The sequence below is a fragment of the Bradyrhizobium sp. HKCCYLRH3099 genome (assembly GCF_051167855.1).
Lineage (GTDB): Bacteria > Pseudomonadota > Alphaproteobacteria > Rhizobiales > Xanthobacteraceae > Bradyrhizobium.
This window is the reverse complement of record NZ_JBNPTW010000007.1, coordinates 170,129-223,764: the sequence shown is the minus strand read 5'-3', so window position 1 is coordinate 223,764 and position 53,636 is coordinate 170,129. Positions and strand designations below refer to the sequence as shown.

At 65.7% G+C, this 53,636-nt stretch carries 60 protein-coding genes, 2 tRNA genes and 1 riboswitch (2 of these 63 running past the window's edge); of the genes, 28 read left to right on the top strand and 34 right to left on the bottom strand.

The features are described 5' to 3' along the window. On the bottom strand, positions 1-1,251 hold the 5' portion of the coding sequence (locus tag ACQR1Y_RS16875; RefSeq protein ID WP_434875973.1) for a TonB-dependent receptor. It extends 1,020 nt beyond the left edge of the window; only the first 1,251 of its 2,271 coding nucleotides appear in the window; it begins with the start codon at positions 1,249-1,251; its stop codon lies off the left edge, out of view. Positions 1,252-1,355: 104 nt separating this feature from the next. Continuing rightward, positions 1,356-1,546, bottom strand: a riboswitch (cobalamin riboswitch). Between the two features lie 242 nt (positions 1,547-1,788). On the opposite strand from ACQR1Y_RS16875, the gene ACQR1Y_RS16870 reads away from it, so the two are divergent. Continuing rightward, positions 1,789-2,202, top strand: coding sequence for a response regulator (locus tag ACQR1Y_RS16870; protein ID WP_434860810.1), 414 nt, complete (start codon positions 1,789-1,791; stop codon positions 2,200-2,202). Between the two features lie 155 nt (positions 2,203-2,357). Further along, positions 2,358-2,780: a group II truncated hemoglobin gene (locus tag ACQR1Y_RS16865; RefSeq protein ID WP_434860811.1), complete on the top strand. Its 423-nt coding sequence runs from the start codon at positions 2,358-2,360 to the stop codon at positions 2,778-2,780. 17 nt (positions 2,781-2,797) lie between these two features. Here ACQR1Y_RS16865 and ACQR1Y_RS16860 read toward each other — a convergent pair whose 3' ends face one another. The 5 genes from ACQR1Y_RS16860 to ACQR1Y_RS16840 all read right to left on the bottom strand — a co-directional run bounded on the left by ACQR1Y_RS16860 (position 2,798) and on the right by ACQR1Y_RS16840 (position 5,183). Then, positions 2,798-2,992, bottom strand: coding sequence for a hypothetical protein (locus tag ACQR1Y_RS16860; RefSeq protein ID WP_434875972.1), 195 nt, complete (start codon positions 2,990-2,992; stop codon positions 2,798-2,800). A 48-nt stretch (positions 2,993-3,040) separates the two neighbouring features. Then, on the bottom strand, positions 3,041-3,427 hold the full coding sequence (locus ACQR1Y_RS16855; protein ID WP_434875971.1) for an NUDIX hydrolase: 387 nt from the start codon (positions 3,425-3,427) through the stop codon (positions 3,041-3,043). 107 nt (positions 3,428-3,534) lie between these two features. Then, a complete protein-coding gene (locus ACQR1Y_RS16850; RefSeq protein WP_434875970.1) occupies positions 3,535-4,254 on the bottom strand; it encodes a hypothetical protein in 720 nt (239 codons plus the stop codon). Between the two features lie 496 nt (positions 4,255-4,750). Continuing rightward, positions 4,751-4,927 (bottom strand): hypothetical protein, encoded by a 177-nt coding sequence (locus tag ACQR1Y_RS16845; protein ID WP_434875969.1) that lies wholly within the window; start codon positions 4,925-4,927, stop codon positions 4,751-4,753. Between the two features lie 7 nt (positions 4,928-4,934). Then, positions 4,935-5,183, bottom strand: a complete 249-nt coding sequence (locus ACQR1Y_RS16840; RefSeq protein ID WP_434875968.1) for a hypothetical protein — start codon at positions 5,181-5,183, stop codon at positions 4,935-4,937. Positions 5,184-5,494: 311 nt separating this feature from the next. Between ACQR1Y_RS16840 and ACQR1Y_RS16835 the strand changes: the two genes are divergently transcribed. Further along, positions 5,495-5,848, top strand: coding sequence for a DUF6481 family protein (locus ACQR1Y_RS16835; RefSeq protein WP_434860817.1), 354 nt, complete (start codon positions 5,495-5,497; stop codon positions 5,846-5,848). Positions 5,849-5,969: 121 nt separating this feature from the next. On the opposite strand, the gene ACQR1Y_RS16830 is transcribed toward ACQR1Y_RS16835, so the two are convergent. Next, a complete protein-coding gene (locus tag ACQR1Y_RS16830) occupies positions 5,970-6,209 on the bottom strand; it encodes a pentapeptide MXKDX repeat protein (protein WP_434875967.1) in 240 nt (79 codons plus the stop codon). 377 nt (positions 6,210-6,586) lie between these two features. Between ACQR1Y_RS16830 and ACQR1Y_RS16825 the strand changes: the two genes are divergently transcribed. From ACQR1Y_RS16825 to ACQR1Y_RS16815, 3 genes are read left to right on the top strand one after another with little or no spacing between them, the layout of a single operon-like run. Continuing rightward, positions 6,587-7,609: a TRAP transporter substrate-binding protein gene (locus tag ACQR1Y_RS16825; RefSeq protein ID WP_434860819.1), complete on the top strand. Its 1,023-nt coding sequence runs from the start codon at positions 6,587-6,589 to the stop codon at positions 7,607-7,609. 3 nt (positions 7,610-7,612) lie between these two features. Beyond that, on the top strand, positions 7,613-8,158 hold the full coding sequence (locus tag ACQR1Y_RS16820; RefSeq protein WP_434860820.1) for a TRAP transporter small permease: 546 nt from the start codon (positions 7,613-7,615) through the stop codon (positions 8,156-8,158). After that, the gene (locus ACQR1Y_RS16815; protein ID WP_434860821.1) at positions 8,155-9,513 is read left to right on the top strand and encodes a TRAP transporter large permease; all 1,359 of its coding nucleotides are present in this window, start codon (positions 8,155-8,157) and stop codon (positions 9,511-9,513) included. Before ACQR1Y_RS16820 ends, ACQR1Y_RS16815 begins: the two co-directional genes overlap by 4 nt. 44 nt (positions 9,514-9,557) lie before the next feature. Here the strand turns inward: ACQR1Y_RS16815 and ACQR1Y_RS16810 are convergent, their stop codons facing one another. The 3 genes from ACQR1Y_RS16810 to ACQR1Y_RS16800 are packed head-to-tail and all read right to left on the bottom strand — an operon-like array spanning position 9,558 to position 14,109. Next, positions 9,558-10,469, bottom strand: a complete 912-nt coding sequence (locus tag ACQR1Y_RS16810; protein WP_434860822.1) for a hydroxymethylglutaryl-CoA lyase — start codon at positions 10,467-10,469, stop codon at positions 9,558-9,560. Positions 10,470-10,492: 23 nt separating this feature from the next. Then, on the bottom strand, positions 10,493-12,499 hold the full coding sequence (locus tag ACQR1Y_RS16805; RefSeq protein ID WP_434875966.1) for an acetyl-CoA carboxylase biotin carboxylase subunit: 2,007 nt from the start codon (positions 12,497-12,499) through the stop codon (positions 10,493-10,495). 2 nt (positions 12,500-12,501) lie between these two features. Then, positions 12,502-14,109: a carboxyl transferase domain-containing protein gene (locus ACQR1Y_RS16800; protein WP_434875965.1), complete on the bottom strand. Its 1,608-nt coding sequence runs from the start codon at positions 14,107-14,109 to the stop codon at positions 12,502-12,504. Between the two features lie 327 nt (positions 14,110-14,436). Here ACQR1Y_RS16800 and ACQR1Y_RS16795 point away from each other — a divergent pair, with 327 nt between their 5' ends. Both ACQR1Y_RS16795 and ACQR1Y_RS16790 read left to right on the top strand, forming a co-directional pair. Next, positions 14,437-15,081: a TetR/AcrR family transcriptional regulator gene (locus tag ACQR1Y_RS16795; RefSeq protein ID WP_434875964.1), complete on the top strand. Its 645-nt coding sequence runs from the start codon at positions 14,437-14,439 to the stop codon at positions 15,079-15,081. Between the two features lie 4 nt (positions 15,082-15,085). Next, entirely contained in the window at positions 15,086-15,574 is a 489-nt protein-coding gene (locus ACQR1Y_RS16790) for an Lrp/AsnC family transcriptional regulator (protein WP_434875963.1), read from the top strand. A gap of 30 nt (positions 15,575-15,604) precedes the next feature. Here ACQR1Y_RS16790 and ACQR1Y_RS16785 read toward each other — a convergent pair whose 3' ends face one another. After that, positions 15,605-15,910: an ETC complex I subunit gene (locus ACQR1Y_RS16785; protein ID WP_434860827.1), complete on the bottom strand. Its 306-nt coding sequence runs from the start codon at positions 15,908-15,910 to the stop codon at positions 15,605-15,607. A gap of 224 nt (positions 15,911-16,134) precedes the next feature. Between ACQR1Y_RS16785 and ACQR1Y_RS16780 the strand changes: the two genes are divergently transcribed. The 5 genes from ACQR1Y_RS16780 to ACQR1Y_RS16760 all read left to right on the top strand — a co-directional run bounded on the left by ACQR1Y_RS16780 (position 16,135) and on the right by ACQR1Y_RS16760 (position 20,903). Beyond that, entirely contained in the window at positions 16,135-17,304 is a 1,170-nt protein-coding gene (locus ACQR1Y_RS16780) for an OpgC domain-containing protein (protein ID WP_434860828.1), read from the top strand. 139 nt (positions 17,305-17,443) lie between these two features. Further along, positions 17,444-17,848 (top strand): translational machinery protein, encoded by a 405-nt coding sequence (locus ACQR1Y_RS16775; protein WP_434860829.1) that lies wholly within the window; start codon positions 17,444-17,446, stop codon positions 17,846-17,848. 39 nt (positions 17,849-17,887) lie between these two features. Next, positions 17,888-18,982 (top strand): efflux RND transporter periplasmic adaptor subunit, encoded by a 1,095-nt coding sequence (locus ACQR1Y_RS16770; protein ID WP_434875962.1) that lies wholly within the window; start codon positions 17,888-17,890, stop codon positions 18,980-18,982. After that, positions 18,979-20,214, top strand: coding sequence for an ABC transporter permease (locus tag ACQR1Y_RS16765; protein ID WP_434875961.1), 1,236 nt, complete (start codon positions 18,979-18,981; stop codon positions 20,212-20,214). Before ACQR1Y_RS16770 ends, ACQR1Y_RS16765 begins: the two co-directional genes overlap by 4 nt. Next, positions 20,211-20,903, top strand: coding sequence for an ABC transporter ATP-binding protein (locus ACQR1Y_RS16760; protein WP_434875960.1), 693 nt, complete (start codon positions 20,211-20,213; stop codon positions 20,901-20,903). Before ACQR1Y_RS16765 ends, ACQR1Y_RS16760 begins: the two co-directional genes overlap by 4 nt. 325 nt (positions 20,904-21,228) lie before the next feature. Here the strand turns inward: ACQR1Y_RS16760 and ACQR1Y_RS16755 are convergent. From ACQR1Y_RS16755 to ACQR1Y_RS16745, 3 genes are all read right to left on the bottom strand, one after another. Continuing rightward, positions 21,229-21,305 (bottom strand) — tRNA-Pro (locus tag ACQR1Y_RS16755). 141 nt (positions 21,306-21,446) lie between these two features. After that, positions 21,447-22,145 (bottom strand): cold-shock protein, encoded by a 699-nt coding sequence (locus tag ACQR1Y_RS16750; protein ID WP_434876031.1) that lies wholly within the window; start codon positions 22,143-22,145, stop codon positions 21,447-21,449. Between the two features lie 199 nt (positions 22,146-22,344). After that, a complete protein-coding gene (locus ACQR1Y_RS16745; RefSeq protein ID WP_434875959.1) occupies positions 22,345-23,106 on the bottom strand; it encodes an SIR2 family NAD-dependent protein deacylase in 762 nt (253 codons plus the stop codon). A gap of 331 nt (positions 23,107-23,437) precedes the next feature. On the opposite strand from ACQR1Y_RS16745, the gene ACQR1Y_RS16740 reads away from it, so the two are divergent. Further along, positions 23,438-23,602 (top strand): hypothetical protein, encoded by a 165-nt coding sequence (locus ACQR1Y_RS16740; RefSeq protein ID WP_434860834.1) that lies wholly within the window; start codon positions 23,438-23,440, stop codon positions 23,600-23,602. 77 nt (positions 23,603-23,679) lie between these two features. Here the strand turns inward: ACQR1Y_RS16740 and ACQR1Y_RS16735 are convergent, their stop codons facing one another. Then, entirely contained in the window at positions 23,680-23,964 is a 285-nt protein-coding gene (locus ACQR1Y_RS16735; protein WP_434860835.1) for a hypothetical protein, read from the bottom strand. 126 nt (positions 23,965-24,090) lie between these two features. Between ACQR1Y_RS16735 and ACQR1Y_RS16730 the strand changes: the two genes are divergently transcribed. Then, entirely contained in the window at positions 24,091-24,237 is a 147-nt protein-coding gene (locus ACQR1Y_RS16730) for a hypothetical protein (protein WP_434860836.1), read from the top strand. Between the two features lie 464 nt (positions 24,238-24,701). Here the strand turns inward: ACQR1Y_RS16730 and ACQR1Y_RS16725 are convergent, their stop codons facing one another. Continuing rightward, positions 24,702-25,004 (bottom strand): HU family DNA-binding protein, encoded by a 303-nt coding sequence (locus tag ACQR1Y_RS16725; protein ID WP_006614754.1) that lies wholly within the window; start codon positions 25,002-25,004, stop codon positions 24,702-24,704. 605 nt (positions 25,005-25,609) lie between these two features. Here ACQR1Y_RS16725 and ACQR1Y_RS16720 point away from each other — a divergent pair. Next, positions 25,610-26,062: a VOC family protein gene (locus ACQR1Y_RS16720; RefSeq protein WP_434860837.1), complete on the top strand. Its 453-nt coding sequence runs from the start codon at positions 25,610-25,612 to the stop codon at positions 26,060-26,062. A 272-nt stretch (positions 26,063-26,334) separates the two neighbouring features. After that, positions 26,335-26,976 carry a glutathione S-transferase family protein gene (locus ACQR1Y_RS16715; protein ID WP_434875958.1) on the top strand — a complete coding sequence of 214 codons (642 nt, stop codon included), beginning with the start codon at positions 26,335-26,337 and terminating at the stop codon, positions 26,974-26,976. Positions 26,977-26,980: 4 nt separating this feature from the next. On the opposite strand, the gene ACQR1Y_RS16710 is transcribed toward ACQR1Y_RS16715, so the two are convergent. The 4 genes from ACQR1Y_RS16710 to ACQR1Y_RS16695 all read right to left on the bottom strand — a co-directional run bounded on the left by ACQR1Y_RS16710 (position 26,981) and on the right by ACQR1Y_RS16695 (position 28,332). After that, positions 26,981-27,262 (bottom strand): porin, encoded by a 282-nt coding sequence (locus ACQR1Y_RS16710; protein WP_434875957.1) that lies wholly within the window; start codon positions 27,260-27,262, stop codon positions 26,981-26,983. Positions 27,263-27,307: 45 nt separating this feature from the next. Next, complete coding sequence (locus tag ACQR1Y_RS16705; RefSeq protein ID WP_434860840.1) at positions 27,308-27,565, bottom strand: PilZ domain-containing protein; 258 nt, start codon at positions 27,563-27,565, stop codon at positions 27,308-27,310. A gap of 143 nt (positions 27,566-27,708) precedes the next feature. Further along, positions 27,709-27,783: transfer RNA gene (locus ACQR1Y_RS16700), tRNA-Glu, on the bottom strand. A 216-nt stretch (positions 27,784-27,999) separates the two neighbouring features. Then, entirely contained in the window at positions 28,000-28,332 is a 333-nt protein-coding gene (locus ACQR1Y_RS16695) for a Rieske 2Fe-2S domain-containing protein (RefSeq protein ID WP_434860841.1), read from the bottom strand. 198 nt (positions 28,333-28,530) lie between these two features. Between ACQR1Y_RS16695 and ACQR1Y_RS16690 the strand changes: the two genes are divergently transcribed. Continuing rightward, positions 28,531-29,283: a hypothetical protein gene (locus tag ACQR1Y_RS16690; RefSeq protein ID WP_434875956.1), complete on the top strand. Its 753-nt coding sequence runs from the start codon at positions 28,531-28,533 to the stop codon at positions 29,281-29,283. A gap of 320 nt (positions 29,284-29,603) precedes the next feature. On the opposite strand, the gene ACQR1Y_RS16685 is transcribed toward ACQR1Y_RS16690, so the two are convergent. The 4 genes from ACQR1Y_RS16685 to ACQR1Y_RS16670 all read right to left on the bottom strand — a co-directional run bounded on the left by ACQR1Y_RS16685 (position 29,604) and on the right by ACQR1Y_RS16670 (position 33,256). Next, the gene (locus ACQR1Y_RS16685; RefSeq protein WP_434860843.1) at positions 29,604-29,846 is read right to left on the bottom strand and encodes a hypothetical protein; all 243 of its coding nucleotides are present in this window, start codon (positions 29,844-29,846) and stop codon (positions 29,604-29,606) included. A gap of 115 nt (positions 29,847-29,961) precedes the next feature. Then, positions 29,962-30,543: a hemerythrin domain-containing protein gene (locus ACQR1Y_RS16680; protein WP_434875955.1), complete on the bottom strand. Its 582-nt coding sequence runs from the start codon at positions 30,541-30,543 to the stop codon at positions 29,962-29,964. A gap of 156 nt (positions 30,544-30,699) precedes the next feature. Further along, on the bottom strand, positions 30,700-31,929 hold the full coding sequence (hemA, locus tag ACQR1Y_RS16675; protein WP_434875954.1) for a 5-aminolevulinate synthase: 1,230 nt from the start codon (positions 31,927-31,929) through the stop codon (positions 30,700-30,702). A 178-nt stretch (positions 31,930-32,107) separates the two neighbouring features. Then, positions 32,108-33,256 (bottom strand): PLP-dependent cysteine synthase family protein, encoded by a 1,149-nt coding sequence (locus tag ACQR1Y_RS16670; protein WP_434875953.1) that lies wholly within the window; start codon positions 33,254-33,256, stop codon positions 32,108-32,110. 776 nt (positions 33,257-34,032) lie between these two features. On the opposite strand from ACQR1Y_RS16670, the gene ACQR1Y_RS16665 reads away from it, so the two are divergent. The 3 genes from ACQR1Y_RS16665 (at position 34,033) to ACQR1Y_RS16655 (ending at position 37,089) form a co-directional block, all read left to right on the top strand. Beyond that, positions 34,033-35,061, top strand: coding sequence for a PrsW family intramembrane metalloprotease (locus ACQR1Y_RS16665; RefSeq protein WP_434875952.1), 1,029 nt, complete (start codon positions 34,033-34,035; stop codon positions 35,059-35,061). A 124-nt stretch (positions 35,062-35,185) separates the two neighbouring features. Beyond that, a complete protein-coding gene (locus tag ACQR1Y_RS16660; RefSeq protein WP_434860848.1) occupies positions 35,186-35,773 on the top strand; it encodes an HdeD family acid-resistance protein in 588 nt (195 codons plus the stop codon). A gap of 230 nt (positions 35,774-36,003) precedes the next feature. Then, positions 36,004-37,089: a 3-deoxy-7-phosphoheptulonate synthase gene (locus tag ACQR1Y_RS16655; protein ID WP_434860849.1), complete on the top strand. Its 1,086-nt coding sequence runs from the start codon at positions 36,004-36,006 to the stop codon at positions 37,087-37,089. A gap of 42 nt (positions 37,090-37,131) precedes the next feature. Here the strand turns inward: ACQR1Y_RS16655 and ACQR1Y_RS16650 are convergent, their stop codons facing one another. The 3 genes from ACQR1Y_RS16650 to epmA are packed head-to-tail and all read right to left on the bottom strand — an operon-like array spanning position 37,132 to position 39,547. After that, positions 37,132-37,368 carry a hypothetical protein gene (locus tag ACQR1Y_RS16650; protein WP_434860850.1) on the bottom strand — a complete coding sequence of 79 codons (237 nt, stop codon included), beginning with the start codon at positions 37,366-37,368 and terminating at the stop codon, positions 37,132-37,134. Positions 37,369-37,403: 35 nt separating this feature from the next. After that, complete coding sequence (locus tag ACQR1Y_RS16645; RefSeq protein WP_434875951.1) at positions 37,404-38,498, bottom strand: lysine-2,3-aminomutase-like protein; 1,095 nt, start codon at positions 38,496-38,498, stop codon at positions 37,404-37,406. Next, entirely contained in the window at positions 38,495-39,547 is a 1,053-nt protein-coding gene (gene epmA / locus ACQR1Y_RS16640) for an EF-P lysine aminoacylase EpmA (RefSeq protein WP_434876030.1), read from the bottom strand. The genes ACQR1Y_RS16645 and epmA overlap by 4 nt, the downstream gene beginning before the upstream one ends. Positions 39,548-39,685: 138 nt before the next feature. Here epmA and efp point away from each other — a divergent pair, with 138 nt between their 5' ends. Then, positions 39,686-40,252: an elongation factor P gene (efp, locus tag ACQR1Y_RS16635; protein WP_434875950.1), complete on the top strand. Its 567-nt coding sequence runs from the start codon at positions 39,686-39,688 to the stop codon at positions 40,250-40,252. Positions 40,253-40,292: 40 nt separating this feature from the next. Continuing rightward, positions 40,293-41,927 (top strand): M23 family peptidase, encoded by a 1,635-nt coding sequence (locus tag ACQR1Y_RS16630; RefSeq protein ID WP_434875949.1) that lies wholly within the window; start codon positions 40,293-40,295, stop codon positions 41,925-41,927. Positions 41,928-41,946: 19 nt separating this feature from the next. Here ACQR1Y_RS16630 and ACQR1Y_RS16625 read toward each other — a convergent pair whose 3' ends face one another. After that, positions 41,947-42,129: a hypothetical protein gene (locus ACQR1Y_RS16625; protein ID WP_434860854.1), complete on the bottom strand. Its 183-nt coding sequence runs from the start codon at positions 42,127-42,129 to the stop codon at positions 41,947-41,949. Positions 42,130-42,188: 59 nt separating this feature from the next. Further along, complete coding sequence (locus ACQR1Y_RS16620; RefSeq protein ID WP_434875948.1) at positions 42,189-42,653, bottom strand: carboxymuconolactone decarboxylase family protein; 465 nt, start codon at positions 42,651-42,653, stop codon at positions 42,189-42,191. Positions 42,654-42,706: 53 nt separating this feature from the next. On the opposite strand from ACQR1Y_RS16620, the gene ACQR1Y_RS16615 reads away from it, so the two are divergent. The 3 genes from ACQR1Y_RS16615 (at position 42,707) to ACQR1Y_RS16605 (ending at position 45,958) form a co-directional block, all read left to right on the top strand. Then, the gene (locus tag ACQR1Y_RS16615) at positions 42,707-43,231 is read left to right on the top strand and encodes a MarR family winged helix-turn-helix transcriptional regulator (RefSeq protein ID WP_434875947.1); all 525 of its coding nucleotides are present in this window, start codon (positions 42,707-42,709) and stop codon (positions 43,229-43,231) included. 62 nt (positions 43,232-43,293) lie between these two features. Continuing rightward, complete coding sequence (locus ACQR1Y_RS16610) at positions 43,294-44,514, top strand: lytic murein transglycosylase (RefSeq protein ID WP_434875946.1); 1,221 nt, start codon at positions 43,294-43,296, stop codon at positions 44,512-44,514. A 322-nt stretch (positions 44,515-44,836) separates the two neighbouring features. Then, positions 44,837-45,958: a hypothetical protein gene (locus ACQR1Y_RS16605; protein ID WP_434860858.1), complete on the top strand. Its 1,122-nt coding sequence runs from the start codon at positions 44,837-44,839 to the stop codon at positions 45,956-45,958. A 127-nt stretch (positions 45,959-46,085) separates the two neighbouring features. Here the strand turns inward: ACQR1Y_RS16605 and ACQR1Y_RS16600 are convergent, their stop codons facing one another. Further along, on the bottom strand, positions 46,086-46,868 hold the full coding sequence (locus ACQR1Y_RS16600; protein ID WP_434860859.1) for an NYN domain-containing protein: 783 nt from the start codon (positions 46,866-46,868) through the stop codon (positions 46,086-46,088). Between the two features lie 245 nt (positions 46,869-47,113). Here ACQR1Y_RS16600 and ACQR1Y_RS16595 point away from each other — a divergent pair, with 245 nt between their 5' ends. Further along, positions 47,114-47,512: a hypothetical protein gene (locus ACQR1Y_RS16595; RefSeq protein ID WP_434875945.1), complete on the top strand. Its 399-nt coding sequence runs from the start codon at positions 47,114-47,116 to the stop codon at positions 47,510-47,512. Between the two features lie 40 nt (positions 47,513-47,552). On the opposite strand, the gene ACQR1Y_RS16590 is transcribed toward ACQR1Y_RS16595, so the two are convergent. Both ACQR1Y_RS16590 and recJ read right to left on the bottom strand, forming a co-directional pair. Continuing rightward, positions 47,553-48,083, bottom strand: coding sequence for a 2'-5' RNA ligase family protein (locus ACQR1Y_RS16590; protein ID WP_434860861.1), 531 nt, complete (start codon positions 48,081-48,083; stop codon positions 47,553-47,555). Positions 48,084-48,839: 756 nt separating this feature from the next. Continuing rightward, the gene (recJ, locus tag ACQR1Y_RS16585; RefSeq protein ID WP_434875944.1) at positions 48,840-50,681 is read right to left on the bottom strand and encodes a single-stranded-DNA-specific exonuclease RecJ; all 1,842 of its coding nucleotides are present in this window, start codon (positions 50,679-50,681) and stop codon (positions 48,840-48,842) included. Positions 50,682-50,989: 308 nt separating this feature from the next. Here recJ and ACQR1Y_RS16580 point away from each other — a divergent pair, with 308 nt between their 5' ends. Next, on the top strand, positions 50,990-52,075 hold the full coding sequence (locus tag ACQR1Y_RS16580) for a methyl-accepting chemotaxis protein (protein WP_434875943.1): 1,086 nt from the start codon (positions 50,990-50,992) through the stop codon (positions 52,073-52,075). A gap of 10 nt (positions 52,076-52,085) precedes the next feature. Here ACQR1Y_RS16580 and ACQR1Y_RS16575 read toward each other — a convergent pair whose 3' ends face one another. Further along, positions 52,086-52,805, bottom strand: coding sequence for a haloacid dehalogenase type II (locus ACQR1Y_RS16575; protein WP_434860864.1), 720 nt, complete (start codon positions 52,803-52,805; stop codon positions 52,086-52,088). A gap of 123 nt (positions 52,806-52,928) precedes the next feature. Beyond that, positions 52,929-53,636, bottom strand: partial view of a class II fructose-bisphosphatase gene (glpX, locus tag ACQR1Y_RS16570; RefSeq protein WP_172109193.1) — the 3' portion only. It continues 294 nt past the right edge of the window; 708 of the gene's 1,002 nt are visible here — the last part of the coding sequence; the start codon falls outside the window, past its right edge; the stop codon is at positions 52,929-52,931.

Below are 53,636 nucleotides of genomic sequence, written 5' to 3'. Positions count from 1 at the left end.
TTCGTTGGCCATGCCGAACACATGGCCGCGGAACGTCGCATCGAAGCGATCGCCGACCTGCTGCTGGTCGTGGAAGATCTCGATGTAGCTGCTGCGGTCGATGCGTCCGGTGGCGGCGTTGTAGGCGTAGCTCTCCACGTCCTTCCAGTGCCGCTGGCTGTTCAGATAATATAGCGTGTTGCGAACGGAAATGCCGTCGGCGACCTGCCACTCCGTCTTCACCTGATTCCAGCTGTCCTGATAGCGAATGCTGCTGTCGCTGACATTGTAGTTCTTGAAGCGCAGCGTCTCCAGGATGCGCCCGTTGACCAGCGGCGTGCCGAAATAGCGCGACGGGCTGCGATCACCATAGTCGGTCGAGATCGTCCAGGTGACGTCCTCGTTCTGCCTGACCTGAACCGCCGCATGCAGCGCGACGTTCGACGTCCGGTCACGGTCGACCCAGCCGTCCGACAGGTTGCCGGTCGCGGTGATGCGATAGGCCACGTCCCTGCTCACCGGTCCGCCGCTGTCGACGGCGATCCGGCGCGTCATGTTGCTGTCGAGCGAAACCTCCGCCTGGTTGCGCTGAACCCACAGCGGCAACTTCGAGACGACGTTGACCGCGCCGCCGATCGCGCCTTCGCCGTACATCACCGAGGCTGGGCCGCGCAGCACCTCGATACGCTCGGCCGACCAACTGTCGAAGGGGAAGGTCAGCGTGCCCGAGCCGACATAGAGGCGCGTGCCGTCATAGAGCGTCATCACCGAGCCGTTGCCGGTGAAGCCGCGGGTGTTGAAGGACAGCCCGCCATTGCCCGGCGCCGGGCTCGCAGTGAAGCCGACGGCGTTCTGCGTCACCGCATCGATCACATTCTGCTGGCCGCGCTCGGCGATCGTCTCGGCCGAGATCACGTCGACGCTCGCCGGCGTCTGCAGACGCGTCAGGCCGAGGCGGCTTCCGGTGGATGTCGCCTCCGTCAGGTTCAATGTCGGAGCCGCGAAGCCGGGATTGGCGGATGGCGCTGCCGCGACCTCCGTCGGCGGGCGCGCAGGACCTCGAGCGCGCCGGACCGCGGTGCGCTTCACCTCGGCCGAAAGGGATCGGCCGACGCGCGACGCCGTGGGCGGGTCGACCACGACAGGATCGAGCATGCGCTCCGGTTTGACAGCCTGTGACCAGCCGGCGGACGGCCATGACAGGGAGAGGATGGCAACGGACGACAGAAGGAGAACGCGTCGCTTCGACGCGACGGACAGAGCGGAGGTCATCAATGGACTCGCGACAACGTGGCACGTCACCGCGAGCAAAAGAATTCCCCCGCCGGAAGGCGGCAGAACGGCTTCCATCAGGACACCCCGCCCGATGTGCTCACGTGTGACCACGACTGACGGCAGGTCTCCTGGCTCGCGGGTCAGCGCCTGATCGCCGCCTTCCCGGACCGAGATCCAGTGGCTGATGGCGAAGGCTCGCCGCTTACAGTTGCGGGGGCAGCCGCGGCCTCGGGTCTCCCCTCACCGCGTTCCCGTTTAATCCTCGAAAGGAACCGTCGGTACGACCGTAGGTGCGAGCAAACCCGACTGTCAATGCCACAAGTTCTGAGAATACCCTCTTGTCCTTGGCGATCCGGACGAGGTCCGGGGCCGGCACCGTGCTGAGGCGCGCCGGTGGAAAAGTCCAGCCGGCAGCCGATATTGCCGCGAAATATTTCCGTGATTCTACGGAAACGAAAATTTACGTGGAACTCAGAAACCGACTTTTAAACTCCAGATGCCCATCAAGAGCCGACACAGAACCGTGCGGGGACCATGCTGAACGAACTTCTCGTGATCGAAGATGCCGACGTTCACCTGTCGATCCTGCGCAAGATCGCTGTCCAGGCGGGCTTTGCGACGACCGGCGTGAATTCGGTGGACGGCGCCATCAACGTGCTGCGCCGGCGCAACTTCGAGTGCATTACCCTCGACCTGAACCTTGGCGAGCGCTCGGGCACGGAAGTCCTGCAACTGCTGTCGGACATGAAATCGCGCACGCCGGTCCTGATCATCAGCGGCTCCGACGACAAGACCCGCGACGTCACCGTGCGCGCTGGCAAGATCCTTGGTCTCAACGTCTATCCGCCCTTCTCCAAGCCGGTCGACCTGGCCTTGTTGCGGCAGACCTTGCGCCAGATTGCGGCGGACACCGACCGGCAACGGCTGGTCAAAGCCAACATCCGCTGACGTCGAGATCGGCGCGCCAAGTCCCGCGCCGCCCATCCCCGCTCGCTCCACCGCATCTGCAAGAGCCGTGTGCTCCCCGCATTTTCGCTTGACGCAGATCAAGGCGCCATACCCTCGCCGCTTGTTGGCTGCACTGGGAAGCGGAACGAGGGAAAATGACGGCAGCAAATCCCAGCAGCGAAGCAGTCGTGGCCGAAGCGACGCCCTATGAACTGGTCGGCGGCGAAGCCGGCGTGCGGCGTCTGGCCGAACGCTTCTACACGATCATGGATGAAGAGCCTGGAGCGAGCCGGATCCGTGCCATGCACGACAAGGATCTCGCGCCCATCAAGCAGTTGCTGTTTGAGTTCTTGAGCGGCTGGCTCGGAGGCCCTGCGCTTTATTTCGAGCGGCCAGAGCATCGCTGCATCATGTCAGCCCACCGCCCCTATCCGATTGGTGACGCTGAACGTGACGAGTGGATGACGTGCATGCGCCGCGCGATGTTCGATTGCGACATCACGGGCGACATGTACGCGTTGCTGGATCAGGCATTCCTGCGGATGGCTAACGCCTTCAAGAGCCGCAAGCCGAACTGAGTCGGCTACGATTTGGATCAGCCCTGCTTGCTGGCAGCCTCGCGGGCCAAGCGTTCGGCCCGTAGCCGCTCGCGATTGGCATAAAAGGCCCGCTGAGCGGCCTCGTGTTCGCGCATGGCTTGCTCAGCATCCGCCCGGCGCGAGGCATCACGCGCCCGACGCTCTTCCGGCGTAAGCACGCGAGGTGTTCTGTCTGTGCTGTCGTAAGTCATGCACAGTCAACGCCCGAAGGGCGAAGCCGTTCCCCTCGTACCGGTGGCTCAGTCGGATTTTCGCGGAAACAGCCGGTCCCGGATGTAGCGCGATGTCGGCGTGAGGCTCAGGCCATAAGGCTTCTGCCAGACGGCGCGGTCGATTTCCTTCTTGTCGCCAATCTCGAGCCGGCCCTTGGCGTACTTGGCGATGAAGATCGCATCGCTCATCTTGCGCCCTGAGCGCTTGTTCTTGACCGTGACTTCCTTCCAAAGCCGCAGCCGTCCCAGCTTGAGCTTCGGAAGCTCCTCCTTGATCTCCCGCTTGAGGCAATCCTTCGCCGTCTCCCGCGCCCGCTTGCGGCCGCCCGGAAACATCCAGCGTCCATCAATGCGACGCCGGACCAGCAGAACCTTTCCGCCCTTGGCGGCAACGAGCTTGGACGCTTTCGCCATGGCCCGGAAACTTTCACCTCGCGACCGCTTTCAGGCAGATCCTACAGGATTCGTTGCGAGGCCCTCCACCGGACCTTTGCGGAAGGGGGCTGCAGCGTCCGTTCAAATCAGTAGCAAGAGCGCGGATCAACCGCCACGTACTCGCCCGACGGATAGCGATAGTAGCAATTGCCCTGGGACAGATAGTAGCCCGGACGTGCCGCTGCCGTCGCGCCGGCAATCGCGCCGGTGGCGCCGCCGAGCACGGCACCGGCAGCCGCGCCGCCCGCCTTCCCGGTCAGCAGGCCGCCGAGCACGCCGCCGATGATCGCACCGCCGAGCGCACTCGCGCCGGGGTCCGGATCGGCGGGCGGCGGCGCGGCTTCATAGACGACCGCGGGCGGCGGGGCCTGGTAGGCCGCCGCCGGGGCGTAGACCACGTCGTCGGCATAGTCCTCCGACACATATGTGGGAGGCCCTTCCATCGGCTCGGGATAGTAATACCAGACGCCACCCACGTCCCACCACCAGCCGGGTCGGCCGTTGTGCACTTCGTGGCGCCAGCGGCCGCCTTCCCAGCCGACCCGCCCGCGATAAGGTTGTCCGCCATAGTCGCGCACCGCGACCGCGCCGCGGGCATAGCGCGCGTCGGGCGTTCGTCCGGCAGCCGCGGGACGAGGCCCAGGATTGTGCGCCGGGCCGTATCCTTGCCCGGCATAAGCCGGACCGGCCCCCGGACCAACGCCCGGCGGACGGCCCTGCTGCGCCACGGGCGCGGGCGGACGGACCTGGGGTGTGCCGGCAGTCCGCGGCTGAGGCCCGCCCGGCTGGCTGACCGGAGGCGCCACAGCGGTCGGAGCTCCCTGCGCCGGCCCTCCTCCGCCCTGCCGCGGGCCTTGGACATGTGGCTGGCCTCCCGCCGGCCCGCCCTGAGCGGGTCCCTGACGAAGGACCGCGGGCGGACGCCCCTGCGGCGAGGGTCCGGCCCCCGGACCGCCCTGGTCCTGGGTTTGCGCCCACACCTGCGCGGGCAATGCGATCACCGCGAGGGCCGCCAATGCCGGCAGCCGAGGCGTGGTCTGGTTGAACAATGACATCTTCAATCACCCCTCGATCGCGGGCATTGCGCTCCGGCTTCGGACGCCTCGGACACGCCGGACGCGCGGATCGGATCTCATCCTGCCGCGCCACACTCCTTGCGAGAAACCGGAAGAATCGCGACATTTTTGCGACCAAGCGTCAGACAGCTCCCCAATAGCGGAAAAGCGCGCTGATTCGTCGCCAAATGATGAAAAGCGGCGCACTCCATCTGCGGGCACGGACAGCGGCCCCGCCGATCTCAGCTCAGCGCTCCGGAGCGATGACGGCGCAGTTGGAGCGTCCGGACATCAGGCAGTCCTGCATCCGGCTGGCCGAGGTCAGTTGGCGAGCCAGCCACAGGCCGAAACCGACCATGATCGCCGCGAACACGAGCGCCGCGATCGCCGCTCCGCGCCCGTGCCCCTGATCCGGCGTTCCCATCTTGCGCCTAGGCCGAGCGGAGGCCGGCCGCCTCCTCATGAGGCTGCTGGTGGCGCGACGCGGGCGAGATCGGCTCGCTCCGCGTGCAGCTGGTGACGCCGAGAAACTGCCCACATTGCCATTCGGAGCCGAGCACGCCGGCCGAAACCGGCGTCGTCCTGGCGAGCACGGCGCTCATCACGCAAGCGCTGGTTACGAGGGCCGCCAGCGCCAGGGCGAGCGCAAGGCGCCTGCGCCCCCGAAACACAGAGGTCATGCCGGTAAACTCCATCGGATGTCGCACCCTGGCGGTACGCCATGGCCCGCGAGGCGTGAAGCAATTCACATCCGGCTGACCTCGTCAGCGTCACGGGGGAGGCTTACATAGCGATCGGTGCGCCCCATGCAAGCGCTCAGCCCCGCGGTTGGGGGAGGATGGTGATAAAGCATTTGTCATCGACATATGCGATCCTATACACACACCCTCGCGTCAGCCTTCGCTCGTGTTCACGTCACCGTGGAAGAACTGCTTGGCGGCGCAGGCAGCCCCTCACCGAACCACACCAGTAGCGAAGTGACGACGTCTCCATGAGAGGATTCAAGGAACCTGGATTTGCCGATCGGCAGAAGGCCGCGCAGCAGGCACGCCAGAGCATTTTACAGAAGTTCAAATCACAGCCGGGACCCGACGATCCCGAAGTCGTGAAGCGCCGGCAGGAGCGAGAGGCCGCAGCGGCACGTCGCGAGCAGTTGCGCCTTGAGCGCGAGGCCGCGAAGGCCGAGCAGAAGCGCCTGGAAGAAGAGGCCAAGGCGGCCGAGGCTGAACGCCTCGCACGCGAGGCAGAAGAAGCTGCCGCCCGCGCAGCCGAGCTCGAAGCCGAGCAGAAGGCGAAGCGCGATGCGCGCTATGCCGCGCGCAAGGCTCGCGGCAAGAAAAAGTAAGACTGTACGACTAGTGCGACGCGCCAGGCTTGGCGCGTCATGCGCGCGGCGTGGTAAAGGCGCTGCCCGACAGGTTCGGCGATGGGAGGCGCGCGCCATCCCATCGCACGCGATCGGCGGCTTAGTTCTTCTTCATCATGCCGTCGTCCTTCTTCATGCTGTCCTTCGACATCGCATCGTCCTTCTTCATCGAGTCCTTGGACATCGAATCCTTCTTCATGCTGTCGTGGGACATCGCTCCCTTCTTCATCCCGTCATCCTTGCTCATCTTGTCCTCGGCAAAGGCAACCGGCGCGAGAGCCATGTTGAAGGCGAGAGCGGCGGCGGAAACGCCCAGGATGAAGCGGCTGCGATTGGTCATGATGATCTCTCCTTGAGGTCGGGGTCGACTTGAGATGCGGGTCGACGGCGGCGGATGCGCCGCTCCCTGACATCGACGTTGTGGTCACAGCGCTTGTTACGCGGGGCGCGAAGAATTTTTGTTCGATCAATTTTGACTCGAACTTGCCGCGTTCGGAACCGACCGACACAATTTCGCCCGTCGAGCGAATGTTAGTAGATCTCGCGCACGGGGATTCACAGGTGGGCATTGCGCCGCAGCAATATGTCGCCTCCCATGCATTTGGCCTCGAACGAACGCGATTGTTCGGCTAGAGGAGAATCCGGCAGGGTCGGCGGCTTATGCACGCTGACGTATCGGGTCGGGAACCCAACCACCAGTTGTCCAGGGGAAATCTCATGCTCTCACGCCGTCACGTCCTTGCATCTGCGCTTGCTGCGCCCGCGATTCTGCGTTTCGGAACCGGTACGGCTCATGCAGCAACGACGCTGAAGATCTCCCACCAGTTTCCCGGCGGCACCATCGACAAGGGTGACTTCCGCGACCGGCTCTGCCGCGTGTTCTCGGAGGAGGTCGCGAAGCGCTCGGGCGGCGAGATCGCGACCGAGATCTATCCGAACTCATCGTTGATCAAGACGGTCGCGCAGTTCTCCGCCATGCGGAAGGGCGCGCTCGACATCAGCCTGTATCCGATGCCCTACGCCGGCGGTGAGGTCCCCGAGACCAACATCGCGCTGATGCCGGGTCTGGTGACCACTTACGACCAGGGCATGCGCTGGAAGAACGAGCCGGTCGGCAAGGCGCTGAGCGACTTCCTCGCCGACAAGGGCATCATCCTGCTGACCTGGGTCTGGCAGGCCGGCGGCGTCGCCAGCCGCTCGCGTCCGCTGCTCACGCCCGAAGATGCGAAGGGCATGAAGGTGCGCGGCGGCTCGCGCGAGATGGACATGGTGCTGCAGAGCGCCGGTGCCTCGGTGCTCTCGGTTCCCTCCAACGAAATCTACACGGCGATGCAGACCGGCGCCTGCGATGCCGGTATTACCTCCTCGACCAGCCTGATCTCGTTCCGCCTGGAAGAGGTCTCCAAGGCGCTCACCTCAGGCGCCAAGGCCTCGTATTGGTTCATGCTCGAACCGCTGATGATGTCCAAGGCCTCGTTCGACAAGCTGCCGAAGAACCAGCAGGACATTCTGCTGACCGTCGGCGCCGAGATGGAAGCGTTCGGGCGCAAGGGCGCGCAGGAGGACGACATCGAGGTGGCGAAGGTCTACGAAAAGGCCGGCGCCAAGGTCGCCGAGCTCGACGCGGAGATCGTCACCAAGTGGCGTGACATCGCGCGCGATACCGCCTGGAAGGACTACGGCAACAAGTCCGCCAACTGCGCCAAGCTCCTCAAGCTCGCCTCCGACGTCGCGGCCTGAGTGATGCACGCGCCCGTCTCCGATACCGAGACCACGACAGTCATTGGCGCCAGCGGTCCGCTGGCGCCAATTCAACGTCTCGTCTCGCTGCTCAACCGCATCATCGTCGTGCTGGCCGCGTTCGCCCTCGTCGCGGCCTGCGTGATCCTCAGCTACAGCGTCGCCGGCCGCGCGCTGTTCAAGGCCGCCAACTACTGGCAGGACGAGGCAGCCGTATTCCTGCTGGTCGGCGCCACCTTCATGACCGCGGCCTATGTGCAGGAGCATCGCGGCCATGTCAGCATCGAGGCCTTCGTCGGCCTGATGTCGCCGCTCGCCAACAAGATCCGGCTCTGGCTGGTCGATGTCGCGAGCTTCCTGTTTTGTGCCTTCTTCACTTGGAAGTCCTGGACCCTGACGCATGAAGCATGGGTGGATGGCCAGGTCTCCAATTCAATGTGGTCGCCGCCGCTGGCCATTCCCTACGCCTTGATGGCCGCCGGAATGTCGTTGCTCTGCGTACAGATGCTGCTGCAGATCGTGGCCCCGCTGACCGGAGCTCGTCGATGAGCGTGTTTGGAATCGGGGTCGCCTACGGCCTCTCCACTTTGTTTGCGATGTTCGCAGGCATGCCGATCGCGTTCGCGCTCGGCGCCGTGGCCGTCGTGTTCATGGCGATCTACATGCCGACGGCGTCGCTCGATACGGTGACGCAGAACGTCTATGAGGAAATGGCGTCGATCACGTTGCTGTCGATCCCGCTGTTCATCCTCAAGGGCGCCGCGATCGGCCGCTCCCGCGCCGGCCAGGATCTCTACTCGGCGCTGCATGCCTGGCTGCATCGCGTGCCCGGCGGCCTCGGCGTCGCCAACGTCTTCGCCTGCGCGCTGTTCGCGGCCATGGCCGGATCGTCGCCCGCGACCTGCTCGGCGATCGGCTCGGCCGGCATCCCCGAGATGCGTAAGCGCGGCTATTCCGGCGGCTTCGCGGCCGGCATCATCGCGGCCGGCGGCACGCTTGGCATCCTGCTGCCGCCCTCGATCACGATGATCCTGTTCGCGATCGCCGCGGAGAAATCGCTGGGGCGGCTGTTCCTGGCCGGCATCGGTCCGGGACTGCTGCTGGTCACGCTGTTCGGCCTCTATGCCGTCGTGCGCTTCCGCCAGGAATATGCGCGCGCGAAAGTCGTCTATGAGAAATCGGGCGCCTGGTCGGATATTCTGGTCAAGGACGAGTACACGATGGCGCAGCGCTTCTCGGTGCTGCCGCGCGTGATCCCGTTCGTGCTGCTGCTGACCGGCGTCATGGTCGCGCTCTATGGCGGGCTGGCCACGCCGTCGGAAACGGCGGGCCTCGGCGGCATCCTCGCGCTCGTGCTGATTGCGATCATCTACCGGGTGTGGACCCCGAGCGATCTCGCGCCGATCATGAAGGCGACCTTGCGGGAATCGACCATGCTGATGCTGATCATCGGCATGTCGCTGCTGTACTCCTACGTGATGAGCTATTTGCACATCTCGCAGTCGGTGGCGGAGTACATCGTCTCGCTGCACCTGCCGCGCTGGGAGCTCTTGTTCGCGATCCTGCTGATGGTCGTTGTGCTCGGCTTCTTCCTGCCGCCGGTCTCGATCATCCTGATGACCGCGCCGATCATCCTGCCGCCGCTGCGCGCGGCGAATTTCGACATCATCTGGTTCGGCGTCGTCATGACGATCGTGATGGAGATGGGCCTGATCCACCCGCCGGTGGGATTGAACATCTTCGTCATCCGGAACGTCGCGCCGGACATTCCGCTGCGCGAGGTGATCTGGGGCACCCTGCCCTTCGTGCTGCTGATGATGGCCGCGGTGATACTGCTCTGCTTCGTGCCGCAGATCTCGACGGCGCTGCCGGACCTCGTGATGGGCCCGGATCTCAGCCGCTGAAGCGGCTGAGAATGGCAACTGAGGAGTAGCGATCCGGGCTTGCCTTATTCGCTACCCGCCCGCCTCGCTTTCGCATTCAGCGCGGCCGCCACACGGCTGACCGGCGGACGGCCGAGCAGCCGGCTCATCTCGTTGGTCGCCGCCAGCAGCTTCGCCATGTCCACGCCGGTGCGGATACCCATGCCTTCGAGCATGTAGACGACGTCCTCGGTCGCGACATTGCCGGTCGCGCCTGGCGCAAATGGGCAGCCGCCGAGGCCGCCTGCGGCGGCATCGATCACGCGCACGCCCTCCTCCATGCCGGCATAGAGATTGGCCAGTGCCTGGCCATAGGTGTCATGGAAGTGCATCGCCAGATGCGAGACCGGCACGTCGTCGCAGACCGCGCGCAGCATCTGCTTGGCCTTGAGCGGCGTGCCGACGCCGATCGTGTCACCGAGCGAGACCTCGTAGCAGCCGAGATCCCACAGCGCCTTGGCGACGTCGGCCACCGCCTGCGGCTTGATCTCGCCCTCATAGGGACAGCCGAGCACGCAGGAGACATAGCCGCGCACCTTGATGCCGTCGGTCTTGGCGTGCGCGATGACAGGCTTGAAGCGCTCAAGCGACTCACCGATCGAGCAATTGATGTTGGCGCGCGAGAAGCTCTCGGACGCGGCCGTGAACACCGAGATCACCTTCGCTCCCGCCGCATGCGCGGCCTCGTAGCCCTTCACGTTGGGCACGAGCACGTGGAATTCGCCGGGCAGCGCGGCGACGCTGCGCATGACCTCATCGGAGCCGACCATCTGCGGGATCGCCTTGGGTGAGACGAAGGCGCCCACCTCGACCGTGGTCAGGCCGGCATCGACTAGCGCACGGACGAAGGCGATGCGGTCGGCGACGCTGACGGAGGTCTTCTCGTTCTGCAGGCCGTCGCGCGGGCCCATTTCGATGATGCGCACGCTCTCGCTCATGCTGACCTCTTCGAGTTGGAGGATCAGGCGGAAGGCTCCACTTCCGCCAGTTCGACGCCTTCCTGCACGATGTCGCCGACCTTGCACTTGATCGCCTTGAGCACGCCCGCGAACGGCGCGCGCAGGGTCTGCTCCATCTTCATCACCTCGAGCGTCAGGATCGCCGCGCCCTTCTCCAGCACGGCCCCCTCCTGTGCCAGCAACGCCACCACGGTGCCCGGCAAGGGCGCGACGATCTTGTCCTCGCCGCCCTGCTCCTCGTCGTCGCCGCCGAACGGATCGATCCAGTGCAGATCAAAGCGACCGTTGCGGGTACGCAGATAGAGTTCATGCCCCTCGATCACGGCCACGACATGGGATTTGACCCCGTCGCGCACAAGGTCGAAGCCGCCATCTTCAGTCGGAACGGCTGAGAACGATGTCACCCGGCCGCCGATCGCCACTGTCTGCACGCCCGGACCATAGGCCAGCGTGACCGTTTGCGGCTCTGCCCCCGCACCTTGGCGGAACGAGAAGACGCGCTGGCGCAGGCCGACCGGCATCCAGCCGGAGGACCGCCACGGCGAGCCCTGCTGTTTCGCTGCCGCGGCCTGCTCGTCGATGAGAATGGCCGCGACCGCTGCACAGAGTTCGACATCACCGGCATTGGCCCCTGACTCTGTCAATTGCGCCAGATGGCGCTCGATGAAGCCGGTGTCGATCGCATTCGCCTGGACATCTGGATGGGTCAGCAGTGCCGACAGGAACGGGATGTTGCTGACGATGCCGCGGACATCCGTGTCTTCGAGGCCGCGGTTGAGCTGCTCGATCGCGACCTCGCGCGTCGGTGCCCAGGCGATCATCTTGGCGAGCATTGCGTCGTAATACGGCGACACGGCATCGCCCTCGCGATAGCCGGCATCGATGCGCAGGCCGCCGGTCTCTGCTGGCACCCGCCAGGTCTTGATGGCCCCGACCGAGGGCATGAAATTCTTGGCCGGATTTTCCGCGTAGACGCGCGCCTCGATCGCGTGGCCGTTGAGCTTGATCTGGTCCTGCGTCAGCGGCAGCGCTTCGCCGAAGGCGACGCGGAGCTGCCATTCGACGAGATCGACGCCGGTGATCAGCTCGGTCACGGGATGCTCGACCTGAAGCCGCGTATTCATCTCGATGAAGAACACATCGCGGCCGTCGGAGACGAACTCGATGGTGCCGGCGCCGACATAGTTCACCGCGCCCGCCGCGCGGCGCGCCGCCGCACAGACCGTCTCGCGCTGCGCAGGTGACAGCGTCGGCGACGGCGCCTCCTCGATCACCTTCTGGTGCCGGCGCTGCAAGGTGCATTCGCGTTCGAACAGCGAGACGAGATTGCCGTGGCTGTCGCCGACGATCTGCACCTCGATGTGCCGCGGATTCTGGACGAACTTCTCGATCAGCACGCGATCGTCGCTGAAGGCCGCCTTGGCCTCGCGTTTGGCGCTCGTGACGGCGTCAGCGAGATCGCCGGCTGCATTCACCACGCGCATGCCGCGGCCACCGCCACCTGCGGAGGCCTTGATCAGCACGGGATAGCCGATCAGCGCGGCCTCATGGGCGAGCGTGCCCTCGTCCTGCGCCTCGCCGTGATAGCCGGGCACCAGCGGCACGCCGGCCTGCTCCATCAGGAATTTCGAGCCGGACTTCGAGCCCATCGCGGTGATCATCGCCGCGGTCGGGCCGACGAACACGAGCCCCGCGTCGAGACAGGCCTGCGCGAATTCGGCGCTCTCCGACAGGAAGCCATAGCCGGGATGGACCGCTTCGGCGCCGGTCGCCTTGGCAGCCTCGATCAGCCGCTCGATGTTGAGATAGGAGTCGCGGGCGCGGGCCGGCCCGAGCAGCACGGCCTCGTCGGCGAGCGCGACATGCAGTGCGTTGCGATCGGCTTCGGAATAGACCGCGACGGTCTTCAATCCCATCGCGCGCGCCGTGCGGATGACGCGCACGGCGATCTCGCCGCGATTGGCGATCAGTAGCTTGCGGAAACGACGATACAATCCGGGACGAGCCATGATCACATCCTGAACAGGCCGAACTTGGTCGGCTCGACCGGGGCATTGGCGGCAGCTGACAATCCGAGCCCGAGCACGAGCCGGGTATCGGCGGGGTCGATCACGCCATCGTCCCACAGCCGCGCGGTCGCGTAATACGGATTGCCCTGCGCCTCGTATTGCGCACGGATGGGCGCGCGGAATTTCTCTTCCTCTTCCACGGGCCAGCTCTCGCCCTTAGCCTCGATGCCGTCGCGGCGGACCTGGCTCAGCACCATGGCCGCCTGCTCGCCGCCCATCACCGAGATGCGCGCGTTCGGCCACATCCAGAGGAAGCGTGGGGAGTACGCCCGGCCGCACATGCCGTAATTGCCGGCGCCGTAGGAGCCACCGATCACGACCGTGAACTTCGGCACCGAGGCGGTCGCGACCGCCGTCACCAGCTTGGCGCCATCGCGGGCGATGCCGCCGGCCTCGTATTTCTTGCCGACCATGAAGCCGGTGATGTTCTGCAGGAACACCAGCGGAATATTGCGCTGGCAGCACAGTTCGATGAAATGCGCGCCCTTCAGCGAGCTCTCGCTGAACAGGATGCCGTTGTTGGCGATGATCCCGACGGGATAGCCGAAGATGTGGGCGAAGCCGCACACCAAGGTCTGGCCGTAGAGCTTCTTGAATTCGTCGAATTCCGAGCCGTCCACCACGCGGGCGATGATGTCGCGCACATCGAACGGCTTGCGGCCGTCGGCGGGCACCACGCCGTAGATCTCCTCCGCCTGATGGCGCGGCTCACGTACCTCGCGCATGTTCAGAACGGTGCGCGCGCCCGGCGGCTTCAACGTGCCGACGATGCGGCGGGCGATGCCGATCGCATGCGCATCGTTCTGCGCATAGTGATCGGTGACGCCGGACTGCCGCGAATGCACATCGGCGCCGCCGAGCTCCTCGGCGCTGACGACCTCGCCGGTCGCGGCCTTCACCAATGGCGGGCCGCCGAGGAAGATCGTGCCCTGATTGCGCACGATGATGCTCTCGTCCGACATCGCCGGCACATAGGCGCCGCCGGCCGTGCACGAGCCCATCACGATCGCGAGTTGCGGAATACCTTGCGCCGACATCTGCGCCTGGTTGAAGAAGATGCGGCCGAAATGCCGCTCATCCGGAAAGATCTCGTCTTGCAGCGGCAGGAAGGCGCCGCCGGAATCGACCATGTAGACGCAGGGCAGATTGTTCTGCCGCGCGATGTCCTGCGCGCGCAGATGCTTCTTCACCGTCATCGGATAGTAGGTGCCGCCCTTGATCGTCGCATCATTCGCGACGACGACGCATTCGCGGCCCGCGATGCGGCCGATGCCGGTCACGATGCTCGCGGAGTGAACGTCACCGCCATAGAGCCCGTGCGCCGCGAGCGGCGACAGCTCCAGGAACGCCGTGCCGGGATCGAGCAGCAGGTCGACGCGCTGGCGCGCCAGCATCTTTCCGCGCGCGAGGTGCCGCTTGCGCGAGGCCTCGCCGCCGCCATCGGCGACCTGCGCGAGCTTGCCGCGCAGATCCGCAACGAGCGCGCGCATGGCCTCGGCATTGCGCGCAAAATCCGCTGACGAGGGATCGATCGTGGAATGAAGCGTCATGATCGGCGTCTTCGTGTCTCAGCTTGGAGGGAAAGCCGCGCGGGAGCACGCGTCAGATTGCGTGTGACCAGGAGATTCGCCGCAACCAACGGTTTATCACCTCTGCCGGCATGCTGTCCTCCCTGGCCCTCTCGCGGCCGTTTCAGGCCGTCCGTCGTTCTCGAATTAAACGATCATACGTTTTTATATCGAGTTCTCAAGCGGATTGTTGTAGCGTTCGATCTGAGCAGCAGCTCTTTGAGACGACACGTGTTTTCACACCGACCACGGTTGCCGCGCGGCTTCGATCCTTGGGGCGCGGCGCTGAGCGGGTCTCGCGAGGATGAGATGGCGCGCACGATCGGGTCACACGGTCCGACGACCATGGAGGCGATCCGCAAGGCCGGCCTGCGGCTGATCTTCGAGCACGGCTACGAGGCGATGAGCCTGCGCCAGCTCGCGGCCGAGGTCGGCATCCAGCCCGGCTCGCTCTACAATCACATCAGCACCAAGCAGGAGCTGCTGTCGCAGCTGATCCAGGACCACATAAACGACCTCCTCAGCAAGCTGGAGCTGGCGCTCAGGGACAAGCAGGGCGCCGTCGAACGCCTCAGGGCGTTCGTGGCCTTCCATGTCAGCTATCACATGACCCGCAAGCGCGAGGTCTTCATCGCCAATTCGGAGCTGCGCAGCCTCGAACCGCGCAACTATGAAGCGGTGGTGGCGTTGCGCGGCGCCTATGAGCGGCGGCTCGCCGACATCCTCAGTGATGGCGTTTCGGAAGGCGTGTTCGACGTCGTGGACATCCAGGTCGCCACCTTTGCCATCATCGCGCTGCTGACCGGACTGTGCAGCTGGTATCGTCCGGGCGGCCGGCTGACCAGGGACGCGATCATCGCGGCTCACGAGAAGCTTGTGCTCTCGGGCGTGATGCCGTCGAGCGCGGCATCCCGGCCGAGCCGTGACGACGGCAGAAGGGTCGAACAGGTATAAGGCGATGGCAGAGCGCCCTGACCTCGACGCGATCGACCGAAAGATCCTTGCCGAGCTCCAGCTCGACGGACGCATCCGCATCAACGAGCTCGCGGACCGCGTCGGCATCTCGCATCCGAACTGCCTGCGTCGCGTCCGCGCCCTGCGCGGCAGCGGCGTCATCACGGCGATCCGGGCCACGATCGACGAACGGGCGCTGGGCTATGAAGTGGTGTCGTTCGTCACCATCCAGCTCGACAGTCAGAACCAGGCGGCGCTTGGGGCCTTCGAGGCGGCGATCGTACCGCTGCCCTGGGTCCAGCAATGCTGGCGGCTATCGGGGGATGCGGACTTCCTGCTGAAATGCGTCTCGACCGGCGTCGAGGGCATGAGCCGGCAACTCCGGCAGTTTGCCGCCCTGCCCGGCGTCCGCACGATCAGAAGCCTGCCATCGCTCGGTCAGTTCAAGGACGGACCGCTGCCGATTCCCGGCGCCGATGGCGCACCCGAATAGGGCAAGAACGCTGTCGCCGATCGCGCCGGATCAATGCGTCCAAGGCTCGCCGCGGCGGAACGAGAAGTTGTCGGCATAGGCGATCTGGCGCTTCACCGGCTCCTTCGGCTCGATCACCTGGTACGGGATGCCCTTGCGCTCGCAATAGGCGATCGCCTCGTCCTTGCTGTCGAAGCGCAGGGTGACCTGCTGCTTCATGTCGGATGAGGACGTCCAGCCCATCAGCGGCTCGACCGAACGGGGCTGCTCCGGCTCGTAATCCAGCTGCCAGTCCCGGGTCTTGGCCTTGCCCGATTGCATCGCGTTCTTGGCGGGCTTGAAAATACGTGCGGTCATGGCTGGCAGAGCCTCTCGAGCGGCGGTCGTCATGCGTTTGGCGGAGACGGCCGGGATGGGGTACAGGCAACATTCAGCACGGAACGGTGATTCCCATCCAGGACGTGACCGTTTATCGTGCTCCGTATAGTCATTCTGCCGTCCCGTGACAATCTCGCTCGGCTGTCACGGCGCCTCCCTGCTCCCCGGACGTTTTCCTTTCAAAACAGTGCGTTGAAGCGGCCATGAAAATCAATGCCACGCTGCCCGAGAGAGGGCGCGACCTTCGGCTCGACCTGTTTCGCGGAATCGCCAACTGGGCGATCTTCCTCGACCATATCCCCGACAATGTGGTGAACTGGATCACCACCCGCAATTACGGCTTCAGCGACGCCGCCGACCTGTTCGTCTTCATCTCCGGCTATACCGCCTCGTTCGTCTATGCCCGGATGATGATCGACCGAGGCTTCATCGTCGGTGCCACCCGGCTGTTCAAGCGGGTGTGGCAGCTCTACGTCGCCCATATCGTCCTGTTCGTCATCTATATCGTTGCCATCAGCTATCTCGCGACGCGGTTCGGGGTGTCCGAGATCATCGACGAGTTCAACGTCGCCGGTCTCGTCGACCATGCCAGCGACACGTTGGCGCAGGGCCTCATCCTGAAGTTCAAGCCGGTCAATCTCGACGTGCTGCCGCTCTACATCGTGCTGATGGGCTTCTTCCCACCGGTGCTGTGGCTGATGCTGCGCCAGCCCGACCTGACGATGATCGCCTCGATCGTGCTCTGGCTCGTGGCGCGCTACATGGGCTGGAATTTCGCCGCCTATCCGGCCGGCAGCTGGTACTTCAATCCGTATTGCTGGCAGGTCCTGTTCGTGTTCGGCTCCTGGTGCGCGCTCGGCGGCGCCCGCCGCTCGATGGGCATCATCATGGCCCCGGCCACTCTCTATTTCTGCCTCGGCTACCTGCTGCTCGCCCTGATCATGACCATGGCCGGCCGCTTCCCGGACTTCGGTGCGATGTTTCCGCACTGGCTCTATGCGGCGTTCAATCCGAACGACAAGACCAATCTGGCGCCCTACCGCTTCCTGCACTTCGTGGTGATCGTGATCATGGTCATCCGCTTCGTGCCGAAGGAGTGGAAGGGACTTGAGTGGAAGGCGTTCGATCCGCTCGTGGTCTGCGGCCAGCAATCGCTCGCCGTGTTCTGCGTCGGCGTCTTCCTGTCCTTCATCGGCCATTTCATGCTGATGCTGAGCTCGGGCTCGCTGCTGGCGCAGATCCTGGTCAGCGTCGCCGGCATCGCGATCATGACCACGGTGGCCTATTACATCTCCTGGTCGAAGCGGCAGGACAAGCCGCTGAAACCGGCACCGCCAAAACCGGCCGCGGCCGACGGGCCTCCGCCCCGTTGACCTGCATCAAGGGTCCCCGTCTCGGGCCCGCTAAGGTCCGCAGCATACGAGATGCCGCCACTGCGGCGCGCGCTTGTCGCAAGCGCGCAGGCCGCCAGGCGGCGATCCCGCTGGCACGTTTGCTGACAAGGACCAGATCATGTCGACCCATTTCCACGCCGTCGTGTGGCTCGATCACAGCGAGGCCAAGCTGTTTCATATCGGCCTCACCGGCTCCGACGAGGTGACGCTGCATCCGCATCTGCAGACCAAGCATCTGCACCACAAGGCGAATGCGATCGGCAGCGGCCACGCCGCGCCGGACAAGCATTTTCTCGAGGAGATCGCTCACGCGCTCAACGACGCCGGCGAGATCCTGATCATCGGCCCGGCCAGCGCCAAGACCGAGCTGGCCAAATATCTGCACGAGAAGCATCCCGCCGTCGGCAAGCGCATCGTGGCGGTCGAGGCCGCCGACCATCCGACGGACCGGCAGATCGTCGCCTACGCCAAGCAGCACTTCAAGATGGCGCCGCCTCGGGTGGCGACGGGCACCGCGGGCTGACAGCGGCAGTCTGGCCGCAAGGTCCGGTCGATCATGGACATGCTCACACTGGACGATGTGAAGCCCACGACGCCTGATCGCACTCCTGCGACGCCGGCCGCCGATCGCGGCCGGCGTCGTTTTTCCTGGTCGACCCTGCTCTTGCTGGTCGTCCTTCTCGGCGCCGGCGCAGGCATCACAGCGTGGTGGCTGCGTGGCCCCGCCGTCATGACAGCCAGGATCGCCCGCGACACGGCAGCCGAGATCGTCTATGCGACCGGAGCGGTCGAGCCGGAGACGTGGTCGCGCACCACGCCGCTGGTCCGCGGCCGCATCGTCGAGCGCTGCCGCTGCGAGGGCAAGCCGGTCAAGGCCGGCGACCTGCTGGCGCGGCTCGACGACAAGGAAGCCCAGGCGACGCTGAACGATCTGCGCGCGCAGGAAGATTTCCAGCGCCACGAATTCGAGCGGCAGACGCAGTTGCTGGCCCGCGGCGCCGCCACCTCGCAGGCCTATCAGCGCTCCGAAAGCGACCTGGCCCGCGTCCGCGCCCAGATCGCGGCCCAGACCCAGCGGCTCGACTACTACAAGCTGGTCGCGCCGATGGACGGCGTGGTGCTCAAGGAAGACGGCGAGGTCGGCGACATGGTCGACCCCGGCACCATCCTCTACCGCGTCGGGCTGGAAAGGCCGCTCTGGGTGGTCGCCGACGTCAACGAGGAGGACATTCCCCGCGTCAAGGTCGGACAGACGGCGCTGCTTCGGACGGACGCGTTCGGCAACCAGGCGCTGCCGGGCACGGTGAAGCAGATCACGCCGGCCGGTGACCCGATCGCGAAGACCTTTCGCGTGCGCATCGGCCTTCCGGACGACACGCCGCTGCGCGTCGGCATGAGCGTCGAGGCCAACATCGTCAGCCGCGAAAAGGCCGATGCGGTGCTGGCGCCGGCCAATGCCGTCGTCAACAACACCCTGCTCGTGATCGAGGGCGGGCGCGTGCATCGGCGCAAGGTCCGTCTCGGCATCCGAGGCTCCGCCGCGGTCGAGGTGCTCGACGGCGCGCAAGAAGGCGAACTCGTCGCCTCGCCTGCGACCGCCGATATCAGGGATGGCGAACGGGTTCGCGCGATCGAGCCCGAGACCTCCGGACCGTGACTCTCGTTCTGACCATTGCCTGGACTCACGTCCGCCATCGCGCCCGCCAGACGCTGGTCGCGATCGCCGGCGTCATGACCGGCGTGGCCTTCTCGGTCATGATGGCCGCGATGATGGAGGGCTCGCAGGACGACTTCATCCGGACTCTGGTCGACGCGCTGCCCCACATCTCCATCACCGACGAGCTGCGCCAGCCGAGCCGACAGCCTGCGGACCAAGTCTATGCTGCCGCGGAATTCCATGGGCTGACGCCCAATGTCCGCCGCCCCGGCATCAAGAACCCGATGGCGACCATGGCGTCACTGCGGAACTGGGTGCCGGGCGCACTGACGCCCTCGGTTCAGTCCAAGGCGGTGCTGCGCTTCGCCGGACGCAACCTGACCGCCTCGATCATCGGCATCGACCCGCGCACGGAGGGCGATGTGTCGACGCTGCCAAGCCATATGCGGCAGGGCACCCTGAATTCGCTGTATCGCTCCTCGCATGCCATCCTGCTCGGCGACCGTCTCGCCGCCAAGATCGGCGCCCGCGTGAATTCCAACATCACGCTCGCCTCGGCCCAGGGCACGAGCATGAACGCCACGGTCGTCGGCACCTTCCATTCCGGCTTTCGCGTCACCGACGAGACCACGGGCTACGTGCTGCTGCGGACCGCGCAGATCCTGGAACGCCAGACCGGCGTGATCAACGAGATCCGCGTCCGCACCAACGATCCGATGCAGGCGCGTCTGATCAGCGAGCGGATCGGCGACCAGACCGGCTACAAGGCGATCTCCTGGCAGGAGGCCCAGGAGGACCTGCTGGCGGCGATCACGCTGCGCAACGTGCTGATGTACACGATCGTCGGCGCCATCCTGCTGGTCGCGAGCTTCGGCACCTACAACATCATCTCGACGATCACCCATGAGAAGACGCGCGACATCGCCATCCTCAAGTCGCTCGGCTTCCGCGATCGCACGGTGCGCGGCATCTTCATCATCGAGGCCTTGTTCATCGGCGTGACCGGCGCCGTGCTCGGCTGGGTTCTCGGCTATCTGCTGACGCGCGGACTTGCCTCGCTCGAGTTCAAGACGCCGTTCTCCGACTATAACCATCTGCCGGTGCTGTATTCGTTCAAGCACTATCTGCTCGCGGGCGCGGTCGCGCTGGTCTCGAGCGCCGTCGCGGGCTACTTCCCGGCGCGTGCGGCGGCGCGGCTGCATCCGGTCGACATCATCCGGGGCGCGACATGAGCGCGCCGCTGATCGAGGCGCGCGATGTCACGAAGGTGCTGCCCGGCGAGGTCCCGGTCACGCTGGTCGCCGACATCGATCTCGCGATCCACGCGCGCGAGTTCATCGCCATCACCGGCCCGTCGGGCTCGGGCAAATCCTCCCTGCTCTATCTGCTTGGGCTGCTCGACCTGCCGAGCCGCGGCGACGTGCTGATCGACGGCCGCTCGACGACGGCCATGAGCGAGAACGAGCGCGCCGAGGTCCGGCTGTCGCGTCTCGGCTTCGTCTTCCAGTTTCATTTCCTGCTGCCGGAGTTCTCCATCACCGAGAACGTCGCGCTGCCGATGCGCGCGCTCGGGCGGCTGTCGCCGCGCGCCATCACGACGCGGGCCGAGGAGCTGCTGGCGTCGCTCGGTCTCGCCGATCATCTGCGCAAGACGCCGGACAAATTGTCGGGCGGTCAGCGCCAGCGCGTGGCGGTGGCGCGCGCGCTTGCCAACGATCCGCCGGTGATCCTCGCCGACGAACCGACCGGCAGTCTCGACACCGCCTCGACCGCGCAGGTGTTCGGCATTCTGCGCGACCTCGTGACGGTCAGAGGCAAGACCGTGGTCGCGGTCACGCACGACCTGCATCTGGCCGCGCAGATGCAACGGCGCGTCCACATCATCGACGGACGGCTGGCGCAAGACGAGTTGGCGCGGTGATCCGCAGCCGTGTCCGCAGCAGCGGCGCCCCCCTGCACGCGATTTGATTTAGCGCAAAGACCGGCGATCCGGATTCGGATGATGTGACGGCCAGCGGATGTTCCTTCCCCGGATTCAGCCGCACACTTCGGATGCTCCCGGGTCTTGCCGCTGCGGGAGCATCCGAATTTTTATGTGGCGGACCACGGGCATGGCCGAGCCCACGCAGGTCGCCGTCGGCGCCGCGCCGAAGCCATCGCGCATCATGTGTTCGGGTGCCGGTTGTTCGAGTGTCGCAAGTCTTGCGCGCGTCCGAGCGCGGATACGGCGGTCGCCGCCGTGGAATTGGTCGGGGCAGCTGGATTCGAACCAACGACCTGCAGTACCCAAAACTGCCGCGCTACCAGGCTGCGCTATACCCCGATCTCCTGGGAAGGCCACGTCACTACACGGTCGCGGCGTCCGCAGCAAGACCGCCGGAACGCTCCGACCTGAAGGCAGGCCCTACAAAAACGGCCCCAGAGGGATCCTCCGAGGCCGCCGAATGGGTCTATTTCGCGCCGCTCAGTGCGACGACAGTGCCGGGGAGCCCGTTTCCGGATGGATCTCCGCGGCCATCATGCCCTTGGAGCCCGGCCCATAGCGGACCAGCACCCACTGCCCCGGACGCAGCTCGGTCATGCCGAAGCGGCGCAGCGTCTCCATGTGCACGAAGATATCCGGCGTGCCCTCGCCGCAGGTGACGAAGCCAAAACCACGCAGGCGGTTGAACCACTTGACCTGGGCCCGCTCCAGCCCGCTGGTCGGCGTCACCGTGACATGCGTGCGCGGCGGGAGCATCTGCGCCGGATGGATCGCCGTCGACTCATCCATCGAGACGATGCGGAAGGCCTGGTAGCCCTTGGCGCGCTGGACACATTCCACCACCAGGCGAGCGCCCTCATAGGCAGTCTGATAGCCGTCGCGCCTGAGCACCGTGACGTGCAGCAGCACGTCCGGCCAACCATTGTCGGGAACGATGAAGCCGTATCCCTTCGAAGCGTCGAACCATTTGATGACGCCGCTGATCTCGACGAGGTTCTCGCCGAGACCGGTCAGCGCGTCGATCGCAGAATCTCGAAGCCCCGAGTCTCGAAGCCCTGCGTCTCGAAGCGCCGAGTCTCGCGCGACGCCGCCTTGATAGTCTGCCCCGAGCCGGCTTGGTGTCGATACACCAACAACCGGTACTCCAAGCTTCTTGGACTCAAATCCGTCCGACCCCATAACCCCGGACCTCACAGATGAATTGTGAGCCGCCACCCCTGCAACGGCGTCTTATGCGCGCGCTCATCACCTATACCCTCGACGAGTCACGCGAATCTCTCGAATCGAAGATAACATTCCCTCGTGCCGCGCATAGATAAAAATCGGTTACAGTGAGGCATATGAACAGACTTGCCGACAAAAATGCATCAATTTCCGTTCAATTACGGACAAAGGGCCCGAGTACTTCACCGATGTCTTGGCGAATGACGAGGTCGGCAACGTCGTCCTGATCGGTCGGTTCCCGGTTGATGATCACGAGGCGTGCACCCGCCTGTTTTGCCATCAATGGAAAGCCCGCTGCGGGCCATACAACCAGCGACGACCCGATCGCGATGAACAGATCGCAGTGCTGCGCGAGTTCGCCGGCCCGCTGCATCTCGGCTTCGGGCATGGACTGACCGAACGACACCGTCGCCGTCTTCACCGGCTGAGCGCAGGCCGGACAATCCGGCGCCGCACCATCGGCATCGAAGCGCTCGCGAACCCAGCCGAGCTCGTAGCGCTGCCCACATCCGATGCAGCGCGCATAAGTGGTGTTGCCGTGCAACTCGACGACATGGTCGGCGGCGAAGCCGGAGTCCTGATGCAGGTTGTCGATGTTCTGCGTGATCACGGCGGGAATTTTTCCCGCCCGGTAGAGCGACGCCAGCGCCAGGTGACCGCGGCCGGGTCGCGCAGCGGCGAAGGTGTCCTGCATGGCAAAGCGCCGGCGCCAGGCTTCGTCCCGCGCATCCTGGCTGGCGACGAACTCGCTGAAATCGATCGGCCGGTTGCGTGTCCATAGGCCGCCTGGAGAACGAAAGTCCGGAATACCGCATTCGGTCGAGATGCCCGCGCCGGTGAACGGCACGATCACCCGCGCCGCGGCGATCAGGTCCCCCAGGCGATTCACGCCATCGTGCAGATCAGATGCCATCATCGCGCCTGTCTCGAACCATCCGACCTCGCATCATCGTGGCCGTGTCATAGCACGGCAGGCGCCGCAGGGTCTCGGCATGCGTCCGATGCGCCTCCCCACTTGAGCTTTGTTGCCCGCCAACACGCGATGCGAGTCGGCAGCCAGCGTTCTACCGGAAGAGGCAAAGCGGGCCGGACGGCGCCACTCTCCCCAGCCCACCGCGCGAGCCGCGGAGCCTTCACCGCAATCACGCCTCAATCAGGCACCCACATCGTGGCAGCGATTCGCCAGGAAGTTTGTCACGCGTCTCAGGGCGAGGCTCGCCGGATGGCACCCGGAACAGAGAGAAGCCGTGAGACACAACGAGAAACAGGACGACCGGCGCTCCCAGGAGCGCGCCGACATCGCCGCGCGCGTTGCGCGGTTCAAGTCGACACAAGAGAAGTTCGCACGCGAGCGCGAAGCCTATGCGAGCCAGACCTGGAAGAAGGCGCAACGCGGCGAAGCTGCCGAGTAGCGCATCCTCCGTGCACGCACAGCAGAGCCCGGAGGCGATGCCTTCCGGGCTCTTGGTCTTACCGCTGGCGCTTGCGCTTACCAGTGATGGCGCCAGTGGTGGTGGCGACGATAATACGGCCCGCCATAATAGGCGTAGGGACCGGGGCCGTAGACGTAGCGCGGGCCATAGTCGTAATAGCCGTATCCCGGACCGTAATAGTAAGGATGCGACGAGGCGATGGCGCCAGCCGTCAGCGCGCCGGCCGCGAGACCGAATGCGAGGCCTGGCCCGATACCGCGCGCCTGCGCCGGCGCGGGTGCAGCCAGCGTGGTGGCAGCGACTGCGCCTGCGGCAGCCAGTACAGCCAATGTTCTTCTCATGTTGTCCTCCAATTCCATGCGTCCAAACAACGCAGACGAGGAGGAATTGGTTGCAGGCTGAGCCGGCACCGCGTTCGACGGAACCACGGCGGCCGCCATACGTTCAGTCTGTTGAGGTGACGCGTAATGGCTTCCTGGCTGGAACTCTTCTTCAACATTCTCGGCTATGGCGGCTTCGTTGCGATCGCCTCGCTGCACCATGGGTCAGACGACGCGCAAGGAGCGCCGGGTCTCGGTGCCGGCGAGCCTCCTCGGCTCGGCGGTTGCCGTTGAACGCACGAGATCTCACACAATATCGTCCACAGCCCATCCGCAGCATATCCACAGTCCCGGATGCAGTCCGCGAGGCTGCGGAATCAACGGCTTGCTGCGCCATATTGCGGGATTTTTCCTCAAGCCCTGTGGATCGCTCGCGCGGTTCGTGATGCCCTCGAACGGATGCGCCTGCGGCCCTTCATTCTCCCCCGTAAAAACCCTTGAACCTTCGGCCGGTCCATCGAGACAGATGAGTACTGGGGATTTCAGGGCCCAGTCTTCGAGGGTGGCGCCACGCGACGAGCATATTCCGTCGTGCTGGCGCTGCTGTCGTTCAAACGGCAGCGTTCAGATGGCAACGTCACCCACCGCAGCCGCGACGGGCCGTCATCTCCCGCAACACGACAGATCCAAACAAGACAGCCCCAACAAAAAGGCCCCCTTTCCAGGGGGCCTTTGATCGATCGACCGTGATGGTCTGATCAGGCGACGGCGTCCTTGGCCGCCTTGACCGGGCGGGCGCGCACGATCTTGCGAGCCGGCTTGGCCTTGAACATCATCTCTTCGCCGGTGAAGGGGTTGGTGCCCTTGCGCGCCTTCACGGCCGGCTTCTTGACGACGACGAACTTGGCGAAGCCCGGCACCAGGAACACGCCGTTCTTCTTCAGCTCCTTGTGGCCGACATCGGTCAGCGTCTCCATGACGTTCTTGACGTCACGCTTGGACAGCTCGGTGGTCGTCGCGATCTTCTCGATGAGCTGCGACTTGGACAGTTGGGTAGCCATCGTATCTCCTTGTGATTGGTACCGATGTGATTGGTACGGATGAATGACGTGACGACTGCGCGGCTATCAGCGCATTGCTGCGCAGACTGGTCGGGGCTTTCTGGCTGCATTGCACAGCCGGGACTTCAGTCGTCTGGTGGTGTGACACCCCGCGATTTTTCGGGATTCTCCTGCATTTCAAGGGGCCCCGAAGCACCTACAGTGGCGCCAAAATTCCAACGGAGCGCGGAGAAGTCAAGCTGCGATGCCGATCGAATGGAGCATGCGATTCATTTTCCCCTATATTTCTAGGCATTTTCGACATGGCTGCGTGATTTTGGCCGCACATCACAGCCGAAAAGCGCTGAAAATCCCGCGCAAGACCGCATCGCGTCCGTTCATGCAGGTCGCGAATCACTGCCAAAATAGCGATTCGCGCGCCCCCGGAAGGCCTGCGGCGCGCTGTCGAGAACGACAGGACACGCTCCCCGTGCGAACCACAATTCCGCGCGAGATCGCGCGGTCGCAGCACGGGCCGGGATGCGCGCGAGAGCCGAATGCTGCTATGGATCGGCGTCGAATGGCGGCCGTCGAACATCCGCCTCGAGTTCAGGGAGACAAGAACGATGCGTTATCTCCACACCATGCTGCGCGTGCGTAATCTCGACGCCGCGCTCAAATTCTATTCCGACGCACTCGGCCTCAAGGAGGTGCGGCGGATCGACAACGAGAAGGGCCGCTTCACCCTGGTGTTTCTCTGCGCGCCGGAGGATGAACACCTGCTGAAGAGCCTGCCCGCGACGCGCGGCGCGCCGCTGGTCGAGCTCACCTACAATTGGGACGAGGAGAGCTATGGCGAGGACCGCTTCTTCGGCCACCTCGCCTACGAGGTCGACGACATCTACGCGACCTGCGACCGGCTGATGAAGCTCGGCATCACCATCAACCGTCCGCCGCGCGACGGCAACATGGCCTTCATCCGTTCGCCCGACCTGCACTCGATCGAGCTGCTGCAGAAAGGCGAACCGAAGCCGCCGGCCGAGCCCTGGCTGTCGATGCCGAACACCGGCCACTGGTAGGTCCTCCGACGAACTCATCGCCCGGAACATCGAGGCCCTCCTCGCGTTGTCGCTCCGATTGACGCAGACGATACGAGGAGGCCGAGATGGGTCGTGGAATTCTGCTGTGGCTGTTGGGCGTGCCGATCCCGGTGATCATTCTGCTGTGGCTGTTCTTCGGCCGCTGATCACCGCGAGCGATATCGCTCAACCGAAAAGCCCCGCCGTCGCGCGGGGCTTTTTGCGTAACATGCGTTAAGATCCGCGCAGGGATCGCGAGACAGGAGACGCAGGTGTCCGCCGACAAGCAATTGACGATCTGGGGCCGCACCAATTCGGTGAACGTGCAGAAGGTGCTGTGGTGTCTCGCGGAGCTCGACCTTCCCTATCGGCGGATCGACGCCGGCATGCAGTTCGGCCGCAACACCGAAGCCGACTATCTCGCGATGAACCCGAACGGCCGCATTCCGACATTGGTGGACGGTGATTTCGTGCTGTGGGAGAGCAACGCGATCATGCGCTATCTCTGCCTCGCCTATGGCGGAGACACCCCGCTCTACCCGCGCGCGCCGCGGCATCGCGCCGGCATCGAGCGCTGGCTCGACTGGACGCTGTCGACGGTGCAGCCGACCGAGCGTCCGCTGTTCTGGGGCCTGGTGCGAACGCCTCCCGAGCAGCGCGACATGGCGGCGCTGCAAAAGGCCGCCGACGAGGCCGCGGTGATGTGGCGCATGCTCGATGCCCATCTGGCGACACGCACCTGCATCGAGGCCGAGAGCTTCACGCTGGCGGACATCGCGCTCGGCGCTTACGCGCGGCGCTGGTTCGGGGTCGAAGGCGTCGTCAAACCGGACTTGCCGAACCTGGCGCGCTGGTACGGGCTGATCGCGCAGCGGCCGGCCTTCATCCGCTACATCGCGCCGCCGCTGTCGTGAAATCTCAGCGGCCGACGGATGTGCCCGTCTCGACCCGCAAGGCTCCGCCGAGCTTGACGCAGGTCGTGGTCCCCTCGACGCGGACGAAATTGGCGCCATAGGACGCACAGGGATTGGCGCCGAAACGCGGCGCCGGCTTGCCGGCTGCCGCCGCGCTCTTGGCTGGAGGCGCCGTGTTGCTTGCAGGCGTTGTCGGAGACAGCAGCGATGATCCCGGCGACCCCGCGCAGGCGGCCGTTGCGAGCGAGAGCCATGCGGCCGCCGCGAGGATGAAAGATCTCGTCATGGCCGCTTGATAGCGTGACGCTCGCCGCGACGCGACAGCGTTGCGCTACTTGCCGATAAACTTCACGCCAACCGACGCACCGCGGCGCCAGACCACCTGGCACAGCCGTCCCGTCCGTGCATCGCGCGCAAAGGCCAGACGGATCGTCGCCGGAAGCGCGGCCGCGTCCTGCAGGGTCAGCTTGGCCCCGGCGCTCGAGATGTCCTGGACCAGACAATGGCGCACGGCGAACCCGCCATCCAGCGTGATCCACGCCGGCTGCTTCATCGATTTACGGGCTTCCCGCTTCTTGGTCGCGGCCATCATCGTCTCCTGATTGCCCGTTGCAGTACGGGAAGGACCCTAATGGAGCGTTGACCGGATCGTGGAGCGGCGGTTGACGCGCGAAAACGCCCGGCGGCAGGAGCAGGTCCGAATGGGCATTCTGGGGAGAAAACTGGCGCGGATGGCGCTCCCTAGCGGAATCGAACCGCTCTCTCCACCGTGAAAGGGTGGCGTCCTAACCGATAGACGAAGGGAGCAAGACGTCCAATGACACCGGACCTGAGCCTGCGGTATCACCGTCGCTTGCACGTTCTTGGTAAAAATCCGTAACAAATCAGCGGTTTGAGACGATGATTTGCGGGATCGGCTGAACCACCAGGGTGATTCCGTGCCGCGCGCGGCGAACGTATAGAGGCGTTTTCTCGGACGGGCAAGCCGCCCGTGACGGTCTTCATCGATCCGATCCACCGGGCTCAGCGGGGGGCAAAGAGCGGCGTTATCCCGTCCGTGTCGATGTAGACCACCCCGTCCTCGACCTTGACCGGGTATTCGGCCAAGGCGCTTTCCAGCGGATGGACCGGCATGCCGGTCAGCGCATCCCAGGTCCAGTTGTGGACCGGGCAGCTGAGCAGCTTGCCGTCGAAGCCCGCGTCCTCCAGCGGCGCCGCCGTGTGCGGGCAGATGCCCTGATAGGCCTTGAGCTCACCATTGTCTGGCCAGGCGAGCATGATCAGTTGGGCATCGGCGATGACGAGACGCATGCCGCCCTCGTCGATCGTGTCGGCCTTGCAGACGCGCGTGAACATGGCCGCCCTCCTCCTCGTCGCGAAATCAGCCTCTGGACCACGTAGCAAAACTCGTTCCGTGCGAGGCGCGCCGCGAGACGTCTGAAAAGCCCTGGCACCCTTCTTGCTGCCCCATTGCGGAAGATCACGTGAGCGGGACGGTGCTGTCGCAAAGCCGACAGAGCGCTCGCGCGTTGGCAAGTGCGGCGGAGTGCTCAAATGACCGACATGACGGAGCTGAGGAAACGCAAGGAGCCGCTGAATCTCGCGATCGTGCATGTCGATCCCGACGCCTTCATCGCGAACCTGATGGGCTGGCTCGAGATCACGGCCTTCATCAAGGCGCAGCGCGCGGGCGAGGCCACGGTGCCCGCGGACGGCAAGACCCCCGCTCTGTCGGCCGCGCAACTGCAGAACGGCGGCGTGCACGAGGTCGGCAATGATGCGCTGTTCGCCTTCGCGATGACGGCTTCGCTGAAGGGCGAGAAGGCGGCCGTCGACAAGGTCGAGACCGCCCTGCGCGATCAGATGGGCCAGGATTTTCCTGGCTCATTCGCCCTCTGGCACTTCCGCACCACCATCGATGCGCCGACCACGCTCGATGATTTTGTCGGACAGGCCGGCAAGAAGATGCTCGCGGGAGATCTGCCGCCGCCGCCGCTGCGCGCGAAGGAGTATTGGAGCGCAGGCCTGCGCTTCTTCGAGAAGGCGCGCAAATCCAACTTCGTCCACGAGATCATGTATCCGCTGGCGAAATGGACCCGGGCGCGCTGGACCGAAACGGCCGAGAAAGGCGTCGCCTTCCTGCATCACATCGAGGACAACGTCCCGGTCCTGCGCGAGGTGCTGGAAGAGCCGCGCAACGACCAGGCGTTCATCGCCAACGTCCTGCTGCGGCTCGCGCCCGCGGTCGATATGGAGCTCAACGAGGAGTACCAGGGCTTCCTGCGCTCGCTGGCTCGGCGCAACTGAGGCAACGCCAGGTGTGTCACGCTCCAAAGACACTGTCGGGCCGAACCGTCGAGCGCAAGCCAGCCTTCGCGCGCAAAAAAGCCGGCGGGCGTTACGCCGCCGGCTTCTTGTCGCGACTGCCGGCTCCGGCCGTCCGGTTCCGTCGCGCACTCCTGGGGGAGTATGCGAACAGGGTCGCGCGGTCTGGTTAACGACGAGTTAAGGGGGTTGCGACGAAGGCGTCAAAACTTCACGGCGCTCCCACGACGATAGACAAGGCCGGTCGGCGCAACCCTGCGCCGCAGCTGTTCTCGGCGGAGTGGCGGATGACTCGAGCGCGATCAGCTCAGCAGCAGGGCGCGCTTCTTTTCACGCCGGGCCGAGCGCTCCTGGCAACCGGACAGGCGCACCAATTCCTGCTGGTACATGTCGTAGCCGTGGCTGCCGAAGGCGTTCTGCTGCGACATCGGCATCTGCACCCGGCGGGCGGCGATGTCGCGGGCAGCGATGTCACGGGAAGCGATCTCAGGGCCGCCCTTGGTCAGCGACCTCACAGGATCGAGCCCCGTATTCGAAGCGGTCATGGTGAACTCCGCGAGTGAGTACCTACCCCCGAAGGGGAACTATAGCCCTCTGACCGCCGGACGCAATCGAGACGACACGTCGGTGAGACAAAGCGCCCGTGAGACAAAGCGTCCTTCAGCCGGCGGCGGCGGCGCGCGCCTGCTCGGCCTCCTGCTCCCAACGCAGGATGGTGCGCTCAAGGTTGTGGAATTTCTCGGCGACGTCGCCGTCGAACAGCGGGTCCTTGCGGTCCGACATGCGGGCGTCGATATCGGCCCAGTCCTCGGCCTGCAGCGCGCGCAGGGCGGCCGGAAACAGCAGCGTCTCCTCCTTGCGCAGGTGCTCGCGCTGGCTGTCGATGAACTGCAGCACGGCAGCGTGGAAGCTCTCGCGCAGGATCTCCTGGTCCGACAGCACGGCGTTGACCGCGTCGGCGAAGCCGCGCAGCCGCTGCGCCTCGGTCTCGTGCTCGTCGTCGACGTCGCCATAGGTCGCCGCTGCGGCGGGGTCGCGCGTACGCAGCTTGCCGAAGATCATCTCCTCCTTGGGATGATGACAGCGCTGCGGATAGTCCTCGAAATAGGCGATGATGCTCTGGAGGATGTCATAGTCGGGCCGCCGATTGTGATCGAACAGCTCCAGTTCATGCTCGAGCACCGAAAGAAGCTTCTCGAGGTTCTGGTGCTCCTGCAGCAGCGCTTCGATGATCTTTGCCATGGCTGCCTCTTTGCGCCGGGCTGGGTTGTGCCGAGCCGGCATGCTCCCCTGATCGCAAAAGACTACGCCCGAGCGGGCGCGGGCGGCATTGCGGCAGATCAAACTGACAGGGTCACCTGACAGGCGGGGAGAACGATCGAGGGGACAGCCGGCGGCCTACTCCGCCGCCAGCGCCTGCGGGGCGCGCGCCAGGCCGAGCTGGTCCCAGACATCGACCAGCGCCTCGGCCAAGGCATCGATCAGGCCGTCATCATGGTACGGCGACGGCGTGATGCGCAGCCGCTCCAGGCCGCGCGGCACGGTCGGGTAGTTGATCGGCTGGATGTAGATACCGTGCTCGGCCAGCAGCAGGTCGGAGGCGGTCTTGCACTTCTCGGGATCGCCGACATGGACCGGCACGATGTGGGTGTCCGAGGGCATCACCGGCAGGCCGGCGGCGTTCAACACTGCCTTGAGCCGGGCGGCGCGGTCCTGGTGGCGGTCGCGCTCCCAATGCGAGGTCTTCAGGTGGCGGATCGCCGCGGTCGCGGCGGCGCAGACCGGCGGCGGCAGCGCCGTGGTGAAGATGAAGCCCGGCGCATAGGAGCGGACGGCGTCGATCAGATTGGCATTGGCGGCGATGTAGCCGCCGAGGCAGCCGAACGCCTTGGCCAGCGTGCCCTCGAGAATGTCGATCCGGGCCATGGCGCCGTCGCGCTCGGCGATGCCGCCGCCGCGCGGGCCGTACATGCCGACAGCATGGACCTCGTCGACATAGGTCAGCGCGCCATAGCGCTCGGCGAGGTCGCAGATCCGATGCAGCGGAGCGACATCACCGTCCATCGAATACAGGCTCTCGCAGACGATCAGCTTGGGCCGGTCCGGATCGGCGGCGCGCAAGAGCTCTTCCAGATGGGCGAGGTCATTGTGCCGCCAGATCTGCCGCTCGGCGCCCGACTTGCGCACCCCCTCGATCATCGAATTGTGGTTCAGCGCATCCGACAGCAACAGGCAGTTCGGCAGCAGTTTTGCGATCGTCGAGATGCCGGTCTCGTTGGAGACGTAGCCGGAGGTGAACACCAGCGCCGCTTCCTTGCCATGGAGATCGGCGAGCTCGCGCTCGAGCTCGATCAGCGGATGGTTGGTGCCGGCGATGTTGCGGGTGCCGCCGGCCCCCGTCCCCATCCGCGCGGCGACGTCGACCATGGCGCCGATCACCTTGGGGTGCTGGCCCATGCCGAGATAGTCGTTGGAGCACCAGATGACGACGTCCTTCGGACCGTCAGGCGAATGCCAGATCGCCCGCGGGAACCGGCCGGCGAGGCGTTCGAGATCGGCGAAGACGCGGTAGCGGCGTTCCTGATGCAATTGGTCGAGGGCGCGGTCGAAATAGCTGTCGTAGTTCATCACCTGATCCGTCCTTCCCCTGCCCTGCTTTCCGCACGCGGCGTTCAGGGCGCGCCTCGAAGCATGCGTTGGTCGGACGAAAGCGCAGTTCTCAGGCGCGTTCGTTGATCCAGATCAGGGATCCCGGCGATGGCGGTGGCGTTTCCGCCCGGCGCCCTACGGCCGGATGGAGACTTTGTCAGGCCTGCTGCGGGTTCACGGCGTCCGCAATCTCGATCGGCAGCGGCGCGCCGGTGTCGAGGAAGGCCGACAGCGCCGCCTCGTAGGGCGCAGGATCGAGGCCGCGGGCCGCCAGCCATTGCGGCTCGTAATAGGTCTGGCGATAGCGCTCGCCGGAGTCGCAGATCAGCGTGACCAGAGATCCGGTCTGTCCCTGCTGCCGCATCTCCGCGGCAAGCCTGCAAAGCGCCAGGAAGTTGGTGCCCGTCGAGCCGCCGACCGGCCGGCGCAAGCGCCGCGTCAGCACGTTCATCGCCGCGATCGAGGCCGCGTCCGGCACCTTCATCATCCGGTCGACCACGCCCGGCACGAACGACGGCTCGCAGCGCGGACGTCCCACGCCCTCGATCAGCGACGGCCGGTCGCAGGTCTGAGCGCAGTCGCCCTTGCAGAACGCATCGAAGAACGCGGAGTGCTCGACATCGGCGACGCAGAGCCGCGTCGGAAAGCGGCGGTAGCGCAGATAGCGGCCCATGGTCGCCGAGGTGCCGCCGGTCCCCGCCCCCATCACGATCCACTCCGGCAGCGGGCAACGCTCGCCCTGGAGCTGGTTGAAGATCGACTCGGCGATGTTGTTGTTGCCGCGCCAGTCGGTAGCGCGCTCGGCGAAGGTGAACTGATCCATGTAATGGCCGCCGAGCCGCGCCGCGAGCGCCGCCGCCTCGGCGTAGAGGAAGCGGCCGTCATCGATCAAATGGCAATTGCCGCCGTAATGGGTGATCGCCGCGATCTTCTCCGCCGAGGTCGTGCGCGGCATGACCGCGTAGAACGGCACGCCGATCATCTGCGCGAAATAGGCCTCCGACACCGCCGTCGAGCCCGAGGAGGCCTCGACCACCGGCGTGCCCTCGCGGATATGGCCATTGCAGAGGGCATAGAGAAACAGCGAGCGCGCGAGCCGGTGCTTGAGACTGCCGGTCGGATGCGTCGACTCGTCCTTCAGGTAGATATCGATGCCGGCGAGCGCGGGCACGATCAGCCGGATCAGATGCGTGTCGGCGGTCCGGCACTGGTCGGCCTCGATGGCAGCGACGGCGTCGTCGACCCAGCCGCGGCGATAGCGGGGAGCACAGGAATTGTCGGAAAGCGACCAAGGCGGCGACATCATCGCGGCAACCGATCATGATCGCCGCGCCGCATCAAGCCCGCACCGGCCCGGGTCGGAGAGCAAGCTGGGGGCAACTGAGCCAAAGTCGACAGCGTCGCGCGCATCTCGCTCGCGGCCGAGCGGGACCGTTCGGCGGAGCCGCCGCAGCGGCAGTGCCCGTCTCCCGCACGAAATTCTCGCAATTCGCGAATTGCGCCAATATTGCACGCAGATTGGCGGAGAAAATTGGAATGACGGCGACATTGGTCAAAGAAATGCACACTTTCGCGACGATGGATGGCCGGGCATCATCGTTCGACACCATCGACGTCGATTCCTGCTTGGCAGGCCGTCCGAGCCTGCTCCGAGGGGCACCATGAAACGCGTTTCGATTGTCCTTGTTGCGTGCTTCGTCAGCCAGGCCGCGTTCGCGGAAGGCCTGGAATGCCGGCGTGTCGCGGATCCGGTTCCGCGGCTGAGCTGCGTGGAAACGCCGACCACGGCGCAGGCGGCGCCGACATCCCGAACCGATGCGGGGATGCCTGTGGAACCGCGGCGCGACACCCCGGCGCGAGACAGTGAAAGCCCTGCATCCAGGGGCTCCCGGTCGCGTTAAGGCCAGGGGGTGCGAACCGACAGCGCGCGGGGCGCTACATAACACCATTGATGTCTTGATGATCGGCCGTTTCTGCCGACATGGTGGTCTTGCCCCGCCGCCACGGGCCGCTCATGGCGCTGATGTCCAGAGCGGGAGCTGAACAGCCGGTTCCGCAAGCGGCTCTGGATGAAGGGAGACCATGGCCTACCTGCCGTCGCAAATGAACCTGCTCGAAGCGCTCGCGACCGTGGTCGGCACGGCGGCGATTGCGCCGGCGCTGCTGATCCTGTGGCTCGTCGTTGCCGCAGGCGACAATTCCGGTCCGCCGCTGAAGATCTGGACGGCCTTCCTGCTCGGCGCCGCCAGCGTGCTGCTGCTCGGCATCATCAGGATTCCGTTTCAGCACGTCGGGCTGTCGATCGAGAACCCCTGGATCGCGCAGGCGATCCGCGCCTTGTTCAGCGTGGCCCTGCCGGAAGAGATCGCCAAGGTGGCGGTCATCGCGGCGCTGTGGTCCCGTCGGCGGCAGGTGGGCAATGCCATGGACACCGTGTTCTATGGCGCAGCCGTCGGTCTCGGCTTTGCCGCCTATGAGAACCTCGCTTATCTGGTCCAGCACGCCGAGATGTGGCGGTCCCTCGCGATCCTGCGCAGCGTGCTCACCGTGCCATTCCATGGCGCGCTCGGCATCATCGCCGGCGCCTATCTCGCGATCGCCCGCACCTCGACCGCGCTCGGCGCCAACCGCCACAATCGCGACTGGGCGCGGATGTCGAGCTGGGCGCTGGTGCTGGCCGCTCCGGTGATGCTGCATGCGGCGTTCGACTATCCGCTGCTGCTGCTGCAGCGCGCCTCCAGCCTTGATCCGACGTCCCGGCTGATGCTCGGCGCGGTCAGCGTGCTGATCGGCTTCTCCTCGATCGGGCTCGCGGTGCGGCTGGTGCGCCGGGTGGCCCACCATCACACGCCGCGGACCGAGGTTGCCAAGGCCAAGCTCAGCCAGTTGCGCCGGATGTGGGCGATGCTGCTGCTGGGCGGCGCCGCCGGCTTTGTCGGCCTCGGCTTCGTGCTGACCTCGGTGCGGCATTGGCTGCTCAACCCCGACCGCAACGTTGCCGGCGTCCTGGTTCCGCTGGGGCTGACGGCCATCCTGCTCGGGGTCGCCCTCCTGGTTGTCACGACCACGATCTATATCTTCGGCCGCAATCGGATGCGGACGACGGCGTAGACCGCGCTGTCCGCGTTCGAATTGGCAACGAAACGCGCCTCACGCGCTTGTTCCCACCGCCGTTCCATCCCATGTGGGGTGGGCAGGCGGCGTTACCTGCGCTGAGCTTGCCGGAGTGACGAGCATGACCCTTCCCCAGGATATGATTCCCCCCGACCTCGAGCGCATGAGGTCGCAGATGAGCGCGGCCGTGCGCGCGCATTGGAAGGCGTTCCTGATCGAAGGCATCCTGCTGGCCGTGCTCGGGCTCCTGGCCATGATCCTCACGCCGATCGCAAGCCTCGCGGTGACGATCTTCCTCGGCTGGATGTTTCTGATCTCGGGCATCGCCGGCCTTGCGATCACCTTCTGGGCGCGCGGCATGCCGGGCTTCTGGTGGTCGCTGCTGTCGGCCGCCCTCGCGATCGTCGCGGGCCTGATCCTGGTGGCCCAGCCAGTCCAGGGCACAGTGACACTGACGATCGTGATCGGCGTCTATTTCCTGGCCGAAGGCGTGGCGACCATCATGTATGCGCTGGAGCACCGGCGCGAATTGTCCGGGCGATGGTCGTGGCTCGCGATCTCCGGCGTCGTCGACATCGCCATCGCCGGGATCATCATTTCCGGCCTGCCGGGCACCGCGACCTGGGCGATCGGCCTCCTTGTCGGCATCAACCTGTTGTTCGGCGGCCTGTCGATGATCGGCATGGCGCTGGCCGCCCGCAACAGCTGAGTCCGGCGCTTCCATTTTTTGGGATGACAAGCGGCCGTGCGGCCGCTATAGGACGACCATGATCAACGCCGCCACCAGCTATTATTGGTACTTTACCTACGACAGCTCGCTGGCGGCGGGAGGATCGCGCTCAATCTGACACATTGCAGCAAGATATCCGAACAAGCCGCCAGACCTGGCGGCTTTTTTTATGCCGGCAGGTGCCCATCGAAAGACTGAAGGAGCCCGCCGTGCTGAGCACCACAGACGATCTTCGTATCAAGGAAATCAAGGAATTGAGCCTGCCCGTGGAGGTGATGGGCGAGATTCCCCGCACCCTCACCGCCACCCGCGTCGTGATGGCCGCCCGCAACGCCATCCACGCCATTCTGACCGGCACGGACGACCGCCTGCTGGTCATCGTCGGCCCTTGCTCCATCCATGATCCCAAGGCCGCGCTGGACTACGCGAGCCGCCTCGCCGCCCTGCGCGAGCGCCTGAGCGACCGGCTGGAGGTCGTGATGCGGGTGTATTTCGAGAAGCCGCGCACCACCGTCGGCTGGAAGGGCCTGATCAACGATCCCGACCTCGACAACTCCTTCGACATCAACAAGGGCCTGCGGCTGGCGCGCAACGTGCTGTCGGCCGTCAACAATCTCGGCTTGCCCGCGGGATGCGAATTCCTCGACATGACCACGCCGCAATACATCGCCGACCTCGTCGCCTGGGCAGCGATCGGCGCGCGCACCACCGAGAGCCAGATCCATCGCGAGCTGGCGTCCGGACTGTCCTGCCCGGTCGGCTTCAAGAACGGCACCGACGGCAACATCCGCATCGCCGCCGACGCGGTGAAGTCGGCCGCGCATCCGCATCATTTCATGGCGGTCACCAAGGGCGGCCGCTCCGGCATCGCGGCAACGACCGGCAATGAGGACTGCCACATCATCCTGCGCGGCGGCGCCGGCCCGAACTACGACGCAGCCCATGTCGAGCAGGCCTCCGCCGAGCTGGTCAAGGCCGGCCTGCCGGCGCGGCTGATGATCGACACCAGCCATGCCAATTCGAGCAAGAAGCCGGAGAACCAGCCGCTGGTCGCCGCCGACATCGCGGGCCAGCTCGCCAATGGCGAGCAGCGCATCATGGGCGTGATGATCGAGAGCCATCTCGTCGCCGGGCGCCAGGACGTGAAGCCCGGCGTGCCGCTGACCTACGGCCAGAGCATCACCGACGGCTGCATCGGCTGGGACACGACGGTGGAGGTTTTGGAGCAGCTCGCCGATGCCGTCACCGCGCGTCGCGAGAAGCGTCGCGACTCGCTGCGCGAGCGCTCGGCGTAAGTCTCAACGCGGCGGCGCGCCTCTGGCGCGTCGCCGATGGGCTCAGCAGCCGCGGCAGATGCTCTTGATCTTGCGGTCGAGCTCGCGGTCTTCCTTGCTCACATTGCCCATGGAATTCTCTTCGACCTGCTCGGTCTTCGGCAGGTCGCTCGGCCGCGGCTGGCGGCGCTTCCTCTGCATCTGCGTCGACGGATCGCTGCCCGCGCCGGTGCTCTGCGCCAGCGCCGCGCCATCGGCGACCAGGATCAGGAGCCCCATCGCGATCGCAAGTTTCTTCATGTTGCTCCTCCGTGTCAGCGGAATCGGCCGGACACTCATTCCTCAGCGGGCGGATAGAGATGCGCCTCGCCGCAATAGTCAATCACACGATAGCGTGTTTGCGCAGCTGCGGCATGATGCAGCTCAACAGAATCCTCGGCAGTGAGGTATTGCGGCCCCACCGGCGCCTTGCCGTGGCCACCGGGGATATCGAGCACGTAGTCCGGCTGGCACAGGCCGGAGACGCGGCCGCGCAGCGCGCGGATCAGCGCCTGGCCCTCGGCCAGCGTGGTGCGCAGATGCGCGGTGCCCGGCGCGAGATCGCCATGGTGCAGATAATACGGCTTGATACGGGTCTCGACGAACGCCCGCATCAGCGCCTCCAGCGTCGCCGCATCGTCATTGACGCCGCGCAGCAGCACGGACTGGCTGACCAGCGGAATTCCTGCGTCAACCAGCCGCGCGCAGGCCAGCCGAACGTCCGGGGCCAGCTCGCGCGGATGATTGGCGTGCAGCGCGACCCAGGTCGCCGCCCCCTGCACGGTCAGCGCATCGACCAAGGCCGAGGTGATGCGCGCGGGATCGGCGACCGGCAGCCGCGTGTGGATGCGGATGATCTTCACATGATCGATGGCCGCGAGATCGGTCATGATCTCCTTCAGCCGCCGCGGCGACAGCATCAGGGGATCGCCGCCGGTGAGGATCACCTCCCAGATCTCATCGTGCGCGCGGATGTAGTCGAGCGCGCCGCGATAGGCGGGCTCCGACAGCGCATTGTCCTTGCCCGGCCCGACCATCTCGCGGCGGAAGCAGAAGCGGCAATAGACCGCGCAGACATGAACGAGCTTGAGCAGCACGCGATCGGGATAGCGGTGGACGATGCCCGGCACCGGCGCATGCGCATCGTCGCCGATCGGATCATCGCGCTCGCCAGGCGCGGCGATCAGCTCGTCCGCGGAGGGCACGAATTGCCGCGCGATCGGATCATTGGGATCGTCGCTGTCGATGAGATCGGCGAGATGCGTCGTCACCGCCACCGCATAGCGCTCGGCGACGCGGTCGAGCGCCGGCTTGTCGGCGGCATCGACGAGCCCCTGCGCGACGAGGTCGTCGGCGCTGCGCAATGTCGTGGGCCGTTCGATCCTGTTCATCGCTGCTCACCTGCCGGCGGCGTCCACACCACCTGGTCGATCCTGGCCGCGCCCGCCGCCAGCATCACCAGCCGGTCGAAGCCGAGCGCGACGCCGCTCGCCTGCGGCATGGCGGCGACGGCGGCGAGAAAATCCTCGTCGAGCGGATAGCGCTCTCCGTAACGCCGCTGCTTCTCGTTCATCTCTGCCTCGAACCGCCGGCGCTGCTCGGCGGCATCGGTGAGTTCCCCAAAGCCGTTGGCGAGCTCGACGCCGCAGGCATAGACCTCGAACCGCTCGGCGACACGGGCATCCGCCGCCACCCGCGCCAGCGCCGCCTCCGGCGTCGGATATTCATACAGCACCGTCACCCGGCCGTTGCCGAGCTGCGGCTCGACATGCTCGACCAGGAGCTTGCTGAACAGGTCCGACCAGGTGTCGTCGTCGCTGATGCGGATCTTGCCCTGCGCCGCCACGCAGAGCGCGTCGCGGTCGCCGACGCCGTCCCGGATTGTCGCCAGCAGGTCGATGCCGGCATGCCGTTCGAACGCATTCGCCACAGTCAGCAGCTCCGGCTCGGCGAATGGATCGGCGCTCCGGCCACGGAAGGCAAATTGCCTGATGCCGGTGGCCTGGGCAGCATGGGCGATCACGACCACCGTATCGGCCATGATGGCGTCGTACGACGCCTCGGCCCGATACCACTCCAGCATGGTAAATTCCGGCAGATGCAGGTCGCCGCGCTCGCGGTCGCGGAAGACGCGGGCGAATTCGAAGATCCGTCGCTCCCCGGCAGCCAGCAGCTTCTTGCAGGCGAATTCAGGAGAGGTTCTGAGATACCGTCGATGTCGGGTTCCATCCGACGCCATCAACTCGGTCGCCGGGGCGTGCAGATGGGTCTCGTTGCCCGGGGAGACCTGCAGAATGCCGGTTTCGACCTCGGTAAACCCCTGCTCCTCGAACCAGGCCCGCAGGGCGCGCGTCACGGCAGCTCGCGCCTGCAGGAACGGCCTGACATCGGCGTGCCGCTGAGGCGACCACCAGGGTGACGGGGATGGCTCTGACGACATCAGGCGATCGCCAAAAGACTGGCCAAAAGGCTGGCAAGCTCGGACAAAATCAGTATGTTGCGCCCCGAAACCGCATCCGGCGCCCACGCGCAGCCCGGCTCCGCCCGTTGCCGGGCCCCAGACTCAGGAAAAACAGCTTTGAAAGTCATCGCCAGCTCTATTCGCAAGGGTAACGTCATTGAGCAAGACGGCAAGCTCTACGTCGTCGTGACCGCCGAGAATATCCATCCTGGCAAGGGTACCCCGGTCAGCCAGATCGAAATGCGCCGAATCAGCGACGGCGTGAAGATCTCCGAGCGCTTCAAGACCACCGACCAGGTCGAGAAGGCGACGATCGAAGAGCGCAACTTCACCTATTTGTACGAAGACGCCGACGGCTTCCATTTCATGAACCCGGAGACCTATGACCAGGTCCAGGTGCCGAAGGACGTGGTCGGCACCCAGGCGGCCTATCTCCAGGAGAACATGACCGTCAAGTTGTCGATGCACGACGTGGTGCCGGTGGCGATCGCCCTGCCGCAGCGTGTGACGCTCGAAGTCGTCGAGACCGAGCCGGTCACCAAGGGCCAGACCGCGTCGTCGTCCTACAAGCCGGCCGTGCTGTCCAACGGTGTCCGCACCGGCGTGCCCGCGCACATCACCGTCGGCACCCGGATTGTCGTCATGACCGAGGACGGCTCATACTGCGAGCGCGCCAAGGACTGACCTGGCGTTTGGGATGATCTGACGCCGGGGGGCGCGGGGATTGGGGGCAAGGGTCACCAACATCGTCGCCATCCTGGCGGCGGTCATCACGCTGGCTGCAGCGCCTGCCGGGCGCGCGGCCGACACGTTCGCCACCCCGGCCGTCACGCTGCATCGCGCCGACTGGCGCGCGGCGCTCGAACAGCTCCGCGCCGAGCTTGGCGAGGCGCCGGAGATCGCAGCGAATGTCGCCCTCGCGGCACGCAGGCATGATCTCACTGCGGATGATCCGCGCCGGCGTCCCGCTTTGGTCCAGCTCAACGGCCTGACCTCGACCATCTTCACGGGGATCGGACGCAGTCCGGTCCCCGTTTTGCTGCCGTTCGACACCTCCGCCTATCTCGGCGCCCGGGCCAGGGCCACGGTCGATCCGCACGCGCTGTCCTTCTACCAGTCCGATTTCCACACCGACCTGTTCGACGCCGGCCCCTCCGGCTACGACGCCGTGTTCTCGCTGCCGGTCGAGGTCACCGCCGGTCTGCCGTCGCGCATCTTCGCCAGGCCGATCGAGGTGCAGATCACCGGCTCCGCCCTGACCTACGACATCGCCGATCCGGCCGGCGGCAAAGGCGAGAGCGTGAAGGCGCTCCGGGCCCAATATCCCGATCTGCGCCGCTTCATCCGCGAGGGCTATGTCCGCTACGCCTTCACGCGCTTCGGCATCCCCTATGTCGTCTCGATCCAATGCCTCGACAGCGCGCCGCGGCCGCGCCGGCTGGCCTGCCGCGAGGCCTATCCCGTGGCCGAGCGCTTCCTGCGGGCGCTGCGCGTGACAGGCGGGCAACCCTCGCGCCGGGCACCAGCCATCACGCCGCTCGCCGCCGGGCGGCCGCCGCTCGACGATGCCGACTTCACCTACCGTCCGCCCGGAGACATCGTCGCGCGATCAGGCGCGCGCGGCCAAGGCGGACGCGCCGATCTCACGACCTATTCGCAGATCCTGTTCCCGCTCGACGCGCCGGCCTTCGTCCACTCGCAGTCGTTCGGCCGGCAGCGCACGAGCGACAAGCTCGATCAGCCGTGGAGCCGGTATCCCTGGCGCGACAGCTTCTGCGAAGCGCGCGACTTCAATGTCGGCCAATGCGCCAGCGGCTTCGGTCACCAGGGCCAGGATCTCCGGCCGGGCACCTGCCCCACACGACGCGACGGTGTTGCGAATTGCGATCCGTGGCAGCAGCGCGTGCTGGCCGTGCGCGACAGCGTCGTGATCCGGTCGTTGAAGCAGCAGGCGGTGACGTTACAGGTGAACAGCGGCACCGAGCACATCCGCTTCCGCTACATGCACATGAACCCCGCGGCGCTGGACAAGGACGGCCTGCTGAACGGCCGCAGCCTTCGCGAGGGCGAGCCGATGGGGGTGGTGTCGAACTATCTCGACCGGCCCAACGGCACCACGCGCCATCTGCATTTCGACATCCAGCTGTTCACGCGCGACGGCTGGATCTGGGTCAATCCCTACGTCACCCTCATCGCGGCCTATGAACGGCTGATCGGCGGGCGCGGCCGGGAGGTTGGACCTCAGCCGGCGCCGTCAGCGCCAGCCATCGCCTCGCGTCTCGCGCCACCGGCCACCACCGGCAGCCTGCCGCCGTCGGGGCCGCAGGCCGATGCTGCCGCGGGACACAATCCACACTGAAGCCTCGGCTGCGACGGGACTACGCCGACCATTTTTCCTCTTCGCGGCGATCCTCGTCGGCATTGAGCCGCTCCGCGATCTCATGCGCCATCGAATCGGTATCCGTCTGCGCGATCGGCTTGCCGTCGCGGCGGCAGACGCGGTCCTTTTCCGCTTCAAGCGGAAAATCCTTCGGCTTGAGCTGTTCGCCCTGCTCGGTCATCGGAACCTCCTCCGCAAGCATGTTGAATGAACAACCCGGAACGCCTGCTTCAGGTTCCTTCAACGCGCAGCCGGCCGCTCGGCGGGAGTCCAGCGGAACGCCACGCCAAACCGGTTCCAGAGGTTGATCACGCCGATCGCCGACGTGAGGAACACCAGCTCCGTCTCGGAGAAGACCGCGCGGGCCTCATCGCAGACCGCGTCGCTCACACCGCCGACCAGTTGCGTCAGCGCCTCGGTGAAGGCCAGCGCCGCGCGCTCGCGATCCGAGAATTGCGGCGCCTCGCGCCAGGCCACGACGAGATTGATCTTGTCGGCGGAGACGCCGAGCTTCTCGGCCACCAGGATGTGGTGCTGCACGCAGAACGCGCAGCCGTTGATCTGCGAGGCCCGGATCTTGACCAGCTCGAGCAGCTGCTTGTCGAGGCCGGCCTTGGCCGCCTGCTGGCTCACCGCGAGGATCGCCTGGTAGAGCTCCGGCGCCTGACGCGTGAAATCGGCATACTCGCTGCGCGCATGTGACATGGTTCGTCTCTCGTGTTATCAGATATCTGACAACTTATCAGAGCTCTGAGATCATGCGCAAGACAGCGACATCATTACCTTCGCGCGCGCGGCGGCAAGGACGGGCGCCCGCCGGCCAGCCCGTGCGTCCGCCGGCGCCCGGCGAGGGCAAGCGCGGCGAGGACGGACATCTCGCTTATCTCCTGCGCCAGGCGCAGGCGGCGGCCAGGCTGTCGCTCGAACGCGCGCTCGCCTCGACCGGCCTCACCCATCCGCAGTTCATCGTGCTGACGATGCTCAAGGCCTATCCGGGACTCTCCGGCGCCGACTGCGCGCGCGTCGCGCTGCTGACGCCGCAGACCGTGAACGTGATCATCGGCAATCTCGAGCGCGATGGCGCCATTGCGCGGTCGCCGCATCCGGTGCATGGCCGGGTGCTGCAGTGGACGCTGACCCGCCACGGCCTTGCTTTGCTGGCCAGGGCGCGGCGCCAGGCCGCGGTGCTGGAGCGCCGGCTCGTCCGCGGACTGAGCCAGCGCGACCTCGCCGCCATCCGCCGCTGGCTGGCGCATGTCGCGGCCGATCTGCACCAGGCCTAGCCGAGTTCCCGCGACGCCCTGGGCTCTGCCGCTGACGGCCACGACCGGCTACACTGGCCACCATGACCCAGCCCGATTCCACCACCCGCCGCGCCCTGCTCCGCTCCGGCCTCGGCGCCGCAGCGCTGCTCGTTCCCTCGCTGCCGGCCACGGCCGCCCCGGCCGAGTTCGAGGCCTGGCGCGACGGCTTCCGCAGCCGCGCGCTTTCCAAGGGCATCTCGCAGGCGACCTGGACGCGCGTGATGTCCCGGCTCGAGCCCGACATGACCGTGTTCAAGGAGATGCGCAATCAGCCGGAGTTCAAGGAGCAGCTCTGGCAGTACATCAACCGCCGCGTCTCCGACTGGCGCGTCATCAACGGCAAGGCGGCGCTATCGAAGAACGAGGCGCTGTTTTCGCGCATCGAAAAGGATTTCGGCGTCGAGCGCGGCACGCTGCTCGCGCTGTGGGGCGTGGAGTCAGCCTACGGCGATCCCCTCGTGCAGCAGAACCACATGCGCCCGGTGTTTCCGGCGCTCGCCGCGCTCGCCTGGAACGAGCCGCGCCGCAAGGCCTATTGGGAGACCGAGCTCACCAACGCGCTTAGAATCGTCGACCGTGGCTGGAGCACGCCGGAGGAGATGCGCGGCTCCTGGGCCGGCGCGATGGGCCACACCCAATGGATGCCCGAGGTCTGGCTCAATGTCGGCTTCGACTATGACAACGACGGCAAGATCAATCCGTTCGGCCGGCCCGACGACGCGCTCGGCTCGACCGCGCGCTACCTCGTCAACCGCGGCAAGTATCATCGCGGCGAGCATTGGGGCTACGAGGTGCGCGCGCCCGGCAACATGTCGGGCAGCAGGACCTACGCGGCCTGGCAGGCGGCCGGCGTCACCCGCGCCGACGGTCAGCCCTTCCCGCAGCCGAATGCGTCGGCGCAGCTCTGGATCCCCGTCGAAGGCGGCCCCGCTTTCCTGTTGGGTCCTAACTTCTATTCGGTGAAGTCCTACAATCCCGCGATGAGCTACGCGCTCGCGATCTGCCATCTCGGCGACCGCATCCTGGGCAACCCGCCGTTCCTGCAACCCTTCCCCGGCTCCGAGCGCGCGCTGACCTTGGCCGAAGTCCAGGAGATGCAGAAGCGCCTGACGGCCGCCGGCTTCGACACCGGCGGGACCGACGGCCGCGTCGGCAACGACACCATGAAGGCGATCCGCGACTTCCAGGCCAAGGCGGGCATCACGCCGGCCGATGGCTATGGTGGCTTGAAGGTGCTCGCGAAGCTGCGGCAAGGCGGGTGATGGTTCAAGGTTCGTAGGCCGGGCCAAGGGCGCTGGAGATGCTGGCCCAGGACGTCCCCGTGACAACGGCGGCGTTCGATCTCGGCTACGGCAGCATCAGCGCCTTCATTGCACTATTTGGAGCTTCGGTCTCACGCCGGCGATCGCCGGCGCGCCGGTGTGAATGTGCGCGAGATATGCGGACGGCCTCACGCCTCCCACGAGTGCGCTCAACCCACTCGCTAGAAAGTTACAATCTAAGGGTGCATTTGTATCTGTACATTTTCTTGAGATTGAATACCCTGCGGTCTGGTCTTACCGGAAAATGGCAGGGAGAGATCAGATGCAGCTCATCAACCACGGGAATATGACGTCGCGACAGGTCGCTCTGGAGATCATCGATCGCCTCGACGCACGCTGGAATACTGATTTGCGGGCCATCGTTTCCAACGAGGCGCTCAGCGAACCCGACCGGCTGCGGCGCCTTCGGAGCCGGATGCTGGAAGCCGCTCTCTCGGACATCGATGCGTATCAGGCGGACGCAGGTCTCGCATCGGCCCCAGGTGAAAACGAGGATCTGATCCGGCGGGCCCTGGCTGGCGACGACATCGAGCTCGAACCCAACGTCAGCGTGACGCAGCACAATTATAATATCATTCGTGGATATCAGGGATCGAGCGTTTCCGACTATGTCTTCACGCTCAGCAAGCGTCTGGAGTCGATGTCGAATGCGAAGACCGTCGGCCAGCTCGCCATCGAGACCGTCGGCAGCAGTCTTTTCACCGTCGGCACGGCGTGGGCGAAGCTGACATGGACGGCTTGGCGCGGTGGACAGACGCTTCTCCAAGCCTGCCGCACCGGCATCACCACGCTCGGTTTGAAGACCGCGGTCGCGGTCATCATCATCGTGCTGGCCGCCATCCTCCTTTATCTCTTCCTCGAGAACCCCAAGAAGATTCTGGGCGTGATCTACAACGACACCGACGACGCGTTCGTCGTCAAGGACTGGAATCGGAGTGGCGGCGACCTCTACATGGAGCACGGCCAAATGGTGAATTTCATGGCTGATCGTGCCACCGGAGATCTCGACTCCCCGCTCGTCCAGATCCGTAGCCGCTACTACCTCGGCCCCGACGATCCCGACAACGTGGTATTTGGCGGCCTCTACTTCGCTGACAGGAACTTCGGCCTGCGGGGCTCCGAGGGCGTGATGATCTTCACTTCAACGACGACCGCCGACGTGCGCATCGCGCATCAATTCGCGGTGCCCTATGTCAACGACAACGGCACCAACATGCGCAAACTCTCTGGCGGCCCAGTCAACATCGCCACACTCTTCCGCGACATGTACAATGACCGGCAAACGCGCGTCGATAGGACGACCGACGGCTACCGCATGATTTCGACCGTCAGCGGGCCGCGCGGCGGTGTCGTCGGCCTGATCGCAACGATCGGCAAGGTCTGAAGCCGACCAGCACAGCGACCGTGCTGCCGTTCAGCTCTGCGGGGGCGCGGTGATCCGCCGCGCCTTCGCTTGGCTCGCCATGACGAAGGAAATGGTCGGTGCCGAGCGCGGTCCGGCACCGGCATGATCACGATTTGGCTGTCTCGCGGGACGTCCTCGACGCTTTCGCCTTCGGCTGAGATCCATCCGCCGTCTTCACGCGGATGCGCATCGAGCCGCCCTTGGCCTGCTCGCCGATCTCGAACGCTCCACTCTTGCGCACGAGATCGCTGAGCTTCCGGCAGCCATAGGTGCGCGGATCGAAATCCGAGACGAGGTTGGCGAGCTGGGTGCCGACCACGCCGAGTTCGACCCAGCCGTCCTCGCTTTCGATCTGGCTGATCACCTTCTCGATGATCTCCGTCGCGGCGCTGATCGGCATCAATGATTTCGCGGCAGGCGCCGCATCCTTGCTGCTCGCTGCGCCGCCGCGCAGATTCTCCGTGTAGATGAACCGCCGGCAGGCCTGGCGAAAACTCTCTGGCGTCTTCTGCTCGCCGAAGCCGAACACGTCGATGCCCTGCTCGCGGATGCGCGCGGCAAGCCGGGTGAAGTCGCTGTCCGACGACACCAGGCAAAAGCCGTCGAAGCGGCCGCTGTGCAGCAGGTCCATCGCGTCGATCACCAGCGTGATGTCGGAGGCGTTCTTGCCGGTGGTGTAGGCGAACTGCTGCTGCGGCACGATGGCGTATTTGGCGAGCGTATCCGCCCACGGCCGCGAGCGCGGGCTGGAGAAGTCGCCATAGATCCGGCGCACGCTCGCCTCGCCGATCTTGGCGATCTCCTCGAACAGCCCGTCGACGATCTTGGCCGAGGCATTGTCGGCGTCGATGAGCACCGCAAGACGCGGCGAACGGGATTCGGAGGGCATTGCGTGTCCTTCTGACTCTGAGCTGGTTGCCTTATACCCGGCCCCGAGAGGCTTAGCCTGACAAACATCACGGCGAGATGCGAGAAATGGCAGAACATCCCGCCAGCTGCGGCTCAGCTACCCGCCGCTCACCATTTGTATACGAATAAATCCCGGGTTCCCACGGGTTTGGCGCGGCCGTTTTCACCTTCCTTTAATTTGCGATGCACAACGATGAGGCGACCGTTCGACCGGGTGCTCGTCCCATGATGAAAGAAGGTACCTACTCCGCCTGGTTCAAGACCCCGAGGGGCCAGGGGACCGGCATCGTGCAACTGGCCGCGGGCAAGGTCTGCGGCGGCGACGGCGTGCTGAGCTATAGCGGCAGCTACGAAGCTTGCGGCGATCGGTTCACGGCCATCATCAGGACGAAACGGCACGCCCCGGGACAACCGTCGTTGTTCGGCCCGGACGAACTGACCCTCTGCCTCGAAGGCTCCTGCCGCACGACGCCCTTGACCTGCTCCGGCCGAGCCGCAGAAGCGCCCGACATCCCCTTCGAGGCGTTCCTGCTGTACTCCTCACCGGACAATGCGCCTCCGCCGGCGCCGCGTCCGGCCCCGAAGTTCAATCCCGAGCAGCTGCCGAAGCCGATCTGGCGGTGAGTGTATCTACTGATTTCTGATCGTACCAAAGAGACCAGCATCAGACGAGCCTGTGCTCCGCCACGATCTGTACCGGCGGAAACGTCACACAATCGGCGACGTCAAACACGACCGAGAAAGGCTGGTCGAACGCGCGCGCAAATGCCATCGCGTCCGCACGTCGAGCATCCACGATCCGCGTGCCCAGCGTGCAGTGAGGCGTCCAGGCGCCGGGTCGATAATGCTCTCGACAGCAGGCCGGGTCGATTGCAGCCGAGATTGCCGCATGCCACTGCTGGAGGTCCTCGACCGATTCAGGGACAGCCCACAACACGAAGCGAGGATGCGCGAACCACGCGAGCCCGCTGAACTCGATCTTGAGCGGTCCGCCACCTCTGACGACCTCGCGCATGACTTGCCAAGCAACCGCGGTATCGATGTCAGGCGTTTCGTAGACCGCAAGAGTGAAATGCGGCCGATAACGGAGCCCGCGCATGGATGGCGCGTCCTCGAACGCAGCGACCCGATCCCAGAGCTCTTCGATCTTTGCCGAAGAAGCATCATCTGACCGGATATTGAGCGCGACGGCCATGCATGACTCCCCCTGCCGCATCGTTCCCCACATCTCGGCATAGCGCAACTTCGCGGAATCCGCCCGCGCAATCAGGCGGATGATCGAAGGCGTCTGCTCGCGATAAAATCTCCTCTTGCTTTTATTCCGAAATTCGGAAATACTGCTCGCGTCCTGTCCTCGTGAGAGGGGCGCTTCGCGATCGTCACGACCGTGGAGGATGGGATGCGGTGGCCGCTGATGTGTCGCAGCGTACTCGATGTGCGCGGACGAACGGCAGTTGGCGGACGTGAAATCGCGTGGTCCTGGCGCCCCGAAGCTGGCGCCAAGTCTCTTGGTCATGATGAGCCCGGAGGCGACGGTGGCTATCAAGCCGGACACCGGGGAGATCGCGTATAAGCGTTAAACCCATCGCGCAGGGAATGCCGGTTGAAACGGCTTTGCCTGTGGTGACTGCCGCCTGCTTTTTGTTTGCAGGCGGGCCATGGGTGAGGCCTTCACCCGGCATTCCCTGCGCCCTCTTTTTTCGTTGAGGGCTTCGATCGAGCATCACTCGGGCGCGAATGCGCGGCGAGATCGAACGGTCACGCTTGCGTTTGGTCGTGCGAGGCACGACACGCGCCACACCCTCCGCCGTCGTCCCGGCCTCCGAGCCGGGACCCATACCCACAGGGAGCAGTGTGAGGCAGAAGGGCAATGGGCATCTCGCTCTCACAACATCCGCCGCGGCGTATGGGTCCCGGCTCGGAGGCCGGGACGACAGCGGTGTTGGGACTGCTACCTGATCATCGCCGGACCATGATCCGGTACGGCGACATCGAGCACGCGCAGCTGCACGCGCTCGACGCCCTGATAGCGGTCGACGGTCAGCGTGCCCGCGACATGAAGCACCTGGCCGCGATGCTGCACCAGGGCATTGCCGAGCTTCTGGCCGACCGAGCGAAACGCGATCGCGTTCACGGTGGCGCCGTCGCCGGACTTGAAGCGCAGCTTGAGATGCGCCTGCCCGACCTCGTCGGCATAGACCAGCTGATGCGACGGCAGCGCCACGATCGGCTCGGGATTGCCGCTGCCGAAGGGCCCTGCGCGATTGAGCGTGTGGACCAGCTCGGGCGTTGCCGCGCGCGCGCTGATCGCGCCGTCGATCAGGATCTCGTTGACGTGCCGCGCCTCGGCGACATCGGCGGCGAGCGCGTTTTCGAGATAGGCGCGAAACTCCGCCAGCCGCTCCTTGCGCAGGGTGACGCCGGCCGCCATCGCATGCCCGCCGCCCTTCATCAGGAGGCCCTGCTCCACCGCGAGGCGCACGGCCTTGCCGAGATCGACGCCGGGAATGGAACGGCCCGAGCCGGTGCCGATGCCGCCCGGCTCCAGCGCGATCGCGAACGCGGGGCGCGCGAACTTTTCCTTCAGCCGCGACGCGACCAGCCCGACCACGCCGGGATGCCAGCCCTCGGACGCCGTGACGATGACCGCGCCCTTGTCCTCCAGGCCGAGCGAGGCCAGCGCCTCGGCCTCGGCCTGCGCCTCCGCATGCTGCTCGATGACACGGCGCTCGGTGTTGAGCCGGTCGAGCTCGGCGGCGATCCGCGCGGCTTCCGACACGTCGGTTTCCAGCAGCAGCCGCACCCCGAGATCGGCGCGGCCGATGCGCCCGCCGGCATTGATCCGCGGCCCCAGCATGAAGCCGAGATGCCAAGCCTCGGGCGGGCCGTTGAGCCGGGCCACATCCATCAGCGCGGTGTGGCCGACATGATCGCGGCGGCGCATCGCGATCAGGCCCTTGGCGACGAAGGCGCGGTTGAGGCCGACCAGCGGCGCGACATCGGCGACGGTGCCGAGCGCGACGTGATGCAGCATGCCGAGCAGATCCGGCTCCGGCCGCGTGCTGCTGAAGAAGCCGCGGCCGCGCAACTCGCGATTGACCGCGACCAGCGTCACCAGAGTGAGCCCGACCGCGGCGAGATGGCCGAGACCGGAGAGATCGTCCGGCCGGTTCGGATTGACCAGCGCATCGACCTCCGGCAGTTCCTCGCCGCATTGGTGATGGTCGATCACGACCACGGACATGCCGAGCCGCCGCGCCTCGGCCAGCGGCTCCAGGCTGGTGGTGCCGCAGTCGACGGTCACGAGCAAGGTCGCGCCCTTGCTGGCGAGGCCACGGATGGCCTCGCTGTTCGGCCCGTAGCCTTCGAAGATGCGGTCGGGAATGTGGATCAGCGGGTCGAGCCCGCAATGCCGCAGGTGCCAGGCGAGCAGCGCCGCCGAGGTCGCGCCGTCGACATCGTAGTCGCCGAAGATCGCGACTTTTTCGCCGTTCACGGCGGCATCGGCGAGGCGCTTGGCCGCGGCCTCCATCTGCGTCACCGTGAACGGATCCGGCATCAGCTTGCGGATGGTGGGATCGAGGAAGTCGTTGACCGCATCGAGCTCGACGTCGCGCCCGGCCAGCACCCGCGCCAGCATCTCCGGCAACTGATAGCGCTGCACGATCGCGAGCGCCCGCGCCGCGCCGCGCGCGTCCAGCCGGTCGCGCCACAGCTTTTTGGTGAGCGACAGCCGCACGCCGAGGAACGCCGGCGGGGCGCTCAGGGGCAAGGCAAGGGCGGACGGTGCCATCAGGCTACGGGCCTCGCGTATCGCATGGGCGATTCGAAATTGAGCGCCACGAATCTACAGCAACGCGCTGCGCGCGACAGGCTCCGAGACGGGAACCCACTGGAATCGCGATGCAACATCGGGGAAATCACAACCTGAGAGGGACAACTGATGAGATATAATGCGGCTTGCCTAAAATTACAGCTGTGTTCGGGAACGTGCATTAAACGCCCGTTAGGCGAACTCTCGGACATTTCAATCAAATGATACCGACTGATTGCTCGCAGTCTCCGCATCGACCGAGACAGCGATGATATGGAGTTGTTTCAATGCTTTCCGCGACTGAGCTGAAGAACTCGCCCTCGATCGCTCCCTCTCCGGCGGCTCCCCAGGACGAAACCGACGTCGCCGCGCTGATTGCGCGGCTCACCGGGGAGGTCAACCAGATCGCCTGCGAGAAGACCAAGTCGATCCAGCAGATCACCAATCAGATGAAGATGCTGGCCCTCAACGCCCTGATCGAGAGCTCGCGCGTCGGCGCCCAAGGCGCCGGCTTTGCGGTCGTGGCGCAGGAGGTGCGCGCGGTCGGCCAGCAGGTCGAGACCATCGCGCGCGAGCTCGAAGGCCAGCTCACCACCCGCACCGGCAATCTCAAAAGCTCGATCGAGCGCATGACGGAGCGCGCCCGCGGCGAACGCATGGTCGACCTGGCGCTGAACGCGATCGAACTGATCGACCGCAATCTCTATGAACGGACCTGCGACGTGCGCTGGTGGGCGACCGATTCCGCGGTGGTCGACTGCGCCGCTGCGCCGGATGCAGACCGCGTCGCCCATGTCTCCGAACGTCTTGCGGTGATCCTCTCCGCCTACACGGTCTATCTCGATCTCTGGCTGTGCGACCCTAGCGGCAAGGTGATCGCGAACGGCCGCGCCGACCGCTACAATGTGGTCGGCCAGAGCGTGGCCGACACGAAATGGTTTCGCGAGGCGCGCGGCCTGCGCTCCGGCGACGACTACGTCGCCGGCGACGTCGAGTGCCAGCCGCTGCTCGGCAACGCCCAGGTCGCGACCTATTGCGCGTCGGTGCGCGAGAACGGCCAGGCCCATGGCAGGCCGCTTGGCGTGCTTGCCGTCCATTTCGATTGGGAGGCGCAGGCGCGCGCGATCGTCCAGGGCGTGCGCGTCAGCGAGAGCGACAAGGCCCGCGCGCTGCTGGTGGATTCCAGCCATCGTGTCATCGCGTCCTCCGACGGCCAGGGCATCCTCAGCGAGCGCGTCTCGCTGAAGCTCGACGGCAAGCGCAGCGGCTTCTACCAGGATGCATCCGGGCGCATGGTCGCCTTCCACGCCACGCCAGGCTACGAGACCTACAAGGGCCTCGGCTGGTACGGCGTGATCATGTCGGGCGCGTGAGAACGGAGGATCAGCAGCCGAGCCGGTCGGCGATGCCGTTGAAGTCGGCGGCCACGATGTCCCAGGCGCCGGTGGCCTCGAAGTCGCGGTTCTGCAGCGGACCGTATTCGGTGGGACGCGCGACGAAGGCGGTCTTCAGACCGTAGCGCTGGGCGGCTTCGAGATCATTGTTGTGCGCGGCGACCATCATCACCTCGCCGGGCGCAAGGCCGAGCAGACGAGCTGCGCCGAGATAGGTCTCGGGATCGGGCTTGTAGTGCTCGAACAGCTCGGCGGAGAGGATCAGGTCCCACGGGAGCCCTGCGAACTTCGCCATGTTGGTGAGCAGCGCGACATTGCCGTTGGAGAGCGGCGAGATGATGTATCTGGACTTCAGCCGGGTCAGCCCGGCGACGCTGTCGGCCCACGGATGCAGCCGGTGCCAGCCGCGCGTCAGATAGTCGAGATCGGCCTCGGTCAGGCCGGCGATGCCGAGCTTGGCGACGAGCGTCTCGAGCGAGCGCCGGTGCAGAACGTCGAGGATGAGATAGCCGCGCTCGGGATGCCTGCGGACCTCGTCCATCGAGCCGGCATAGAGCCCGCGCCAGCCATCGACCAGCGCGGTCCAGTCGCCCTGGATGCCGCGCTTGGCCGACCACGCCGTGAAGTCGTTGATCAGGCTGGTGCGCCAGTCGACGACGGTGCCGAACACGTCGAACACCAGCGCCTTGACCATGGACAGATCGGACATGCTGAACCACTCTCCGACTTTGTCATTCCGGGACGCGTGCGAAGCACGCAGACCCGGAATCGCGACTTGCGAGCTCGGGATTCCGGGTTCACGCGTCGCGTGCCCCGGTATGACGGGCCAGGATTAGTCGAGGTGGAACTTCTCGAGCTGCCGGTGCTCGGCGCGGATGTAGCGCACGGTGCCGGTGACCGAGCGCATGACGACGGTCTCCGTCTCGATCACGCCGTCCTTGCGGAACTTGACGCCCGAGAGCAGCGAGCCCGTGGTGACGCCGGTGGCCGCGAACAGGCAGTCGCCGCGGGCCATGTCCTCGATGCCGTAGATCATCTTGGGGTCGCCGACGCCCATCTTGTGGGCGCGCTCGCGCTTCTCCTCGGTGTCGAGAATCAGGCGGCACTGCATCTGGCCGCCGATGCAGCGCAGGGCGACCGCCGCCAGCACGCCCTCGGGGGCGCCGCCAGTGCCGAGATACATGTCCACGCCGGTGTTGTCGGGGTCGGCGCAATGGATCACGCCGGCGACGTCGCCGTCGGTGATCAGGCGGACGGCGGCGCCGGTCGAGCGCACGCCCTGGATGATGTCGGCGTGGCGCGGACGGTCCAGCACCAGCACCGTGATCGCGCCGGGCTCGACGCCCTTGGCCTTGGCGAGGCGGCGGACGTTGTCGGCCGGGCTGGCATCGATGTCGACCACGCCCTTGGCGTAGCCGGGCCCGACCGCGATCTTCTGCATGTAGACGTCGGGAGCATGCAGCAGGGTGCCGCCATCGGCCATCGCCATGGTCGCGATCGCGCCGGGCATGTTCTTGGCGCAGAGGGTCGTGCCCTCGAG

Excerpts from the sequence above, each read along its gene's own strand:
- ACQR1Y_RS16870 (WP_434860810.1), top strand. The coding sequence starts at position 1,789 with ATGCTGAACGAACTTCTCGTGATCGAAGATGCCGACGTTCACCTGTCG.
- ACQR1Y_RS16865 (WP_434860811.1), top strand. The coding sequence starts at position 2,358 with ATGACGGCAGCAAATCCCAGCAGCGAAGCAGTCGTGGCCGAAGCGACG.
- ACQR1Y_RS16860 (WP_434875972.1), bottom strand. The coding sequence starts at position 2,992 with ATGACTTACGACAGCACAGACAGAACACCTCGCGTGCTTACGCCGGAA.
- ACQR1Y_RS16855 (WP_434875971.1), bottom strand. The coding sequence starts at position 3,427 with ATGGCGAAAGCGTCCAAGCTCGTTGCCGCCAAGGGCGGAAAGGTTCTG.
- ACQR1Y_RS16845 (WP_434875969.1), bottom strand. The coding sequence starts at position 4,927 with ATGGGAACGCCGGATCAGGGGCACGGGCGCGGAGCGGCGATCGCGGCG.
- ACQR1Y_RS16840 (WP_434875968.1), bottom strand. The coding sequence starts at position 5,183 with ATGACCTCTGTGTTTCGGGGGCGCAGGCGCCTTGCGCTCGCCCTGGCG.
- ACQR1Y_RS16835 (WP_434860817.1), top strand. The coding sequence starts at position 5,495 with ATGAGAGGATTCAAGGAACCTGGATTTGCCGATCGGCAGAAGGCCGCG.
- ACQR1Y_RS16830 (WP_434875967.1), bottom strand. The coding sequence starts at position 6,209 with ATGACCAATCGCAGCCGCTTCATCCTGGGCGTTTCCGCCGCCGCTCTC.
- ACQR1Y_RS16825 (WP_434860819.1), top strand. The coding sequence starts at position 6,587 with ATGCTCTCACGCCGTCACGTCCTTGCATCTGCGCTTGCTGCGCCCGCG.
- ACQR1Y_RS16820 (WP_434860820.1), top strand. The coding sequence starts at position 7,613 with ATGCACGCGCCCGTCTCCGATACCGAGACCACGACAGTCATTGGCGCC.
- ACQR1Y_RS16815 (WP_434860821.1), top strand. The coding sequence starts at position 8,155 with ATGAGCGTGTTTGGAATCGGGGTCGCCTACGGCCTCTCCACTTTGTTT.
- ACQR1Y_RS16810 (WP_434860822.1), bottom strand. The coding sequence starts at position 10,469 with ATGAGCGAGAGCGTGCGCATCATCGAAATGGGCCCGCGCGACGGCCTG.
- ACQR1Y_RS16805 (WP_434875966.1), bottom strand. The coding sequence starts at position 12,499 with ATGGCTCGTCCCGGATTGTATCGTCGTTTCCGCAAGCTACTGATCGCC.
- ACQR1Y_RS16800 (WP_434875965.1), bottom strand. The coding sequence starts at position 14,109 with ATGACGCTTCATTCCACGATCGATCCCTCGTCAGCGGATTTTGCGCGC.
- ACQR1Y_RS16795 (WP_434875964.1), top strand. The coding sequence starts at position 14,437 with ATGGCGCGCACGATCGGGTCACACGGTCCGACGACCATGGAGGCGATC.
- ACQR1Y_RS16790 (WP_434875963.1), top strand. The coding sequence starts at position 15,086 with ATGGCAGAGCGCCCTGACCTCGACGCGATCGACCGAAAGATCCTTGCC.
- ACQR1Y_RS16785 (WP_434860827.1), bottom strand. The coding sequence starts at position 15,910 with ATGACCGCACGTATTTTCAAGCCCGCCAAGAACGCGATGCAATCGGGC.
- ACQR1Y_RS16780 (WP_434860828.1), top strand. The coding sequence starts at position 16,135 with ATGAAAATCAATGCCACGCTGCCCGAGAGAGGGCGCGACCTTCGGCTC.
- ACQR1Y_RS16775 (WP_434860829.1), top strand. The coding sequence starts at position 17,444 with ATGTCGACCCATTTCCACGCCGTCGTGTGGCTCGATCACAGCGAGGCC.
- ACQR1Y_RS16770 (WP_434875962.1), top strand. The coding sequence starts at position 17,888 with ATGCTCACACTGGACGATGTGAAGCCCACGACGCCTGATCGCACTCCT.
- ACQR1Y_RS16760 (WP_434875960.1), top strand. The coding sequence starts at position 20,211 with ATGAGCGCGCCGCTGATCGAGGCGCGCGATGTCACGAAGGTGCTGCCC.
- ACQR1Y_RS16750 (WP_434876031.1), bottom strand. The coding sequence starts at position 22,145 with ATGGGGTCGGACGGATTTGAGTCCAAGAAGCTTGGAGTACCGGTTGTT.
- ACQR1Y_RS16745 (WP_434875959.1), bottom strand. The coding sequence starts at position 23,106 with ATGATGGCATCTGATCTGCACGATGGCGTGAATCGCCTGGGGGACCTG.
- ACQR1Y_RS16735 (WP_434860835.1), bottom strand. The coding sequence starts at position 23,964 with ATGAGAAGAACATTGGCTGTACTGGCTGCCGCAGGCGCAGTCGCTGCC.
- ACQR1Y_RS16730 (WP_434860836.1), top strand. The coding sequence starts at position 24,091 with ATGGCTTCCTGGCTGGAACTCTTCTTCAACATTCTCGGCTATGGCGGC.
- ACQR1Y_RS16725 (WP_006614754.1), bottom strand. The coding sequence starts at position 25,004 with ATGGCTACCCAACTGTCCAAGTCGCAGCTCATCGAGAAGATCGCGACG.
- ACQR1Y_RS16720 (WP_434860837.1), top strand. The coding sequence starts at position 25,610 with ATGCGTTATCTCCACACCATGCTGCGCGTGCGTAATCTCGACGCCGCG.
- ACQR1Y_RS16710 (WP_434875957.1), bottom strand. The coding sequence starts at position 27,262 with ATGACGAGATCTTTCATCCTCGCGGCGGCCGCATGGCTCTCGCTCGCA.
- ACQR1Y_RS16705 (WP_434860840.1), bottom strand. The coding sequence starts at position 27,565 with ATGGCCGCGACCAAGAAGCGGGAAGCCCGTAAATCGATGAAGCAGCCG.
- ACQR1Y_RS16695 (WP_434860841.1), bottom strand. The coding sequence starts at position 28,332 with ATGTTCACGCGCGTCTGCAAGGCCGACACGATCGACGAGGGCGGCATG.
- ACQR1Y_RS16690 (WP_434875956.1), top strand. The coding sequence starts at position 28,531 with ATGACCGACATGACGGAGCTGAGGAAACGCAAGGAGCCGCTGAATCTC.
- ACQR1Y_RS16685 (WP_434860843.1), bottom strand. The coding sequence starts at position 29,846 with ATGACCGCTTCGAATACGGGGCTCGATCCTGTGAGGTCGCTGACCAAG.
- ACQR1Y_RS16680 (WP_434875955.1), bottom strand. The coding sequence starts at position 30,543 with ATGGCAAAGATCATCGAAGCGCTGCTGCAGGAGCACCAGAACCTCGAG.
- hemA (WP_434875954.1), bottom strand. The coding sequence starts at position 31,929 with ATGAACTACGACAGCTATTTCGACCGCGCCCTCGACCAATTGCATCAG.
- ACQR1Y_RS16670 (WP_434875953.1), bottom strand. The coding sequence starts at position 33,256 with ATGATGTCGCCGCCTTGGTCGCTTTCCGACAATTCCTGTGCTCCCCGC.
- ACQR1Y_RS16665 (WP_434875952.1), top strand. The coding sequence starts at position 34,033 with ATGGCCTACCTGCCGTCGCAAATGAACCTGCTCGAAGCGCTCGCGACC.
- ACQR1Y_RS16660 (WP_434860848.1), top strand. The coding sequence starts at position 35,186 with ATGACCCTTCCCCAGGATATGATTCCCCCCGACCTCGAGCGCATGAGG.
- ACQR1Y_RS16650 (WP_434860850.1), bottom strand. The coding sequence starts at position 37,368 with ATGAAGAAACTTGCGATCGCGATGGGGCTCCTGATCCTGGTCGCCGAT.
- ACQR1Y_RS16645 (WP_434875951.1), bottom strand. The coding sequence starts at position 38,498 with ATGAACAGGATCGAACGGCCCACGACATTGCGCAGCGCCGACGACCTC.
- epmA (WP_434876030.1), bottom strand. The coding sequence starts at position 39,547 with ATGTCGTCAGAGCCATCCCCGTCACCCTGGTGGTCGCCTCAGCGGCAC.
- ACQR1Y_RS16625 (WP_434860854.1), bottom strand. The coding sequence starts at position 42,129 with ATGACCGAGCAGGGCGAACAGCTCAAGCCGAAGGATTTTCCGCTTGAA.
- ACQR1Y_RS16620 (WP_434875948.1), bottom strand. The coding sequence starts at position 42,653 with ATGTCACATGCGCGCAGCGAGTATGCCGATTTCACGCGTCAGGCGCCG.
- ACQR1Y_RS16615 (WP_434875947.1), top strand. The coding sequence starts at position 42,707 with ATGCGCAAGACAGCGACATCATTACCTTCGCGCGCGCGGCGGCAAGGA.
- ACQR1Y_RS16610 (WP_434875946.1), top strand. The coding sequence starts at position 43,294 with ATGACCCAGCCCGATTCCACCACCCGCCGCGCCCTGCTCCGCTCCGGC.
- ACQR1Y_RS16605 (WP_434860858.1), top strand. The coding sequence starts at position 44,837 with ATGCAGCTCATCAACCACGGGAATATGACGTCGCGACAGGTCGCTCTG.
- ACQR1Y_RS16600 (WP_434860859.1), bottom strand. The coding sequence starts at position 46,868 with ATGCCCTCCGAATCCCGTTCGCCGCGTCTTGCGGTGCTCATCGACGCC.
- ACQR1Y_RS16595 (WP_434875945.1), top strand. The coding sequence starts at position 47,114 with ATGATGAAAGAAGGTACCTACTCCGCCTGGTTCAAGACCCCGAGGGGC.
- ACQR1Y_RS16590 (WP_434860861.1), bottom strand. The coding sequence starts at position 48,083 with ATGGCCGTCGCGCTCAATATCCGGTCAGATGATGCTTCTTCGGCAAAG.
- recJ (WP_434875944.1), bottom strand. The coding sequence starts at position 50,681 with ATGGCACCGTCCGCCCTTGCCTTGCCCCTGAGCGCCCCGCCGGCGTTC.
- ACQR1Y_RS16580 (WP_434875943.1), top strand. The coding sequence starts at position 50,990 with ATGCTTTCCGCGACTGAGCTGAAGAACTCGCCCTCGATCGCTCCCTCT.
- ACQR1Y_RS16575 (WP_434860864.1), bottom strand. The coding sequence starts at position 52,805 with ATGTCCGATCTGTCCATGGTCAAGGCGCTGGTGTTCGACGTGTTCGGC.